30 protein-coding genes and 1 pseudogene are annotated in these 57,671 nt (G+C 43.2%); 11 read left to right on the top strand and 20 right to left on the bottom strand.

What is annotated here, in order from left to right:
- Positions 1–7 precede the first annotated feature (7 nt).
- The 8 genes from KDN43_RS08520 to KDN43_RS08555 all read right to left on the bottom strand — a co-directional run bounded on the left by KDN43_RS08520 (position 8) and on the right by KDN43_RS08555 (position 16,384).
- Positions 8–2,269, bottom strand: coding sequence for a GH92 family glycosyl hydrolase (locus KDN43_RS08520; RefSeq protein ID WP_238841547.1), 2,262 nt, complete (start codon positions 2,267–2,269; stop codon positions 8–10).
- 105 nt (positions 2,270–2,374) lie between these two features.
- Positions 2,375–3,388 carry a glycoside hydrolase family 43 protein gene (locus tag KDN43_RS08525; protein WP_238841548.1) on the bottom strand — a complete coding sequence of 338 codons (1,014 nt, stop codon included), beginning with the start codon at positions 3,386–3,388 and terminating at the stop codon, positions 2,375–2,377.
- Positions 3,381–4,856 (bottom strand): DUF4832 domain-containing protein, encoded by a 1,476-nt coding sequence (locus KDN43_RS08530; RefSeq protein WP_238841549.1) that lies wholly within the window; start codon positions 4,854–4,856, stop codon positions 3,381–3,383. Before KDN43_RS08530 ends, KDN43_RS08525 begins: the two co-directional genes overlap by 8 nt.
- Positions 4,857–4,954: 98 nt before the next feature.
- Positions 4,955–6,370 carry a sialate O-acetylesterase gene (locus KDN43_RS08535; RefSeq protein ID WP_238841550.1) on the bottom strand — a complete coding sequence of 472 codons (1,416 nt, stop codon included), beginning with the start codon at positions 6,368–6,370 and terminating at the stop codon, positions 4,955–4,957.
- 22 nt (positions 6,371–6,392) lie between these two features.
- On the bottom strand, positions 6,393–8,153 hold the full coding sequence (locus tag KDN43_RS08540) for a RagB/SusD family nutrient uptake outer membrane protein (protein ID WP_238841551.1): 1,761 nt from the start codon (positions 8,151–8,153) through the stop codon (positions 6,393–6,395).
- A gap of 11 nt (positions 8,154–8,164) precedes the next feature.
- Entirely contained in the window at positions 8,165–11,275 is a 3,111-nt protein-coding gene (locus tag KDN43_RS08545; protein WP_238841552.1) for a SusC/RagA family TonB-linked outer membrane protein, read from the bottom strand.
- A gap of 20 nt (positions 11,276–11,295) precedes the next feature.
- Positions 11,296–13,104 (bottom strand): RagB/SusD family nutrient uptake outer membrane protein, encoded by a 1,809-nt coding sequence (locus KDN43_RS08550; RefSeq protein ID WP_238841553.1) that lies wholly within the window; start codon positions 13,102–13,104, stop codon positions 11,296–11,298.
- 13 nt (positions 13,105–13,117) lie between these two features.
- Positions 13,118–16,384 (bottom strand): SusC/RagA family TonB-linked outer membrane protein, encoded by a 3,267-nt coding sequence (locus KDN43_RS08555; RefSeq protein ID WP_238841554.1) that lies wholly within the window; start codon positions 16,382–16,384, stop codon positions 13,118–13,120.
- Positions 16,385–16,744: 360 nt separating this feature from the next.
- On the opposite strand from KDN43_RS08555, the gene KDN43_RS08560 reads away from it, so the two are divergent.
- The 3 genes from KDN43_RS08560 to KDN43_RS08570 are packed head-to-tail and all read left to right on the top strand — an operon-like array spanning position 16,745 to position 25,620.
- Positions 16,745–20,815 carry a hybrid sensor histidine kinase/response regulator transcription factor gene (locus tag KDN43_RS08560; RefSeq protein WP_238841555.1) on the top strand — a complete coding sequence of 1,357 codons (4,071 nt, stop codon included), beginning with the start codon at positions 16,745–16,747 and terminating at the stop codon, positions 20,813–20,815.
- 6 nt (positions 20,816–20,821) lie between these two features.
- On the top strand, positions 20,822–23,026 hold the full coding sequence (locus KDN43_RS08565) for a GH92 family glycosyl hydrolase (protein ID WP_238841556.1): 2,205 nt from the start codon (positions 20,822–20,824) through the stop codon (positions 23,024–23,026).
- Positions 23,027–23,040: 14 nt separating this feature from the next.
- The gene (locus KDN43_RS08570) at positions 23,041–25,620 is read left to right on the top strand and encodes a family 78 glycoside hydrolase catalytic domain (RefSeq protein WP_407681760.1); all 2,580 of its coding nucleotides are present in this window, start codon (positions 23,041–23,043) and stop codon (positions 25,618–25,620) included.
- Positions 25,621–25,826: 206 nt separating this feature from the next.
- Here the strand turns inward: KDN43_RS08570 and KDN43_RS08575 are convergent, their stop codons facing one another.
- The 12 genes and pseudogenes from KDN43_RS08575 to rhaB all read right to left on the bottom strand — a co-directional run bounded on the left by KDN43_RS08575 (position 25,827) and on the right by rhaB (position 44,802).
- A complete protein-coding gene (locus KDN43_RS08575) occupies positions 25,827–26,708 on the bottom strand; it encodes a ComEC/Rec2 family competence protein (RefSeq protein WP_238841558.1) in 882 nt (293 codons plus the stop codon).
- A 21-nt stretch (positions 26,709–26,729) separates the two neighbouring features.
- The gene (locus tag KDN43_RS08580; protein ID WP_238841559.1) at positions 26,730–30,002 is read right to left on the bottom strand and encodes a glycosyl hydrolase; all 3,273 of its coding nucleotides are present in this window, start codon (positions 30,000–30,002) and stop codon (positions 26,730–26,732) included.
- A gap of 13 nt (positions 30,003–30,015) precedes the next feature.
- Positions 30,016–31,671 carry a beta-N-acetylhexosaminidase gene (locus KDN43_RS08585; protein WP_238841560.1) on the bottom strand — a complete coding sequence of 552 codons (1,656 nt, stop codon included), beginning with the start codon at positions 31,669–31,671 and terminating at the stop codon, positions 30,016–30,018.
- 66 nt (positions 31,672–31,737) lie between these two features.
- A complete protein-coding gene (locus KDN43_RS08590) occupies positions 31,738–33,561 on the bottom strand; it encodes a hypothetical protein (RefSeq protein ID WP_238841561.1) in 1,824 nt (607 codons plus the stop codon).
- Between the two features lie 443 nt (positions 33,562–34,004).
- Positions 34,005–34,145: pseudogene (locus tag KDN43_RS08595) on the bottom strand (IS4 family transposase); the annotation flags it as partial.
- Between the two features lie 505 nt (positions 34,146–34,650).
- Positions 34,651–36,417 carry an alpha-L-rhamnosidase-related protein gene (locus KDN43_RS08600; RefSeq protein ID WP_238841562.1) on the bottom strand — a complete coding sequence of 589 codons (1,767 nt, stop codon included), beginning with the start codon at positions 36,415–36,417 and terminating at the stop codon, positions 34,651–34,653.
- A 345-nt stretch (positions 36,418–36,762) separates the two neighbouring features.
- Complete coding sequence (locus KDN43_RS08605; protein ID WP_238841563.1) at positions 36,763–37,461, bottom strand: alpha-L-rhamnosidase-related protein; 699 nt, start codon at positions 37,459–37,461, stop codon at positions 36,763–36,765.
- Between the two features lie 73 nt (positions 37,462–37,534).
- Positions 37,535–39,814, bottom strand: a complete 2,280-nt coding sequence (locus tag KDN43_RS08610) for an alpha-L-rhamnosidase-related protein (protein WP_238841564.1) — start codon at positions 39,812–39,814, stop codon at positions 37,535–37,537.
- A 7-nt stretch (positions 39,815–39,821) separates the two neighbouring features.
- The gene (locus KDN43_RS08615; protein WP_238841565.1) at positions 39,822–40,718 is read right to left on the bottom strand and encodes an AraC family transcriptional regulator; all 897 of its coding nucleotides are present in this window, start codon (positions 40,716–40,718) and stop codon (positions 39,822–39,824) included.
- 171 nt (positions 40,719–40,889) lie between these two features.
- The gene (rhaT, locus tag KDN43_RS08620; protein WP_238841566.1) at positions 40,890–41,918 is read right to left on the bottom strand and encodes an L-rhamnose/proton symporter RhaT; all 1,029 of its coding nucleotides are present in this window, start codon (positions 41,916–41,918) and stop codon (positions 40,890–40,892) included.
- A gap of 3 nt (positions 41,919–41,921) precedes the next feature.
- Positions 41,922–43,187 carry an L-rhamnose isomerase gene (locus tag KDN43_RS08625; protein WP_238841567.1) on the bottom strand — a complete coding sequence of 422 codons (1,266 nt, stop codon included), beginning with the start codon at positions 43,185–43,187 and terminating at the stop codon, positions 41,922–41,924.
- A gap of 130 nt (positions 43,188–43,317) precedes the next feature.
- On the bottom strand, positions 43,318–44,802 hold the full coding sequence (gene rhaB / locus KDN43_RS08630) for a rhamnulokinase (protein WP_238869441.1): 1,485 nt from the start codon (positions 44,800–44,802) through the stop codon (positions 43,318–43,320).
- 390 nt (positions 44,803–45,192) lie between these two features.
- Here rhaB and KDN43_RS08635 point away from each other — a divergent pair, with 390 nt between their 5' ends.
- The 8 genes from KDN43_RS08635 to KDN43_RS08670 all read left to right on the top strand — a co-directional run bounded on the left by KDN43_RS08635 (position 45,193) and on the right by KDN43_RS08670 (position 57,630).
- Positions 45,193–46,611: a dihydrolipoamide acetyltransferase family protein gene (locus KDN43_RS08635; RefSeq protein ID WP_238841568.1), complete on the top strand. Its 1,419-nt coding sequence runs from the start codon at positions 45,193–45,195 to the stop codon at positions 46,609–46,611.
- Positions 46,612–46,805: 194 nt separating this feature from the next.
- Positions 46,806–48,161 carry a dihydrolipoyl dehydrogenase gene (gene lpdA, locus KDN43_RS08640; RefSeq protein WP_238841569.1) on the top strand — a complete coding sequence of 452 codons (1,356 nt, stop codon included), beginning with the start codon at positions 46,806–46,808 and terminating at the stop codon, positions 48,159–48,161.
- 366 nt (positions 48,162–48,527) lie between these two features.
- Positions 48,528–50,987, top strand: a complete 2,460-nt coding sequence (locus KDN43_RS08645) for an alpha-ketoacid dehydrogenase subunit alpha/beta (RefSeq protein ID WP_238841570.1) — start codon at positions 48,528–48,530, stop codon at positions 50,985–50,987.
- Positions 50,988–51,048: 61 nt separating this feature from the next.
- Positions 51,049–52,218: a PHP domain-containing protein gene (locus KDN43_RS08650; RefSeq protein ID WP_238841571.1), complete on the top strand. Its 1,170-nt coding sequence runs from the start codon at positions 51,049–51,051 to the stop codon at positions 52,216–52,218.
- Between the two features lie 2 nt (positions 52,219–52,220).
- Positions 52,221–54,182 carry an SDR family NAD(P)-dependent oxidoreductase gene (locus KDN43_RS08655; RefSeq protein ID WP_238841572.1) on the top strand — a complete coding sequence of 654 codons (1,962 nt, stop codon included), beginning with the start codon at positions 52,221–52,223 and terminating at the stop codon, positions 54,180–54,182.
- 14 nt (positions 54,183–54,196) lie between these two features.
- The gene (locus KDN43_RS08660) at positions 54,197–55,474 is read left to right on the top strand and encodes a zinc-binding dehydrogenase (protein WP_238841573.1); all 1,278 of its coding nucleotides are present in this window, start codon (positions 54,197–54,199) and stop codon (positions 55,472–55,474) included.
- An 81-nt stretch (positions 55,475–55,555) separates the two neighbouring features.
- Positions 55,556–56,854, top strand: coding sequence for a class II aldolase/adducin family protein (locus tag KDN43_RS08665; RefSeq protein ID WP_238841574.1), 1,299 nt, complete (start codon positions 55,556–55,558; stop codon positions 56,852–56,854).
- A gap of 47 nt (positions 56,855–56,901) precedes the next feature.
- On the top strand, positions 56,902–57,630 hold the full coding sequence (locus KDN43_RS08670) for a lipoate--protein ligase family protein (RefSeq protein WP_238841575.1): 729 nt from the start codon (positions 56,902–56,904) through the stop codon (positions 57,628–57,630).
- Positions 57,631–57,671 lie beyond the last annotated feature (41 nt).

Here is a 57,671-nt window from a genome sequence, read left to right on the forward strand (position 1 = left end):
GGGGAGATCAATGTCCCGACATGCCAAGGCTATTACAAGCCTTTTCTTTTGTATCCGTCATATCAAATTCAAGCGTTCCTCCGTTTTGGATTTCTTCATAGGTTATTTTAAAAGAGTTCAGCGGTTTCCCGTTTAATGTCACCGACCGGACATACTTGTTGCTGTCGGACAGATTTTTAGCTTTCATCATGAACGTTTTCTGATTTGGCAGAAGAAGTGTGATCTCATGAAATTGCGGAGCCCCGATTAGATATTCTCCTGAAGCCGGATCGACCGGGTAAAAGCCGATAGCAGAAAAGATATACCAGGCCGACATCTGTCCGCAGTCATCGTTCCCGCTTAGCCCTTCGCGTGTGGGAAGATAAAACCTGTCAAACACCTGCCGTATAATTTCCTGTGTTTTATAAGGATGTCCGGTATAATTGTAAAGATAGGCAATATGGTGGCTGGGCTCATTCCCATGCGCATACTGGCCTATCATGCCTGTTACATCATCGTGGAACCCTCCTCCAAGTGAGCGTATATCTAAAAAGAAAAGCGAATCGAGTTTTTTCTCAAAATATTCTTTGCTTCCCATCAGGTGTAACAGTGCCGGAATATCGTGTTGAATATGCCAGGTGTACTGCCATGCATTTCCTTCTGTATAATCACCTCCACTGGTTGAAGCATGTGATAATAAAAAAGAATCGAAAGGAGTACGCCACTCCCCGTTTGAATCTTTTCCCCTCATAAATTTTGTGGAAGGGTCAAAAAGGTTTTTAAAGTTATCTGAACGTTTTTTGAAAAAAGCCTCTTTTTCGTGGTCATTGACTAATGCGGCCATCAAAGCAGCACAATAATCATCGTAACAATGCTCCAATGTTCGCGATACCGATTCTACCGGCAACAGGTCGAAAGGGTAATAGCCATATTTGTCATACATCTCCCAGTCGGATTTCGGATGAGGGGTGGTAAGCGACTGAAAAATGGCTTCTGCCGCAAGCTCTCTGTTTTCAGTAATGGTATTTTTCAGATATGCCTCGGCTACCACTGGTACTGCGTGATTTCCAATCATGCACCACGTTTCGTTCTGACCATATTCGTTGGTACATAAAACGCCCCTCTGGCGATATAGATCGAGCATCGACTGTACAAATCCGGCATTCTTGTCCGGATACATCAGCAGATAGAAAGGATGGGTTGCACGATATGTATCCCACAGGGAGAAGTTGGTATAACGTTCCTCACCGACCTCCATTAGTGTGCCGTCCGGTAGCCGGTAGCTTCCGTCCGTGTCAGTTATGATATTGGGCATCAACAAGGTATGGTACAGTGCGGTATAGAACGAAATTTTCTGTCCTTCATCCCGTGGAACCACTTTGATTCTGTGAAGATAGCTGTTCCAAATATCAGATGCTTCCGCTCTTACTCTCTCAAAATCCCATCCTGTCATTTCTTTCTCCATATTTCTTTCGGCACCATCGGTACTTACCGTAGACAGCGAAACCTTTACCATGAGCTTAGAGTCTTCCTCCGTGTCGAAACGAAGGAAAAATTTTACGTTTTCCCCCTCTGCCTGTTTCTTTTCAGAGATTATACCATCTGTAAAGGTGAAAACCTCCTTAACCGGTTTTGAAAAAACCGCATAAAAATACCAGGTATGATCGGAAACAAATCCGGTCGATCTCCTTTTTCCGATGACCGTTGTATCATTCAGCAAACGTAGAGATGATTCAACAGTCCGGTCATTGATCCCATGCTCCATGTCAATCACTAAAGCGGCCTTTTTCGAGGCAGGGTAGGTGTATCTATGGAACCCTGATCTCTCTGTTGCCGTTAACTCCACCTTGATCTGATGATCCTCCAAGAACACTTTGTAATAGCCGGGATTAGCCTCCTCGGAATCATGTGAAAAGGCAGAGCGATAACCGGTTGACGGGTCCTCTTTTTCACCTCGCGAAAAGGTCACATCCCCTGTTACCGGCATCAACATGATGTCCCCCATATCGGGACAGCCTGTACCGCTCAGATGGGTGTGAGAAAAACCGATGATGGATGAATCGCCTGCATAGTATCCTGAGCAATGCTCCCATTGGTCGGTTCCCGTATCCGGCCCCACCTGCACCATCCCAAAAGGCATTTGGGCAGCGGGGTGAGTATGTCCCACATATGATGTCCCGATAAACGGATTGGCATATTGTGTTAAATCGGTCTTTGTGTTGTGTGAACCCTGTTGTGAACAGGAGATGCACAACAGTATCAACGTAAAGGTAAGGATAGACTGTTTCATATGAAATTAATTTACATTAGGATAAGTCCACTGGATAGAATAGTCCATAGGCATCTTGCTGATGAGTAACAGGTTAAGCGGGACTCTTACAGCGTTAATTCTGTATCATTCCAGTTTGTTGCCCAGAGATATACGACCGTTCAGATCAATCAGTTCATAAATGACGGCACGCTCCATATCGCCCGAGTTGGGAGAATGGAAAGCTATCCGCAGTACACCTTCAAGATCTTCAAATATCATTGCATGTCCACCGCTGAAATTGTTAAGTGTCTCCTCTTCGTGTACCCACGGGCCTTCTATCTTTCCTGACTGGGAGCGTGCCACGCCGATGGCATAGTGATTATTTTTGCTTGTCCCCGACCAAATCATCAGTAAATCATTGTTTTTGGCCCTGTAAAGGAAAGGAGCGTCAGTTACATATGCACCTTCGGCGTTGATCGCTTTTGTCCAGGGCGCTTCACTGGCCGAAAAGAGGGTGATGGGATCCCCGGTGGTCGCGGTGAGATCTTTTGTTACTTTTTGTGCCAGGATACGCCCATCGGTCACCTGTAACCATTCGTGGCAATATACGATCCATGGCTGCCCCTCTTCATCGACCCATAAAGCAGCATCAAGAGCCATCTTGTCTATAGGTGTAATCGGTCCATTGACGAGGGGGATAAAATTTTTATCGGGTGTAGCGGATGTCAACACCGATGTACCCCGATGTCCTTCCCTGTTGCTGAAAGTGACAAACAGATAGTACTTTCCGTTATATTCATATTCGTCAGGTGCCCAATAATCTTTTACACCCCAAAAATTAGCGGAAGCGGTAAAGCTGTAACCCTCATTTTTCCAGTTTATTAGATCTTTGCTCGACAGGCATTGCAGATTTTTATATGTATATGGATTATAGTGGAGGAAGTAGGTCTTTGTTTTGTGATCTACAAAGATAAAAGGGTCTCTTATTTTTATGGAGTTTAATTTGACAGGGTATTCTTTATTATCTTCATCCTTCTGATTTTCCTGAGGGTTATTCTCATCATTGCACCCAGTACAGGAGAAAATTAATCCCGATAACAGGATGAAAACGAATAAAATGCTGTTGTGTCTGAAATTCATACTATTAAAATTATTCATATAATGTTATTTTACCTATTTTGTAGCGTTTTTTTCCGTCATCATTGTGATAGGGCAGTTCCAGTTCTGGGGTTCCGTCGAGTTTACCTACCGAGATATAGACATCATATACACCCGGCTTACAGGTCCTGAAAAATGGCCCTTTCGGATCATCCATCTGTTTGGCAACAATAAATCCGGAAGTGATTTTGCAGACAGGGGCCTTGCCTTCTTCTGCAGGGGGCATTGATTTTACATTAAAATCAGATTCAACCATAACCGATACAATACCCCCTTTATCGTCTTTTAATGTTAAGCATGGATAGCCGCCAGGGTAACAGGGTGCTACTCCTTTGTTTTGCCAGTTCCATTGCAACAGGAACAGTTCATTTTTTTTAATTTTTTTTGGATAAGCAATCGACTGTGCATGAATGCGATATCCCATTCGCCTGTTGATTTTATCAATTACATCACGGTTTTCTTCAAGAAGAAGCCTTGGCCATGTATGTATCGACATATAAGAAGCATGGTAATCTTCAATAGACTGCAGAAGCAGGTCTTTATTCCAGCTACCTCTCTTTTTTGACCCTTCGTAATGTTCGTGCTCCAGGATCACTGGCATTGTTGGCCAGAAAAGCTGGGCCATTTCACTGTGAAACCACTGTCTTGGAGCTTTTTGCACTAAAATACTGTCGTCACGCATCGTTACTCCTCTTGAAAAGGCATAATCAGAGATAGCGAAACGGCTGCCCGGTTCAGAGTCCCCCACAAAATCATCGGAGATACACAATCTGGTTTTTTTAAAGTGCTTGCAATAGATATCGATAATCTTTTTTTTGGTTTCGATATCCCATGTTTTACCATGCACCGGCGAGGTGATGACTGTATGGCCTTCTCCCCACATGCCAAAATGGCCGATATCGACAAATGCGATATTGGGATTGCCGTCGTAGCGTTCGGCCATCACCCGTACAAATTCATCTACCTTCTCGAGAAAAACAGGATCGGAATAGTCCGGCTCAAAGTAATCGTATGCACGATACTTTTTTGCTCCGGCATCGAAGACATATTGGGGGGTAGCCTGAGTCATCCAGTTTTCCGTAGCCGTAATGCGTATAGCCACCTTCTTACCCTTATCTGTCCAGCGTTGTGCAGGTGTATCCAGAATCTCCCAGGTGTATCTGTCTTCTTCGGGTTGAACAGCTACCCAGGGCACCCGGAGATAAACAGTACTGACGCCGGGGAAGTCATCCAATGTATCCCATGCCTCCAGTTTTGATCCGTAGTTAGCCAAGACATTGGAGTAGAAATGCATGGTCCAACCCATATCCGGATTGATTAATGCACCTCCATGATCTTTCGGATAAACGGTGTGCATCTCCCTGGTTTTGAGTAGGTCCTGAGCCATCACCTGACTGTTGAAAGAGAGCACGAAAAGTAAAAATGAAATAATTAGTAAGTCGTTTTTATATTGTGCAGTATTTGTCATATTCAATCAATTAAACAATATTGTACGGGTTGATTAGCACTCCCGGAACCGGAGTATAACTCTCTTCCGGAACAGCTTACAGAGAGGCTAAAACGAGGTTACTTATCGCTTCTGAATGAGCCGGCGGGTAAGCCATAGGCATTATACAGGGATCCTTTCACATAGTTTCGAAACCCATATCTGACATACCGTGGCCTTTCAACCTCTATTGAAGAGACTTCAATCTTATTCCAAAAATTGGTAACTACAGCTTTTGCCGGGAAGAATTTTTTATCTTCTCCTGCTACTTCAAAGCCTTCCAGCTCTACAAACATAGGGTAGAGCCCGTGTTCTGCATTTTTGAAGCTCACTATCAGTTTATCTTCCTTTATTTCAATATCACTCATGACAGGTCCGTCGCAAGGGATATTTTCATAATTGTAGGCTTTGTTTAAAGCCTGGTAAGCTAAACGTTTGCCAACTATTTCTTTTTTGGCAGGATGTATGCACTGTAACTCGCCTGCATCAAGTGTCACTGCCATGCCTGTATTGGGTACTGCATCAAGACACTTCATTTGCGCTTCCCGCAAGTAAGCACTCTCTCTCTTCATGGGATCATCATACTGGAAGGGTGCGATCTGAACAAAGTAGAAAGGTAGTTCTTCACCCCCGCCAAAAAGATCTCTCCATTCTGATACAAGATCTGTAAAGAGAGATGTATAGTGCTGATAGACAGGGATATTGCTCTCGCCTTGATACCATATAAAACCCTTTACAGAGTAATTCACAACAGGCAACAGCATGCCATTGTAGAGCAGTGTCGGAATTTGTTGAGGCACTTGTGGATGGATCTCAATATTGGAGAGGTCAATATGGTCGTACTTTTTTAAATTTTCTTTACTCATCCATGTTTCTATTGATGAGCCTCCCCAGCTGAAATGCACAATCCCGATCGGAATTTTCAGTACATCCTGTAATGTTTTTGCAAAAAAATATCCAATAGCGCTAAAATCACCGGTAGTTGATACCGATGCCTGTTCCCACTGTCCGGCAACATCCTCCTGAGGTGTGAGCGCAGGAGTTTGTTTTGCAGTATACATATGTATAGAGGGGTAGCTTTGTGATTCGATAATTGCATCGATAGAGTTTTCCACCGGCTGGCCGGTGAAGCCTTTAACAGGCATCTCCGTGTTCGATTGTCCTGAACAGATCCATACATCTCCCAGAAAGATGTTTTGCAATACTTTCTTTTCTTTCTTCGACTCGATGGTCATGTTGTAGGGACCACCGGCTTCGGTGGTCTCTACAAACAATTCCCATTTTCCTTCTTTGTCGACTGATACTTTATACTCTTTCCCATTCCAGCCGGTTGTAATCTTTAATAAGCTGCCGGTGTCTGTTTTGCCCCATATACGGGCCTGGGAATTACGTTGAAGCACCATATTGTCACTGATTATCGATGGCAGGTGTATATCAGCGTAAATAAATGATAGTGAGCCTGTAATCAATAAAACCAAAAGGATTGTCTTTTTCATTTTTATACGTTTTTTTATTCAATTAGTTCCATCCGGGATTTTGAAAATCTATACCAGTCAGATTTTTCAGCCTGATCACCTCATCGCCAGGTATAGGAAACACCAAATGGCGTTCGTTGTTGGCTACCCGTTCATTATCAACTACAAAGCGGGTATATACCGGTTTCTGGTTGACCATTTCACACGACATGCCTGTTACTACACGATCGGTTTTGTCCAGGATATTCCAACGTCGAACATCGAAGAAGCGGTGCTCTTCAAAAGCCAGTTCAACACGTCGTTCGTTACGGACACGCTCCCTGAACTCATCTTTGCTGATACCCAGGGGAATTGCCTTCATATTCACACGGCTTCTTACCTGGTTGACCAGGTTTATTGCTTCTACAGGAGCTGTGCCTGATGCAGATGCTTCATTTATTGCCTCTGCTGCATTTAAGTAGAGTTCAGCTAAACGAAATAGTTTAAAATAACCATCTTTATTTGTATTCTTGTTTGAATCAAAATGCGAATATTTTCTTAGATAGTAACCTGTTCGAGTGTGCATTGAACTGTTTGATTTCAATTCGCAATTACCTCCCGGATATGTCCATACGAAGCTGTTGGGATTGTTCAGATTAAATCGTGAACCATTATAGTAGATAGAAGCCTTCAGACGAGGGTCTCTGTTTTCGTACGGTTTGCCTTCATCATATAGGGTCGCTTCGGGATTGATGATGGGGTGTAAATGATCCTCATCGGAATATCCTAAGATTGGACGTACACCGTCAATTGTTTCGTAAGAGTCAATCAACTCCTGAGAAGGGCTGATCCCTGCTTTTTCCATTCCGTTCACGACTGGCAAACCGTGGTATTTGAAAATCTGCAAGCGTCCGCCGGTCTGGTATATCGTCTCTCTGTCACTTCCGCCGTTCACTTCCATGGGAGTATAAAAGTACACGTCGTATGCTGAGTGTCCGAACTGTGCTCCGGGGTAGCTGCGGAACAGTGAATAGCCTTTTGAAGTACATGCATTCAACGACTCTTTGGTTATCCTGGCTGCATCTTCCCAGGTAATGGTACCGTCGTTCCATTTTGGGCTGGCTGCATATAGAGCTGCCTGCGAGCGGACAGCGTGAACAACAGCTTTGGAGAGGCGGCCTCTGTCGTTTTCAACATTACCCGGGCGCCAGGTCAATTCCTGGTCGGATGCTTTAAGTGCTTCATTGCAATCACTGATGATCTGTTTAGCACATTCGGCAAACGAATTTTTCTTCAGCACTGAATAGTCAAACTCCTTGGATGAAGGTTCCAGAATAATTGGAACCCCGCCTTGCCTTTTGATCAATTGAAGATAGTAGAAAGCTCTTAAAGCATACGCCTGGGCTCTCCAGCTGTTACGGTCTATTGTGCTGCTTATGACCGCATCATCGATATTGCTTAAAAACACGTTGCAGTAATTGATTGCTGTCCAGTAATGATTCCATGTTACATAGCCGTTTTCAATAGGATTGTAATACGGGGTCAACTGGCCTGTAAACCATTTTGAAGCGCTGCCGTGAAGCACATCGTTAGTGTCATAACTCTCATCGCTAAATGCTGCCAATAAAGTAGCTCCCGGGTACTCGGTACCATAAGGCCGTATATATGCATAACAACGGTTCAGATAAGCAGCTGTTTTCTTATCGTTCTGGAAGATCTCTTCAAAAGATATTCTCCCATCTTCAAATCGTTCGATATCTACGCATGATGAAGCACCAAACAACAGACATCCGGATAGTAATATAGTTGTAATTTTAGATCTCATACTATTTAATTTTAGAATACAATATTTAACCCAAGATTATACGTTCTGTAATGAGGATAGTTATTCAACGTAACTGATTCGGGATCCAGATCCTTGAACTTACGATCATTGATTGTAAGCAGGTTGGTACCGTTCAAATAGAATCGAATCTTATCGGTATGTAGTTTCTGGCAAAAGTCTGCCGGCAATGTGTATCCTAATTCAAGATTTTTTAATCTGAAATAGTTATTGCTAAGGATAAAGAAGCTGTTTGCCTGTGTACTCGAACTTTGCTTGGTAGATAATGCAGGGTAAGAGATTTTGTCGCCATTGGCATATGCTTCAGGCGTCCATGCATTTTTGTGATGGCCGAAGTAGGTGCCGTTCCCGTAGAATTCGTATATACCCATGCCATTGAAGTAATTGCTTGAGTGCGATACACCTTGCATCAGTGCATACAGATCGAAGCTTTTATACGCAACGCCTAAATTAAAAGAGTAGGATATTTCGGGCAGCGTATTGTATTTGACAGGTGCCAAATCCTGGTTGTTGATCACTCCGTCGATGTTCAGGTCCTTGTATATGAAATCTCCCACACGAGGTTGTACTCCATCATAGACTAAGCCACTGTTTTTTATCTCCTCTTTAGAGTTGAAAAAACCGTTACCGTTCGAATAATCGATCAGATAGCCAAATTGTTGACCTATTGCATATCCTGTGCTGCGGAACGGATAAGCAAAGTTGCTTTCTGTTCTGTCTACTTCGTGTGCTTCGAGGACTTTGTTGCGGTTAAAGGCAAGTGCACTACCGGCTGTAATATGAAGCTCCTGGTTGATATCTTTGTCGTAAAGAAGTTCCAGTTCAAAACCTTTATTCTGCACTTTCCCCGCATTTTCATACGGCAGGCGGTCCGTTGCGATACCATGTAATGCCGGAAGCAGATTATCCTTGATAAGTATATGGTCTGTTCTGTGCAGATAGTAATCGAAATTTACTGTTAACGAATTAAACAATCCTAACGATAAACCATAGTTTTGTTGTCTCGAATCTTCCCATTGCAGGAGAGGGTTACCTCTTAATCCTTCATGTATTAATGCTCCCGAATATAAGCTTTGGATATATCCGCCGCTGCCCAGGCGTATATCATCTTCATACATATAACGTCCGCCCGGTATTTGATCATTCCCTACCTTGCCATATGAAGCCTTCACCTTCAAGTAAGTCAGCCAGTCGCCGTATTTATCTTTTATAAATTCCTCATTCGACAAAACCCAGGCTGCCGAGAGAGTAGGGAAGAAGCCAAAACGGTTGTCGCGTTTGAATTGATCTGAACTCATCAAGCTTCCATCAAACTGTACAAAATAACGATTGTCATACCCATACTTGCCGTGAAGGCTGAACGCAAGATAATCGTAAGGCAGAAACTGATCACCGCCACCTTCTCTTATTACATTTTGTGCAAAATAGTTTGCGAAGGCATCGATCTTATGTACTGTATTGAAGGTACGTTCGTAATTCAAAAATCCGTTGAAATTCAAAAAATAACGGTAGTTTGAACCTTTGTTTAAAGTGAGTTCCGAATCTATCCATGTGCCATAAGGGATAAATTCCAGTTCATTTGGTTTATCTTCGTTTCTTATGTATCGTGCATAAGTTTGATTACCGAAAATACCGCTTTGTTGCCTGGACTCGTATCCTACAGTACCATTAAGAGACAAACCTTTTGTAATGAAATCCAATCCCCAGCGTAAACCCAGGGCAACGTTGATATTGGTCTCTGTAAATCTTTGATAGCCGCTGCGGTTAAGGCTCCCATAAACTGAATTGGTATTCCAAGGGGAGACAATCACCCCGTTATCGGTTGTTACAGGCCCATACTCTGTTGCCGGTGTTTTGAAAATGCCGTCGAAAATAGTGCTTGTGCCTACTGGAGGATTATTGGTCCTTTTAACAATCACCATCTGGTTAAGGAATGCATCGAGGTTGGGCAAGAGGTTAATATCAAGGTTTGTCCTTTCGTTGAACCTTTTCATATATTTTGAAGGATCGGAATTGTCGGTCCCTTCAATGTTGAAGAGGCTGTTCTGATCGATATATCCTGCATTGATGAAATATCTGATACGATCGCTACCTCCGGTGATATTCATATTATGACGATGCATAAATGCGGAGCTTTTCAGATACTTGCCATACCAGTTGTTGTCAGGGAAAAGGTCCCTGTTTTCACCACTTCTGTATGATTCGATTTCTGCATCACTGTATTCAATAGGAAGATTGTCATTTTTTAATGCCTGATTCCTCAATTCAGCATACTCCCAGCTATGAAGAGGTTTTGCCTTAACAGTAGGTTGCTGAATGGAGAAATCAGATGAATAGGAGACTTGCGGCTTACCATATACTCCTCTTTTGGTAGTAATGATGATAGCGCCCGAGCTGGCCTGGAATCCGTAAAGGGCGGTTGCGGCCGCATCCTTTAAAACGGTGATGGATTCAACTGTTTTGGGATCTATCATATTCAAATCAATAGTGGGAGACACGATGCCATCAATCACAAATACGGGACTATTTCCACTCATGGTATTTCTACCTCTGATAAAAAGTGCAGCTCCATCGCTGTTTGGTTCGCTTCCACCTTGTAATACCGTTAATCCAGCCAGTTTCCCTGTTAAAGAACCGGTAAATCCGCTTGAAGGATACTTTTCAAGCTCTTCGCCGCTGACAGTAGAAAATGAACCGGTAATCTCAGCTCTTTTTTCATTTTTCATCATAGCCAGAGGAATCATTTTATCCCGGCTATGTGCATCTTTTTGTAACTTAACCGTAACATTTTCATCAATCGCTACTCGTTGTGATTGAAACCCGTCACACTCTATCGTGATATCAGTAAAGTGGTAGGGTATATCTACACTGAACCCGCCCGACTTATTGGTAAAAAAGGTTTTTCCCAGTTCGGGGAAATAGATCTTTTTTAACGATAAAGGTTTGCCGTGCTGATCCAGCACAACTCCATTCACTGTTTTGGAGAGTTCATTCTGTTCAACAGAAAATCTTTCCGTTCTTAAAGCTGTGGCTGCTGAGACATAAACAGTTGTCATAGAGCCTATCAGCAGTAAGCAAATTAATTTATATATTGTATTCTTCATTACTGTAAATTCTTTTGTGATTACCATCCCGGGTTTTGCCATTTTATTCCTGTTTGTGATTCAAGTTTTGATACTTCTTCCAAAGGAATTGGCAGTAAGTGATATTTGCTTTCATACGACATTTTACTTGGAACCGAAGGATCCTGAGTCCCTACTAATATTCTTTTATAGCTGAAAGATCCATCTTGATTCCTCGTTATTTGCATGCCTGTGCTGAACTTTTCATTGATAAGGTCTTCACCGGGTAAAGCCCATCTTCTGCAGTCGAAATATCTATACTCTTCATATGACAGCTCCACCCTTCTTTCATGACGTACCAAAAGTACAGCCTCTTTTTTGTCAGGTGCTTTTACATCAACGGTAGTAGAAAATCCGGCTCTGTGACGAATCTTGTTTACATATTTCATTGCTTCATCGAGGTGCCCGCTTTCGGCTGCAGCTTCGGCAAAGTTCAGATATACGGCACCCAGCCTGTAATGTTTCCATGTGCCGTCGTCCTGACTTGTCGGGTTTGACATGGGGTGCATAAATTTCTTTGCATAATATCCGGTGCGTGTGTTAGAGCGCAATGAAGGATGAATAGAACAATTACCTCCAACAAAAGTTTCAATAACAGTTGGTGTTCCGTTCATAATCTTCTTACTGCCATTGTGGTAGACTGTGGCATAGAAGCGAGGGTCTCTGTTCGCATAAGGATTTTGGGGATCATATCCAGATTCAGGATTGTAATTAGGTTTTAACTTAGTCTCGTCCTGGTAGGGTTTTTCCAGATTCAGTACAGACTTGCCTGTATTAAGGATATCGTATGCATCAACCAGTTCCTGTGTGGGTACTGTCCCCGCCATATAGCCGCCATCAATGGGGAATCCTCTGATCACTACATGAGGAGGCACCAGGTGGTACCCCTGCCAGATAGTCTCTTTATCGTGTGGATTGGGGCTTAAATCAGCTCTTTGTACAAAGTACTCTTCATATGCTGACTTATATAGTTCGGGATTTTGGATCTTGTCGTAAAGTTCAAAACCGTTAGCTTCAAGAAGTTGTACACTCTGTTTGTTAACCTCGTATGCCCAGTCCCATAATTTTTTTCCGTCGTTGAAACGAGGGCTTGCGGCATATATACTGGCTTCTGAACGAATTGCTGCAGCAATGGCTTTGGTCATACGGTGAATTTCTGCCATAGAGGTAATTCTCCATGGAAGATATTTGGACTCTAAAGCCTGGTCACAGTCGGCCACAATCTGGCGTGCGCAATCTTCAAAGCTGTCCTTTTTCAGTTTAGAATAATCGTAGTCTAATGATACTGGTTCTGTAAAGATGGGTATATTGCCATACCATTTCACCATTTGCAGGTAGAAATATGCTCTTAGAACATGAGCTTCTGCTGTCCATCTATCTCTTACCTCCTCCGATTCCACAGCTGCTGAGGGAATCTGTTCCAAGAAAGTATTAATCAAACGTATTTGAGCCCAGTAATTTTTCCAGTATAATCCATCCATTGAAGGGATATTGGGCTCTTCAATCGGGTGCCTGTTGGCACTGGCCATTCCTTTGTAAAGGTGGGCAAGCTGCAACCCCTGGTTATCATCACAATCCCAGTTATCATCGCTCACTCCATTGGGAATATTGGTCCAGAAAAAGTACCAGTACCCTTTTTTGGGAATGTTATTGTAACAGTTACTCAGATATTTTCCAGTCAGTACGGGATCCTCAAAGACTGCATCAAGTGAAGTTCTTCCGTCGGGGGCTTTATCAAGTTCGCTGTTGCAGGATGCAACCAATAAAGCCAAAAAAGCGACAAAAACGCTAAATATATAATGTTTATTCATTATTGTTTGTTTTTTAGAAAGTTACGTTAAGCCCAATATTATATACTCTCATGTTAGGATATTGTGTCGGGCCCGCCTGTTCAGGGTCAAAACCATCGGTCTTGAGATTGTGCCAGGTGTACAAGTTATCTCCATTGATATAGAAACGAATGCTTTCGGCATTTATCAGCCCCGAGGCTTTTTTAGGTAACGAATATCCTATCTCCATATTTTTTAATCTTACATATGATGCGTCCATGATGTAGTAATCGTTCGGTACATGGCTGGTGGATTGGGTATTTGCCAAACGTGGGTGTGAAATATTTACCTTCTCACCATTTAGCTTCTGCTGGTATCTTTCAGCCGACCAGCGATTCATATGCATGTCGAAGTAAGATTTGGCGCTCAGCTCCTCGAAAATGCCGGCATCGGCATAGTAACGGCTGTATTTTCCAATTCCCTGGACCAGGCATGAGAAATCGAATCCTTTGTAGGTAACTCCGAAACTGGCACCATAGATATATTTAGGTACTAGGCTTGAATATTTAATTGGGACAATATCCCGGTCATTAATTACGTTATCCCCATTTTGGTCAACATAGATAAAGTCGCCGGGTTTGGGAGTCCCTATCTCATAGTCAAGCCCACTGTCTTTGATTGCTTCTTCACTGTTAAAGAAACCGCTGCCATCTTTGCCTTTGGATTCATCAATAGTGTAGTCAATCTGGTATCCCCAGTTCTGTCCAAGCGTATAACCGGTTAGTCTTTGCCTGTGAGCATAGTCTTCCGGTAAATAAGGCTCGTCTGCCTCCGTTACCCTGTTTTTATTATAACCCAGGTTTAAGTTTGCATTGAAGCCAAAGTCGTGGCGGAACCATTTGTTATAACCAAGAACCAGCTCAAACCCCTTGTTCTCAACTTTTCCCATATTCACTTTTGGGAGCGTGTGCTGCGGCCTTCCCTGAAGATCGGGCACAATGCCTCTCTGTATCAGGATCTGACTTCTGTTTTCAGTGAAATAATCAAATGTCAGACTAAAATCATTAAAGAGTCCCAAATCGATAGCATAGTTCTGTTTTTCAGCAACCTCCCATGTTATGTCCGGGTTACCCAATGCACGTTCTTCAATTTTTCCACCCATGCCCAGGCTGGGTATATACAGAACGCGTACGTCGTCATTCACCCAGCCATTGGTATTGATATCATCAAGGTAAAGGAATCTGTTGTAACCAATCTTATCGTTACCCACTTTTCCCAGGGATGCTCTCAGCTTTAAGTTTGTAAGCGTCTTATTGTTGCGTAAAAACTTTTCATTTGAAATGACCCATCCGCCGGAAAGTGCGGGGAAGAAACCAAATCGTTTGTTTGGAGAAAATTGCTCAGAGCCGTTGTAACCTAAATTGACTTCAGCCAGGTATCGATCATCATACGAGTAAGTACTACGGGCAGAGAAACCTATGACGTTAAACGGTAAATATTTATCAGTGTACGGATCATCTTCCGAAGCCTCTTTGTAATCTCTTTGGGCAAGTAGTAAACCACCTACTTTGTGCTTTTCATTAAACACCCGGGCATAATTCATCTGCCATTGCAAATTTACAAAATATCCTGACGATACTCCTTTGCTCAATGATAAAGGCCCTTCGGAATCATCGTCGCCGTCATCCAGCACATACACCTGCTCACCTGCCTTGTTTTTCAGATATTTGTAACGGATATATCTCCGGTTTCCACGCATAGTAGAACGGGCGCGCCCATTGAATGAGACCTGCGCTTTGGAACTTAATCCCGGAGTAATGAAGTCCAGGTTGATGTCTAGGCCGGTTACAGAGTTTACGCTGGAGCGGGTCTCATTGACATATCCGGCACGATTTAACAGCCCGTAGGCCGATTTGAGAGGATCGAGCGGGTCACCTACGATACGGCTTGGCTTTGAGTCCACCAACTCGCCACCCGCGATCTGTACCTTATAATCCATGCTCGACAGCGGACCGGGCGAAGTAGGCCGGTGCGTCAGGGAAGCGACAAAGATATCACTAATGCCTGAGTTGGGAGAGTTTATTTTTTCAACGCTACTGGCTATATTCAAAAACGCTTTTACTTTTTGATTGAAACGGAAGTCAATATTCGATCTGAAGTTGTAGCGATCAAGTGACGATTGCGGTTTGTAACCCAGAAATTTTTTAGATTCGGTGTTAAAGATACCACCCTGTGTTACATAACCGCTACTGATAAAGTATTGTACTTTGTTATTACCACCCGATAGGTTTATATTTCCTTTCATTATAGGGGCATGGCTCTTAAAGAGTATTTTCTGCCAGTTTTGGTTTGGGTGCCAGTATGGATCTGTTGGTTCACCGGTTTTCCAGCTTTCGAAAAGTGCAATATCCTCTTTGCTGAATTCAGCGAATGGCGCAGCACCCTCATTCATTAATGCTTCATTACGCAGTATCGCATATTCCCATGAATTAATACGTTCAGGTTTGAATGCAAACCCCTGAGTGCTATACTCCAAGGAGGTGCTAACCTTTACCGATCCCTCCTTTCCACGCTGGGTAGTAATCAAGATAACGCCATTGGCACCTCTGACACCGAATACGGCTGTGGCTGATGCATCCTTTAAAATTGAGATATTTGCAATTTCGTGAGGATCTATGTTTGAAATATTGTCATAAGGAATGCCATCAACAAGGATAAGAGGATTCATTCCATTCATTGTGGCTGCACCTCTGAGAAACAGATTTATGTTTTCGCGTCCCGGCTCGCCGCTCGACTGCATTACTGTAAGCCCGGGCAGACGACCGGATAAAACAGATGCAACATTGGTTGAAGAGCTTTTAAGCAGATCCTTATTATCCAGTGATGCAATAGAACCGGTTACCGAAACTTTCTTTTGGGCGCCATATGCTACGACCACCACCTCGTCCAGAAATTCGGTAGTTGGTTTTAACTGAATGACCAGGGGTGATTGATTTGTGACGTTTACCTCTTGGGTATCGTAGCCCAGGTAAGAAAATACAAGTACAGCAGGCAGATCGACCGAAAGAGAAAACTTTCCATCTATGTCGGTCACAGTACCTGTAGTCTCTGCACCTTTAACTACAATATTTACCCCGATAAGAGTTTCTCCTTTTTCATCTTTTACAAGCCCCGTAACGACATGCTTTGATGAGACAGCTGTTTCATTTAAGGCATATGCAGGACAATAATTAAATAATATTAGTATAAATAATACTAACCTACCTGCATTTACCAAACAAGACAGCCTTTGCGCTAGTGGTTTTGTGTTGTTTAAGTACATAGTAAAATTGTTAAATAATAATTAAGTTAATAAATTAGTTTTCACGTTGCCTTTTAATCAAATATTTAAATATTTGTACAATTGGATTAAATATTTCATATACATTTGCTTTAAAAATTTAGGAAACAAAAATATGAAATAACAAAATCGAGCTCGTGTGTGTTTGTACATTTGATTTGCTTAATTGTGCTTATTTGCTTTAATGTACAATCGAGATGATAAAATGTACGGAAGAGCACTATAGGTATTCAAAATATTATTTTTTTTACAAATGATTAGAGAAATATGCAGGTCGTGACTTTAAAAAGGTTAATTTTTGCAATTTTACCCCTTTTCTGTATTGCTGCCAATACAGAAAAATTGTATTTTAATATTGAATATTTAACAATTCAGGAAGGTTTGCCACATACTGATGCTAACGTCGTGATTCAGGATAAAGACGGGATTATCTGGATTGGTACTTATGCCGGTTTGTGTAAGTATGACGGGTATCAAATTGAGACATTTTATCAGGAGAAGGAGAATTTTTCAAACAGTTACGTTAATCGTATCCTGGATATATCTATTGATGATGAGGGAAAATTCTGGCTTGCTACTGTTGCGGGTATTCAATACTTTGACCCTGCGACCAAAGAGTACTTGCCCCTTACAATTTATGCTAAAGACAGTCAGCATGCAGTGAATAAAAACATAGAAAAAATTCTGTCAGTAAAAGATTCTTTTGTCCTAATCAAAGATGCAGATAATCAATTTTATATGTACGAGCGTGTGGGTGATAATATATTGCAGGAAATCAGTATAGATATAAATGCTCACTGTTTTTCGATGCAAAAAGACAGACTGAACAGAGTATGGCTTTCTACAGATCAGGGATGTTTTATTTTTGATTCAGGCAGAAAAATCAATCAACTTGAACTCCCGAATGCAATATTATCTGATGAGGGAAAAGTAATCCGTTATACTTTTTTGGACAGCCATAATCAGCTTTTTATTGCAACTGAAAAAAATTTATATGTCAGCAATAGCCTTCAGTTTATCAATTCCAAAAATAATGAGGGATCAATATATAAACTTAGCAGGCTTAAAAAATTACCTATTTCCTTTGAGAATGGGTTGATCACCGATATTGTTGAAGATTTTAAAAACAACTACTGGGTATCTTCCACAAAAGGATTGTTTCTTTTAACTCCCGAAAAAGGAGAACTTAATGTGGCTTCCTTTTATGCAGGCAAGGCCCCCAGCTCAATTAACTCTGATTTCATTATTGACCTTTTCATTGATCAGACTCATAATCTTTTTATATCCACTTACGCTGGTGGGGTTAATGTAATAGACTTGCAGCAAAAAGCTTTCTATCGTGTACAACATGAACCTGATAATCCCAATACTATATCTGATAAAATAGTCAGGGCTATTGCAGATGATGGTACCTGCATATGGGTAGGTACTCACTCCAATGGGCTAAACAGGATTAATAAAAACAGCAAACAAATTACCCGTTACTTACATAACAAATCGGGCAAGTCGCTTAGCTGCAACAATATACGTTCTTTGCTTTTAAATCAGGACTTGCTCTGGATCGGACATACCAATGGTTTGGATATATTGAATATAAAGGAGAGCAATCCCAAGATACAGAGTTTGAATGATATCTGTAATTTCCCTAATGATGAAGTAACCGGTATTAGCAAAGATTGCTTTGGTCAGATATGGGCTGGAACATGGAATCATGGAGTAATTAGAATTATTCAAAAAGATAACCGCTTCGAATGCACGGTATTCAAAGAATCTCAACCTGCTACCAGTGCATTTACCCCAAAGCGAGTAATAAGTCTGTATGCTGATGAAATATATCCTGAAGTGTTCTACTCTTCAGGAGAACAGTTGGTCCGGCTGATGTTGAATGAAGAGGGGCAGGTAATGCATACTATTCAATATCAGGCTGATGAAAGCAATCAATATACTTTAAATTCAAATTTTATTAGCACTATTCGTCGTCAGAACGATTCGGTACTCTGGCTTGGGACGTTGGGCGGCGGAGTGAACAGGATGGTGCTTCTTGATGGTAACGACTATAAAGCGGCATCAATTAAAACTGGCGACTCGCAATATCAAAATATTGAATGCCTGGAGATTGATAACAACAATAATATCTGGGCAGGTGGAAACAGATTGTACCGTTTTAATCCGTTTAATCAACATTTACAGGAATTTAAGATTCCTGGAGGTATGAATAGTTACAAGATCGGTAGCTCTTTTATTTCTTCTGAAGGCACCATATATATGGGCGGAATTGATGGCTTTATCTATTTTAACCCCGCCGAAATCAAAAATAACCGGACATTGGCTCATCCCAACATTTCTTATATTGAGGTTAATAATCAAAAAAGGAATTTTGTTGATAAAATTGAACTGAAATATAGCGAGAACAATATTAAAATATTTTTAACTCCCTCACATTACAGCTCTCCTCACGATTGTAAATTCAGATATCGTCTGGCTAACTATGGTACTGAATGGGCTGAAACGCCAATTGGAGTACACTCAATCTCATATGCCAATTTGCCTTATGGTAAGTACACACTGGAGCTTATGGCTACAAATAATGATGGGATATGGAGTACGGAGGTGTTCTCAATACCATTGAATGTTATTCCTCCATGGTGGTTGTCAGGAACAGCTAAATATATTTATATTTTGCTGATTATTATAGTTATGGTCGCCGTTTACTTCTACATATCCTATTGGATAGAACTGAAGAAAAAACTGGCATTGAAAGAGGCAGAAAAACGTCAGTCTAAAATGCTGCAATTACAGCAGAATCAGTTTTTCACCAATGTATCTCATGAGTTGCGCACTCCGCTAACATTGATACATGGAACGATCGAAAAACTGATAAGGGAAAAGGATTGGAAAGAGGAGTATGGTAATATACTAACACGTAATACAGGCCGGATGATGCAGCTTATAGACAATGCCATTCATTTCGATAAAATAAAAGAGGAGCTCAATCCGCTGAAAGTAAATGAGGTCCCGATATATTCATTTTTTGATTCCCTGAGCCTCGATTTTAAAAATCTTGCCGATGTTAAACAGATAGGATTCAACTTCGATATTATGTTGGTCGACCGCGATGAGATGGGTTGGTTTGATGAAGAGTATATTACTGAAATTTACTTCAACCTGTTGAGTAATGCCTTTAAGTACACACCTGCACATGGTATGATTAATGTAAAAGTGGCATTGGGAAAAGATAACTTTACACATATATTCAATGAAAAGTACACCTTAACAACTAAAAATGAGAAGTATGATCACAACCTTGAAATATTTATAGAAGATAATGGCATGGGTATTCCTAAAAAGTCTCTGGCCAAAATTTTCCATCGATTTTATCAGGTAGAAGAAAGTAACGATAGCAATATAATAAGTTCGGGTATTGGTTTAGCTTTGGTAAAGAAATTGGTACTATCTCATAAAGGCACACTTTCAGTTTCGAGCGAAAAAGGGAAAGGGACAGATTATATAATTAAGATACCTCTTCGTAAGGAGTATTACTTGGAAAATGAAATAAATGATAAAAATCGGGTTATTGTAAATCAAGATGTTCATGAAGATTACAAACTCCTGCCAAAAGAGCTAAATACACATATTGACGAATTAAAACCTGTTCTGCTAATAGTAGAAGACAATTTGGAGGTACGCCTCTTTCTGAGACAGACACTTTGTAAAAGCTATAATATTGTGGAAGCTGTTGACGGGTTTGATGCGCTGGAAAAAATCAGGTTACACAGGCCCGGCGTTATACTATCTGATCTGATGATGCCAAAAATGGATGGATATGAACTTTGTAAAGCATTAAAACAAAACAAGGAATTTGCACATATCCCGTTTATATTGTTGACAGCCAAAGTGGCTTTAGACGCCAAAATTGAAGGTGTAAACGTTGGGGCAGACGCCTACCTGGAAAAACCCGTTAACACCGATCTGCTTTTTTCAACTATTTCCAACCTTTTCCAATCGAAGAATAATGTAAAAAAGTATCTTTCGTCCAACTACTTGTCGGTTGCAATGGGAGATCGTCTGCATAGCCGGGACAATGAATTTTATTACGAAATTATTAAACTGATAGAAAAGAATATAGATAATCCCGATCTGAATGTAGATTTCTTCTGTAAAGAGTTGGGATATAGCAGAACCAGTTTATACCAAAAATTCGATGAAGTCATAGGTATGCCTATAAAGCAGTTTGTCAGGACAGTACGGCTGAAGGTCGCCGTTAAAATTATTGCTGAAGAGGATGTTGCCATATCAGAACTGATATTGAGAATAGGTATAAAAAGCCAGTCCTATTTTACAAACATTTTTAAGAAAGAGTATGGTATGCCCCCAAGTGAGTATATGAAAAAACTTAAAAACAATAATTCATAATTCTATATGAGAGTAAAACATGTGTTAATCTGTCTCTTGCTTGTGCTGTCACTGAGCAGTTGCATTGATGGAGGAAACAGACAAGATTTAACAAACTATGTTGACCCGTTTATCGGAACCGCTGATAATGGACACACTTTTCCCGGGGCTACATCTCCATTTGGAATGATTCAGGCCAGTCCGCAAACGGGGAATGACGGTTGGAGATATTGTTCAGGCTTTAATTATGGCGATGATACAATTATTGGCTTTGCACAAACTCATCTCAATGGAACCGGTGGCCCTGATCTGGGGGATATTCTATTATTCCCTTTTACGCGACTAAATGGAGAGGATAAGTATCTAAGTGCCTTTGATAAAGAGAGGCAAAAAGCTTCGGCCGGATATTATAGCGTTTATCTCACTGATGCTCGGGTGTATGCAGAGATGGTTACTACTCCACGTACAGCATTTTACAAGTTCACCTATTCAGGAGAGGAGATTCCCCAGCTCCTGGTTGATCTTCAAAACGGAATAACCGGTTGGGGTAAAACGGTGCAGGACCATGTATTGGAAGCGGAACTGAAGATTGTTGGCAATCGGATGTTGTTAGGTCACAACGAGGTGGAGGCCTGGGTGAAAAGGAAATATTTTTTTGCGATTGAACTGAGCGCTCCTTTTGGTGAGAAACGTGTAGTCCCTAGGCAGGAAAAGGAAAGAGCCGACCGTCTGGTACTTCAATTTCCTTCGCTTGAAAAAAGGGAACTGTATGTGAAGGTAGGTCTTTCAACGGTAAGTACTGATGGTGCTCTGAAAGCAATAAGTGAGGAGAATCCGGATTGGGATTTCGATGCAGTCAGAACTGAAAATCAAACAGCATGGAATAAACTGCTTTCCCGTGTAGAAGCAGAGGGACCGGAAGAAGATAAAACAAACTTCTATACTTCGCTCTATCACCTGTTTATTCAACCCAACAATATTGCCGATACCGATGGCAAGTATCGCGGGGTGGATGATCAGGTCTGTCAGGCTGCGGATAACGAGTATTACTCAACCTTTTCATTATGGGATACCTATCGTGCATCCCATCCTCTCTACACCATATTAACCCCGGAGCGGGTGAACGGATTTGTCAGGAGCATGATTGCACATTACAAAGCACAGGGCTATCTGCCCATCTGGACGGTTTGGGGTAAAGAGAACCACTGCATGATTGGCAATCATGCTATTCCGGTTATTGTAGATGCCTATATTAAAGGGTTCAGGGATTATGATGTGGAGAAAGCATATGAAGCAATAAAAGTGAGTTCAACCGAGAATCATTTTAACTCTTCGTGGGATATATATAATAAATTTGGATATTATCCTTTTGATCTTATCGAAGTAGAATCTGTCTCCCGAACCTTGGAGTCGAACTTCGACGACTTTTGTGTGGCTCAGATGGCAAAAGCAATGGGTAAAATGGACGATTACAACTCTTTTTCGGAGCGTGCCGGTTTTTTTAAAAATTTATTTGATCCTGAAAGTAAATTAATGCGCGGCAGGGATTCCGGAGGGGAGTGGAGAACTCCTTTCAACTCTTTGCGACTGTCACATGCCTCCACAGCCGGAGGTGACTATACAGAGGGAAACGCATGGCAATATACCTGGCATGTACAGCATGAAATAGAAGGCTTAATAAGCTTAATGGGCGGTAAAGGCCTGTTTGCAAGTAAGCTGGATTCTCTTTTTTTCTTAGCACCGGATAAGATGAATAGTGGCTTTACGGCTGATGTTACCGGCCTTATCGGTCAATATGCCCATGGTAATGAACCCAGTCATCATGTAGCCTATCTTTATCAATATGTTGATCAACCCTGGAAAACCGAATCGTTAATACGAGAAATCTTCGATCGTTTCTATCTGCCTAAGCCTGATGGACTTTGCGGCAATGATGATTGCGGGCAAATGTCGGCTTGGTACATATTCTCAGCAATGGGCTTCTATCCTGTAAATCCGGTTGGGCAGGAGTATGTAGTCGGAGCGCCGCAACTTCCCAAAATTACACTACATTTAGAGAACAATAAAACCTTCAGAGTGGTGGCTAAAAACCTGAGTAAGGAAAACAAATATGTCAAATCCATCACTTTAAACGGCATAAAACTGAAAGGGTTTACATTAAGTCATCAAGACATTATGGATGGAGGAGAATTAATTTTTGAAATGAGTAGCGAAATACATAATAGAAAATAAATAAAAAAACTGAAATGAAAATGATGCTTAGATTGGTTTTACTCCTTTGCCCTGTTTTTTTATTGGCAGGATGTTCAGACAATAAAACCGTAGAGATAAAGAATCTGCGTACAGAGTACATGGTGGAACCATTGGGTGTGGAATCGGCTATGCCACGGTTTACCTGGGAATATCAGGGCGACGATGAAGATTTTAAGGAGGGAAAACACGTTATTTATATCGGTACCGATAAAGAAAATTTGCAACCCTGCGATACATATCTGGATTATGAATCTCATACCCGTTATTACTGGAGAGTTAAAGTATGGAATGAAAATGATAAAGAGCCGATTCTTTCTGATATAGCCTCTTTTGAAACAGGTAAATTGCATGAATCTGATTGGGTTGCAAAATGGATTACCGACAACCATCCAAAAGATTTCGAACCGGCTCCCATGTTTCGGAGGGAGTTTTTTGCAGATAAAAAAGTGGTACAAGCACGCTTATATATTGCCAGTGCCGGTTATTACCTCGCTTACCTGAATGGCGAAGCTGTGGGTGACCATTGCCTTGATCCTGGTTATACTCAGTTTGATAAGCGTATCCTGTATGTTACACACGATGTAACCAGATTGATAAGGCAGGGGAAAAACGCTATAGGCGCTGTTTTGGGAAACGGGTGGTATAACGTGCAATCTAAAGCTGAATGGCTTTTTGAAACTGCTTTCTGGAGGAATCGCCCATCTTTTATCGCCGAACTTCATATTAATTACGAGGATGGCAGTCAGGATTTTATTCTTAGTGATAATCTCTGGAAAACTAATGCAGGTGCTTACCGTTATAATGATATTTATAGCGGCGAATTTTATGATGCACGCCTTGAAGATAACGGCTGGATTTATGCCGATTATAATGATTCTGGCTGGGAGTATGCAGAGGAAATTGAATCACCTTCGCAAAAACTGGTCTCTCAGCAGATGCCTCCGATTCGTGTTACGGAAACGATAAAACCAGTTGGTTTTAAGAAATTCAACAATCAACTATATGTGTATAGCTTCCCGAAAAATATGGCAGGGTTCTGTTCTCTCCATGTGAAAGGGACCGAAGGTACCAATGTACGCGTCTCCTACGGAGAGTTATTAAAGGATGGTGGGCGTTTGGAACAGGGGAATATAAATGTATATTACCATCCGGAAAAAGAGGAACAGATCTTTCAAAGTGACCTGTTCACGTTAAAAGGGGACAAGCAGGGAGAGACTTTCACACCGGCATTCTCTTACAATGGGTTTCAATATGTTGAGGTGGAGAGTGATCAGCCTGTTGAGTTGTCTGAGAATGATCTGACGGCGCTGTTTGTGCATACCGACCTGGCACCCGTGGGCAGCTTTAGCTGTTCGTCAGACTTGTTGAATAAGGTGTGGAATGCTACTATGCAGGCATACCGAAGCAATATTCATAGTATTCCCACCGACTGTCCGCAACGTGAAAAGAATGGCTGGACTGCTGATGCTTATATAGCTATTGATCTGGCTTTGTTGGGATATGATGGTATTACTCTTTATGAGAAGTGGATGAATGATTTTATTGATAATCAAAGGCCTAGCGGAGAAATTTCAGGTATTATCCCGTCTTGCGGGTGGGGATTTGGTGAGTGGCCCGGCCCGGTATGGGATGCTGCAATGTTTATTATTCCTTATGCTTTATATAATTATTATGGCGATATGCGATGTATTGAAAACCTCTACCCATCAATGAAAAAATATCTGGAGTATATCAAAACCACAGAGAGAGATGGATACCTTCCTTCAGGGTTAGGTGACTGGGTATTCTGGAAGTCAACAACCAACGTTGAGTATACATCAACATTGTTTTATTATCTGGATAATAAACTTATGTCATTCTTCTCCGACCTGTTGGGCAAAGATTCTACTCCATACCGTAATAAAGCCGAAACTCTAAAAGAGCTTATCAACAATAGATATTTTAACCCCATTACCGGTATTTATGCTGAGGGAACACAAACAGCTCAGGCTCTTGCCCTCTATTTGGGTTTGGTGGATGAAGGTAAAGAGGCTTTAGTGGCCGAAAACCTGCATAATAAGGTTGTTGAAAACAATTATTTTTTAGACTTTGGCCTTCTTGGCAGTAAAACAGTACCGGCTATGCTTACTAAATACGGTTATGTTGAAGATGTGATGAAGATGGCTCTTAAAACCGATGCCCCATCGTGGGGCTACTGGGTGGAAGCCATGGGATACAGCACATTACCCGAGACCTGGACCTTGGATCCGGATTTCAAGGATGCCTCTCTGAATCACGTTTTTATGGGTGATATATCGGCCTGGATGATGAATAACCTGGCAGGAATTAATTATGACAAGAATAACCCGGGATTTAAGAATATTTTGTTTACCCCTCACTTTGTGAAAGATTTAGATTGGGCTAAAGGGAGCTACTATTCAGTAAAAGGTTTAATAACCAGTGAGTGGAGAAGGGTAAAAGATGAAGTAAAACTCACCATCTCTTTACCGGTGGGAACTACAGGTATATTGAAAGCTGGAGATGATGAGACTAATTTAAAACCGGGTAAACATACATTTACATACAAAGAGTAGAACCCATTTTATTGGGGAGTATAAAAACTGCTGTAAATGTTTGCCGGATCTATTACTTTATGTCGATATAGGATATTTGATAAAACGGATAATCCATATGGCGGTTCTTTTTTGAGAAATGGAAAGCTAATATTATTAGTACGATGGGCAAATTCAAATTTGCCCATCGTACTTCTTCTAAATAGTTTTAACAGAGCTACAGTAACCTATTTTATTTTTGCAAGTCCTTGCCAGGAAATAAAATGTTTTCTTATTCCTTTTTCATCCATCCATTTACGTGTATCCATCGTTGTCAGATTTCCTGAGCCGGGGCCGCCCCCATTATTGTTCTCCCAAACCCAGGTTGGAGTTGACCAGAGACAGGTATGGAAGTTGACTGTTTTGTAAAAATTCTCATCACACCCTTGCTGCCCATGATGAGCCATCTGCAGGTAGTCGCAGTTCAGATCGTTTACAAATGAACTTTGGAGTGCTTTATTCCCACACTCAACGCCGGCATCACCAAGAAAAACGAACGATTTGTGGTTATCCCAAACACGAATGATGCAACTTGAGTTGTTGTACGGATTTGTTGTGAATTCAGGATTGGCGACCCCTAATATCTTGAATCTGATTTCATCAATATCAAACTGCAAACCCGGTTCGGTAATATTCACCACATCTATACCGGAATTGTTAAGTGCTCTATCATATTTATACACATCTTCCTGACTGGCCTCTTCCAGTCTGATAATGGAATCAGGGAGTGCCGAATGGATAATTCTTTTAATAATGATGTCGTTGGGCTTTTCCAGTATATTTGTAAGAGCACCCATATGGTCATCATGTGGATGGCTTACGATCCACAGTTCCACTTCATTTCCAAGTGCTCCTATAAAGCCTCTCAGGTATGATTCTTCCGATGCTGTGCCTCCGTCTATTACAACAACTTTTCCTCCATTACTTTTTATGATATAGCTATTACCGATTGTATTGACCTGTGAGGGCAGTTGCCAGAGTGTAAACCTTTTCCCGGTAGTACAACAGGCAAGGAGCATTATAATAAAAAAAGATACCGGGAAAACGCGGATTGAGATTTTTAATTTCATTATTCAATAAGTTTATTTTTTTTATTTTAATATTTTATGATAGGTTCTGATTCTGCTGATTGTTACCGGCCCGAATAAACCCGAAGGCTGAAGAGTACTGTCTTTGTTGTACGGATTAACAAAACACCCGGTTGTACGTTGGTCTTCTGGCAGCTTGAGTTCTCCTATAAGGCGATTCATCCAGTTGTTTACGATTTCAATCTTTATGGCGTTTGTCCCTTTCTTTAAGAACGGCGTTATCTTCAGCCGGTATGGGGGGGTCCAGACTCCTCCGGCATATATGTCGTTTATATAGACTTTACCCATGGCGGTAAGCTTTCCCAAATCGATAGTGATTTCGTGATGGCCGGATAACGAATCTATTGTGAAATGGTTCTTATAGATAGCTGTTCCCGAATAATATTTGATATCATTGTCGGAGAATGTTGTCCAGTCCTTTAATGAGTCGAACCGCACCGGCTCGGATGGTCCTCCGCGAAGCGGATCAAACGTAACGGTCCAGTCCCGGGAGAGGTCGGCAACAAGTTGAGGTGCCGGATAATTCGTTTCAGGATTGTAGGAGGTTGCCTTTTTATCGCTTTTATGCCTGAAAACGATAAAAGTGCTTTCAAATGGTGCCATTTTTATCGGAACCGCTGTAACGCCGTTCTTATCATCGAAGGCAGGGAGTGAACGGGTATATCCGGTGGTAGGCTCCCATGTTTCAGGTTGCATCCCTTTTACCCGGAATTTGGGTGTAATGATTTGTTCTTTATCCGTCTGGTTGGAAAGAAAGTAAATCTCTATCCCTCCCATGGTCCGGTGTCCGTAGTGAATAGAATTGTCTTCCGGCAATTTACAGTCGGGGAGAAGTCCGATCCTGTCGAAAACTTCTTCAAGTGACAAACCATTCATGATCAGACCCTTTCCGTAGTCCCGCTGTTTGATTGTTTCGTCGACCAGGTCACCCCAAAGTTCGATCGCCAATTGCTCTACCCGGTTGTCTGCCTCCGGTTGGTTCTGCTGGCTGGGTGAGCGCTTTGGCGCCGGCCCCAGTATGTAGGCTCCTTCGTTGACCAGTTTTTTGATTTTAGCCAATAGTTCCGGACGCATCGTTTCCTGTTTGGGAAGCACGAGCACCCGGTACTGTGTGCCATGGGGGAGGGTCAGTAAACCATTTTTCACCGTCATATCCTGTTCGATCACTTCTGCATTTATGTAATCGTACTGATAACCGATAGGCAAAGGTGGATCTGTAATACCGGTCATTTTCGGAGTATCTTCACCAATGAAGTAAGCAACATCTGCTACGTTCAAACCTTGTTGTAACATAAAGTTCACCCGTTTCAAATACTCTGTATAGACATCCAGTTGTGAAAACCATGTATTCTTGCGGTCGAACTCATTCCCAAACCATGCATTCACCCCGGGATTTTTTTCTTCGTAAGGCTGCATGATGTACAGATGCAGGAGCGTATTGTTTATCCCTTCGGCAAAGAAGCGATCTGTACGCTGTTTCATCATCGCCGGATGCCTGGAATAGGCCGGCCCGCCGGAAGTGTTCGATTCGGCGGAGATTTTGGTTTTCCCGTAGATGTGTCCTGCGGATGTGGCCGCACGGTTCTCGATATCACCCAGTTCACCCTGACTCCAGAATTCACCGCCAATTTCGTCCGACTGACCGCCGTACATCAGGAACTCACCCGGGAATCCCCAGTGCCCGTAATTTTCGAGCCAGGTAGTTAAACCGTGTTGGTGGCTTACTTCCCTCAAACCACCTACATAGTCGTAAGCGATCTTGTCTGCGATCATTCTTCTCAAGTCCCAAAGAAAACGGTCTGATTCCATCCGGCTGTTGACCACGTACCCTCTGAAGACCGGCAGATAGGGAAAAGCATCATATCCGTAGCGCTGTTCGAATTCTTCCAGCATGCCATCGGTGAAATTCTGTCCTCCTGTCTCATAACTATCCTGTACGACCACTTTAAATGTCTTTCTGTCGGCCTCAGGAATTCTCTTCAGGATCTCGCCGATAAAACGGTTGAAATGGACAGCGGTCCATTTTTTACTCATTTTATCTACCTCCAAACCGGTAGCTTCAGGAGAAGCTGGCCCGTTGGTGACCCCGGTGGGAGCCATACCCATCCTTAAAACTATCCATTCCCCTTCCGGTACATCCCAGCTGAGGACTCCCTCAGGGGACAAGTGTTGCGTAATGTCGAGAATCTGCTTATCCTGAATGATCAGGCTCTTATCGTCTACTTCCGGTTGTTCCGGCCAGAGATAATCTTTCCAGTAGGGAAGTGGGGTGGGATGCATCTTGGCCAGTGTCTTTTCACTATACCTTTCCATACGGGGAACACCGCTCAGGTTGACCTCTGCCAGGCCACTTCCTCCGGACCGATAAGTAAGAACCAGCCTGAATTCTCTGGATGTGGTGGCCGGTAAGGCAATTGTTACGGGTGCGTATGGATCAAACCCTACGTTTAAAGCAGGATTGGATCGGTTAATAACGAATTGCGAAACGGTGTTATAATTGTTGTTACCCTCCTTGATCTGTAGAACCGCATCGGCCATGAACGGTGCCCGAGTTGTCTGGACAGTGAGGCTTCTGGCTGTAAACGGTTTTTCCGATTTGAAACTGATGGACACACTATTTCCCTCCGGCAGGTTTATCCCTGTCTGCGGATCATTGTCTGTCAGTCGTCCAAGGTTGGCAAGGAGAGGGGTACTCTCAATTACTGCATTTTTATGGGTCAACATCAACTCTTCACGCATCACGTTCGGGATAGCGATCACCTTCACGTCCTGAAACTGTTCGTTTGGTTTCTGGAGAAGTTGCGTGATGGTTTGTGGACCTTTCACCACGAGTTCCGATGAGGCCAGGTAGCGCATCGATTGTTCCGGTTCGATCCATGGGCCTCCCGATTGACTCCAACCCGGAGAGTTGAAGATACCGATTTCTATATCCAGTTCCGTAGCTGTTTTCAAAGCAGTATGCAGTATCTCCCACCACGCTTCACTGAACATTTTTATTTTGCCGTAGGGAAGGTCATCAATCCCGATGTTGCCAATGAAGGCGCGGTTGATTCCTGCTTTTTTCATAGCATGAAGGTCTCTTATTGCACCTTCTTTGGAGATATTATCCGAAATCCAGTACCAATATACACTGGTCTGGATGGAATCGGGAGGTGTGATAAATCCTCTCTCCAATTCCTGAGACAATTGTGTAAGGTTAGTGTGTGGATTTTGCTTACACCCAATCAGGTGTATCATGCTGATCACAGCCAGTAACATTGTCATTTTTAGTTTCATACTGTGTGAATATTTAAAAGCTGCCCGTTCCACCGCTTTGTGAAGGGAGTTGCCTCAAAGTAAAGGTGTCATCCTGAACCGAATAAGCGGGTTGCTGGTTTAAGTAACCCATTTTCCGCCACCGATGTTCGGTATTTTTCACACGGTTGCGGAACTCATCGTAGTTTTTGTTTTCGGCTTTTGTCCATCCGCATTCTGCATAGGCTGCAATGCGCGGAAACGTTTGATAGTACAACCGCGTCAGGTCCGGGGTATATTCACCCCACATCTGGCAACCGAGTCCGGTAATCTTTGAGGCTTTCTCTTTTGCCAACTCCTCGGGTAGCGGATGAAACGAATAGGCTTTTTCAAGAGGGGTTACTTCGTAGGAGTAATCCAGGTAGGTGTAATGCCGGTTTGAATTTACCACATCATAGCCTTCGTCGATGGCTTTGTTGATCAGGATGATGTCCCCATCCCAAAAATGAACCAATGTCCCTTCGGCCAGTTTTTCCGATTGGCTTGCTTTGAGATGGGCCTCACCGCGGATGTTGTCGCCAGTGATTTCGTTCCATCCCATCATGCGTACTCCTTTCGACTCCAGGTATTTAGAGAAACGGTTGATTGACCATACCTGCAGATCTGCAAAGGTCGGGATTCCCGTATCCTCCATAAACTGTATGATCTGCGGATTATTCTCCCAATGGGTGTAGTTGGCTTCATCGCCACCGATATGTATGATTTTTGATGGAAATAGTGTTATGACTTCATCTAAAACATCGCGAATAAATGCCTCTACCTTCGGATCGGTGACATCATAAAGATCGCCCCAGATACCGCTTCCCTGCAGTTTGCTGCTTGCCCCGAGCCAGGGATATGCAGCGATTGAGGCAGACGCATGACCGGGTACCTCAATTTCAGGTACGACCTGAATACCCCTTTCGCCGGCGTATCGCACGATCTCGCGAATCTCATCCTGGGAGTAATGCATCTTTCTCTCCGGAAATTGTTTGTTCCACTGTTCGAGCGTTAAATCGCGGTGTGAAAAATCGCGTTTGGATCCGATTGCTGTTAACTCCGGATATTTTTTTATCTCAATTCTCCACCCCGGATCATCCACCAGGTGCCAGTGAAAGATGTTCATTTTCAGGTAACTCATCTCGTCGAGAAGTTTTTTCACCGTTTCCATCCCTTGAAAGTGCCGACTTTCATCGAGCATAAATGCACGCCATGGAAAAGCGGGTTCGTCCATTATCCGGCAGACGGGGAGAGTAATCCCGTTTCCCGAACGGGAGATGATTTGTCGCAGGGACTGAAGGGCATAGAGTAATCCGTTACGGGAGGCAGCCAATACCCGGATCTTCCTGTTTTTGTAAACAGATAGATGATATGCTTCCCGATTTTTTGATATTTTCTGTTGGATATCGAGAATTAAATCGGCGCTATTTTTCCTCGCTGTAAAACGAGCCTGCACGCCACACTCTTTCAGTACAGATGTTACATAATCGGAGGCCTCCTTTGCTTCAGGATCAATGTAAACTTCCCATTCATTATCGAAAGTGATATACGTTTCTGCAATGGTTCCCTGCTGGGGTTTGGGTACAATCGGCAAACCGTCCCGGTCGTTTGCAAACAAACCAGTTGCGGAAAAAAGAAATAGATAGACCAAAAAATTCAATCGCGTACTCATAAAGGTATTTTTATAATGTTAGTTGAAATCAGCAGAAATGTGAACGAAAAACTACGATAGCATACGCTATTCCACTTTATAGACAAAATTGAATCTTCCTCCCGGAGCAGTGTCCCCGTTCACGTAGAAATCCATGATGTTCCCATTTTCCTGCATATTGTCGTTCCACTTGAATTCAAAATCGAGTGCTTTTCCCTTCATTCCGAGGGTCTCTCGGTCGATCTTGATCTCGAGTCGGTTACCGTTTACCACATAAGGCTTCCTGTTGACCTCTTTCCATTCCCATCGATTACCGATATTTTTTTCCACAATCACCTTTTTTGGCGTTGGACTCTGGCGGTTGATTATGTAATCGTAACCATTCCATCCGGTAGATTTATCCCTGTCGATATCGATAAACAGCATCATCCAGTTGGGATCTTTTCGTGAAGAAAGTTTCCCGGCGGTTTCCACATAGAAATAAATAAACTGCCAGTCTCTGGCAACTTTGGCTTTAGTAATGTCGTTTCTTCCTGTACGGTTGGTGTAGTAGGTGTTGTTCCTGCCCACGTGGTCACGATAAAAGGTATTTCCTTTGTAATGGTCGTAGACCGGTGTTACATCGTCCCACTGATTGGGTTTCCCAATCTTTATGGTTTTTGGGACGGAGGTTTTTTCCGGAGGTGTCATTCCCTTGAACTTTCTCACATTGTCAACCAGTTGCAGGTAACAGACATCTCCCTTATCACCCCATCCCTTGTTGGGCTCGATGTCCCTGCTTCTTTTCCAGTCAAACTGATCCACGAAAGAGAAGGGATCGCCGGTCCAGTTATGTTCGGGAAGCCACTGACTTGCGATAAACTCGTTCCATCCCGTGACAAATACCAGTTCGGGGTCTATTTCAAAAGCACGCTCCCACTGTTCCTGGAAGTTCCATCCATAAAGATAACCGTCAACCCGGGGATCGAATCCGTTCCGGAAGGAGAAGTCTCTTCCCTGTGAGCCGGGAAGGTTGAAGGCACTGCAATGACCCTTGGTCTCGGGTGCGGCATTCTGTGCCACTCCCACAGCCACCTGCTCGAAGGTCCCGTCCTGTTGCGGAACATACCCTTTTTGGGGATAATTTTCCAGCCACGCCCACTGATCTTTTCGTTTTGGTCCGTCTACATAGTCAGGCTGACCGGGCCTGAAGGTGAAGAAATCTGCAATCGCCCTGTCCTCTTCGGAGCTGGTGAGATTGTCGGGATAAGCCATGATTATCGGTTTCCCTTTCCAGTTAAACCAGAGGTTCTTGTACCTTCCGGGTTTGTATAGATCCCGATACAATTGTCTGAGGGAGACCAGCGAGTGCGGAACGGGACCGAAGGGTAGCATAAATGCGATCTTAGGCACGTTGACTCCATCCTTTTGGGCCTGATCCCAGGTTTTCATCAGTGCTTCGTATGATTCCACCCAGGTAAGGCTTCCGTTTGTACAGTCAAAGAAGACCGCATCAACCTTGGCATCCGCCAACATTTCGGCATGTTTTCTCAATACCCAGGGATCGGTAGTCCTGTAATAACCCAGCAATGGCTGTTCCCAGTAAAAGAATCCAGGTTTTGTTTTTCCCCATGCAGGATGGTTGTAATCCTTCATGGCTTCGGGGTGCATACGGATAATCTCGGTGATGTTTTTAACCGTAATGGTAGTATCATCCTTTCCCTGATGCCAGGTCCAATAAAATATGGCCACAAACTTCTCCCTCTTATCGCCCGCATCAGGGTATTCCCTGACTTTTCTGTTCAGTGCATCGGTAACGGACCATTTGTCGCTGTCAACTTTTTGGGCTGCAATGAATTGATTTGTGATAAGCAGCATGAAGAGGATGAGTAAATTGCGTCGTAAGGTGCGTGCCCTAGTATAGGAATTCATTTTTTGTTTTTGTAAATGATATTGTTGGAAAAATTTATTTTTAACATATTGTGATTCCTTTTAGAAGATATCAAGCCTTCGATACTTTTGTAAGTAATTTAGAATACTCTTTTAATTGTGTCTTTTTTGAAGATTATTATTGATTAACTAAGATGTGTCCAACGTCTTTAATTTTTAGTCATATTAGCATTAATCGGGTAAATCAGAGATGACAAGTGAATACTTCATATGAGGATTTTAGAAAAATGTATAGAATGACCTTTGATTTTGTAAAGTTTATGCAAATGTAAAGCATCAAGGTTAACAATAACTGATAGAATTGATAAATAAGTTAAGAAAAATGGCCGATAAAGTTTAAACAGTTGGTACTTATTCATCGTTCCCATGGTTTGAGAAATCATATAAAGTGAGGGTCCTTCGATGTGCATATTTTTCTTGGCCAATGCTAAAAGCAAGAACACACATACGGCTATCCATATCTGGGTATAGACGGCATTTTCAGAAGTGCCATAAAATGATTTGATATGCAGATGTTGTTTTATTCATTTGAAGGAAAGCACAACTTCCCACCTCTCCCTATGAAGTTCAGCAATGGTGAGAACCTTTCAGGTAACGACCTGGTGCCGGATCAGTTGTCCTGTAATCCAGTTCATTTTTTTAATCGTTCGACATGTTCGTTACTTCAAGTACCGTTTCACATTATACATTGTCTTTACTGACCGAGAAGACCACAAGTTTGGGCTCTATTCCATGGTCATACTGCCGTTGACTGACCAAGAATCCCCTAATGATTGGTCTCATCTTCTTCATGTCATCCACAAACACTGGGGCATGCCGTTGATCGCTGAGTTGAAGGGATCGCTGAGCCAACTGTTTCCTTTTTCAAACCGATCATCGGTCAGGTTATAAACACCGTGTTGTGAGGAATATGTTGACGACGCAGTTACTGTCGTCCCCCATGAGGGATGGGCAATGTTGACAATCTTTTGGGAAGAACTGTTCGCTGAGAGCTGGATCCAGCAAAGCCACAAAAAGAGAAACGAGAGTTGCTTGTACATATGATGATGGGGCTAAAAACTTTTAAGTTTGTTACCGGATGATTTTTATCTCATCCGGAGCTTCAATCTCACTGGTCACTTTCCCGTTTGCCTGTTTCACATGTTTCACTTTTATAATGCCATACGGAGTTGGGTAAGTTCCTTCTGCATATTGAAGATTACCGAGGTTGGGACGGATTTGTATCACTTTGGATCCCGACTCCATTACTTTGATTCCCAATACATGAGCCGTGAGCCAAGACGTGGGTCCGGAAGCCCATCCGTGACAAAGACTGCCCCGTAAACCGATGTAGCAATGGGCGCCTCCATCGGCGTGGATATCGAACTTGTCAGAGATGGATAACTGATCGATTCTTGTTGCATTCACCCTTTCCGCATATACAAAGTTTTCCCAGAAGGTGGTGGCACCAAGGTCAAGCATTGCTCCCCAGTAGTCAGAAATGATGTCCATGGCCTCCTGATACTTCCCTGCTTTGGCCAGGGCTTCCAGCATGTAATACCCGTAGAAGGTGGCAAAATCGTTTGCTCCATCTTTAAGAATCACATCTGCCGCTTTTTTCGAAGGTATGAGATTCACCAGCGATAGTAGCGCTGCCGCCTGTTTGTTTCCCTGGTCGGATGGGGAGTGTTTCTTAAGTGCTTTGGCTGTAGTTGTGCATAGGTTTTTCAATTCCTGATCACCTAACCAGGTGGCAATATCGGCTCCAGCCTCCATGGTCAGCAAAGTAAGGGCCTGCAAGCCTGAATGGATTACCGCTTCGTTTTCTGCTGTTGGCCAGTCCAGAAAACGGCCCCCATCCAGGTTTTCCTTTCCTCCTGAAACCCTGGATGTAATCTGGGGAATGAGTTTTTTGAGGTAGCTTTGTTGTGCTTTCAGATAAGCCATGTCACCCTGGTGTAAATAGTAGTCTCTGTGGAGAATGATCCACCAGAGCGAATAAGAGGAGATTCCGTTCATCCATCCTGGCAGAGGAGTGGTATCCCGGGCGAAGTCGAGACTCTTCCTCACTACTTCATTGTCTCCAAAAACGCTGTTGATGGTCATCACCTCAGGATGCATATCTCCTACCCAGACCAGCCGGTCACGTTTTATCCCGTCCCACAGGTAATCCTGCATGTTGAGGTGTACGGTATAGGCTCCCGTTTCCCAGATTTTATTCAACCGTTCATCACTGGATTTGAATGATCCTAAGTAGGGGATATCCCGGTATCGCGCAATTGCCCTTACAGCTCGGAGAGGAAATTCTACCTCCTTATCCAGCAGGTCGATGCGTACAAAGCGAAAGCCCGAATTACCGATTTCAACGGTTCCCAACCAAGGTATTTCCAACGTGAAATCCCTCAGTGAGTGTTCGTTGGTGGCCGACTGCATCCCGGGGCGGCTGTTGTCGATGGCATCACTCATGGCTTCCGACACCGACTCCCCCAGGCGAACCCTGACCTTGATCGGTTTCTTTTCCCCCCTGATTGCTGCCGCGATCTCAATGCCTCCGTACAGTTCAGTACCGAAATCCAGCAAGACGGAAGCCTGTTTATCATCATCCGACCTGAGCATACACATTCCTGCACCGCTGGTTGAAAGTTGACCGTCAAAGCGGGTCAGGAGTGCTTCCGGTTTGATAACCTGCTTCCCTTCCGTATCTGATTGCCAGATGATTTTTACGGGTGTTACATAACTTCTGATAATTTCATCCTGTCGCAGGTTCTGTTTAAATTGATTCTTCAGAATATTCAGCTGAGCAGTTGTATTGGTTGCAAGAGCAACGATTAGCGATAAAGTAATTAAGATTTTTTTCATAAAAAAGTTTCAAATGTACTGTTATAATTAATGAATTGTTTGTTTATTGTATTTGAATGATGCTTCAAGCAAATCTTGCAAAGATCTAAAAAAGGATCCTCGATGGGAATGAATGTCCCATTTGTTGTTTTCAGCGGGTTTGTGAGATATTGATCCGGCTGTGAACACTGCATCCAGGTGAATCATGCGATCGAATAAAAAACGAATTCGTACCGTTGTATTGCGGATAATGATATGGGAGGTATTGTGCGATACGCCATAAGGCTGATCTTCCCGGTAATCGCGCCAATCGGACAACACGTGCGAAACGATGTGGTCTTTTGCTGTTGTGGTCAGGTAGTCGACCTACCTTTGCATTACATCGAAATATTCCACGATCAGCGAGTTGTCGCCGTAAAACTCGTAGTAGATAAACGGAAAAATAACGCTGGCGCTTCCCCATTCGGGGGAGTCCAGAAATCCGCCGTTAAAAACTACGTCTTCGGGAGCAATACTCGTCACCAGGCCGTTCGGCAACTGTGCATCGCGAATGTCCTGCATCAGAAAATCTGCTTCCTTTGCTGCCGCATTCAGGGCTTTTGTATCTTTTGTCAGGTTATAATAGGAGAGTAATCCCAGCATGCAGTATTTTCGGTCCCAAATATCCCAAGCGTTGAGATGACTATCAGGTGCATAGTTTCCTATATAACCGTCGGATGTTTGGGTGTCGATCAATCCGGCAGCAGCCCTTTTTAGGATTTCAGACAGTGTTTGAGCCGGTTTGTATTTATATGCGAGAACATCAGAGGTGAACCATTTTCCAAAAAATTCGCCTTGCCAACAACTGTGTCCGTCTCTTAAAGTAAATGGGTGAATGAGTTTTTCGATATCCTGAGCAAGTATCCTGTTGTTATACGATAAGGTAAATTTATTCCCCATATACCCCATAATTTCTGTAGAATGGGAAGCATGTAACTTGTCGGAGACAACCGGTCTGACAGGATTCTCTGCAACCATTACCTGGCTTAATAATGCTGTTATCAAAAAGAAGTATTTTATTTGCATTTTTTAGTTAAAACCATGACTTAATAACTTGGTAAGATTATCGACGGTGATGGCGTCTGATAAGCGCTGTAGATTATCTCTTTACCATAAAAATCCAATTCCCCGAACCAATATTATCTATGACAGAGAAATCCCCCTGCTTTCGATAGGAAATGGGGTTGTTGTCTTTACTTATGACCTGTTTTACCGAATAGAAGGGGAGATAGATATCCGCGGTGGTGTTGGCCGGAATGCTTACCTCGAGCCGGAATGATTGGTCCGGGTTGTTTGTAAAACTAACCTGGACATTGCCCCGGATTGTCGGGAGTTTGATTTCGGCATGTTCGAGCTTTGAGGGTTGGGGTTTGATTCTGATCTTTTTGAATCCCGGCTCAAGAGGTTCTATCCCCATCAGCTTGCGCGGAATCAGGTTTGCAGGAGCTGCTCCCCATGCATGGCTCCAGTCCTGGTTGGGTTTATATTTATTGTCCCATGCTTCCATTGTAATGGTGGAGCCGGCACGGATCATATTGTACCAGCTTCGTTCACCTGTGGAAGTAAGTAGCTGCAGCCCATATCCGGCATCATGAGCGTTATATATGCCATCGAGAAGGAACTGGGATCCATATACACTGCAAGCCATCCCTCGTGAGCGGATAAATTCCAACACACTATTGATATGTTTTTCGGAAATCAATCCGAACGCAAGAGGAAACATGTTCGCGTGAAGTGACACGTGATCAGTGCCGATGCCGTCGATATACACACCTCTCTTTTTATCAAAAAGACGTTCATTGAATGATTGTTTAAGTTGTTTAGCCCGTTCGCTGTAAAACTTTTGATCACTTGCTTTTCCCAACACTTCGGCAATACGTGCCATTAGTGTTAATGCCTTGTAGTGGAATGAATTAACCACTGTGTTGATATCGGTAAAGACAAATCCGTCGGTTTCTCCTCCTTCTTCCTTTTCCAGACCTAAAATACCGGTATGCGGCCAGTCAACAATATCACGCAATTGTCCTTTGAAGTGTATTGATTCCAATACTTCAGGTGTTACCTTTCCGGTACGAGTACTTATGAAGCCCTCTTCGTCTGCAAGCATGGTTAATGTTTTGGCTTTTAGATCTTCATAATAATACTCTATGGATTGTCTGTTTCCGGTAAACATAAAATCTTCCCATGCCATAAGAACGGATTGAAGTATCCATTCCGTTGGCCAGGTTGGCTTTCTAATCAGATATTCGTGTGTATATCTTGCCATGCTGTATTCGCGGGCCACACAGTAATGCGACAATTGGTTTATCAGAGCATCAGCCTCATAGGGGATTCTTTCCCGATCCCCATCAATATATACACCCAGAAATGATGTGGCTTTTATGGAATATTTACTAATATCCCATATCTTATTCAATATACTATCTGAACTGTGAAAGTATGAGTCGTGCTCGTTAAAGGGATAGAAAGCTGTTTCCCTTATCACGTCTTTTTCCTCCATGGCGTGGTTATAGTTCTCAATCTCACAGTAACGAAAGGGAGTAACCTCACCAATATATTCGGGAATCAGCACTGCTTGAGATCCGGTATTTCGTTTGTCGGGACCAATAGCAATCACATAGGTATTCCACCCTTGTTGAGGCTTCACCTTATAATTTGAATAACGTAGAGAACCTCCTGGAGATCGGTCTATCCTGCCGTTTTTCATCGACTCTCCTAAATGAATATGTACACTGTCGGTGCCGGTTTTGGAGAATAGGTTGACTCGCAATCTCCCGAAAGATGCTTTCCCGAAGTCTGCAAAATAGCAGTTTTCATCCACCATTACAAGTCGGGTAGGATAATCATCCTTTTTTTGGATGGGATATCTGTCTGTGAAATAATTTGTGAGAGATTCGGCTGTCTTGAAACATGCAATGTAGGAAAAAGCAGACTCCCGATCGTGATTATCCCACGTCTTTGCCTTCCAGTAATAGATTGTGCCTGGACTAAGTTGTTTCCCCTTGTAAGGAATATTAATTGACTGTGCGCTGTTTATTTTACCTGTATCCCACAGATCTGCGGAATCACGCGCCAATAACTCTTTGTCGGATGCAACAAGTATCCGGTAGGAATTTTGTTTCGTGTTGTTTGTCCCGGAGGAGACTATCCACCCGAAGACAGGGTGAGAGGTCCTTATTTCGGTAAATTGGTAATTTTCTTTTTGTGTTATGGCATCACCAAGTATTGTTGATACGGGGTATCCGTTTAAATATACTTGTTCCGGATGTGCCAGCAAATTAACTGTTAAGCCGTATGGAGATGATTCCTCTTGGCCGCTGACTTGCAAACAAACCGATAAAAATACAATGAATAATAAAATATTTTTTCTGATGTACATGAAATTTCTATTTTACTCTTCCTGAATTTCTGTATTCCAGAGGAGTGGAGCCGACTCTTTTCTTGAAGAAAGATAAAAAATATTCATAAGAACTGAAGTTCAACTCATAAGAGATCTCTTTTATTGAAAAGTCGGTTTCTGTCAATAACTCCTTGGCCTTTTTTAATTTTAACTCCTGAAAGTATTGCGCCGGAGCATATCCGGTGTATTCTTTAAAAGCTTTTCTGAACAGAGAGTAGCTTATTCCCAGATTATTGGCGATGCCTTTGATATCTATATTTTTATGAATATTTTCGAGCATTATTACCTTTGCCCGTTCTATCTTTTGGGCTTTATCCTTTGTTTCGAAGTTTTTGTTTTGAGCTAACGACAGTATAGTCCCTAAAATATTGAAAGCAATACCAGCCAAATTTTGCTGAGCTGCCGTTTTATCTTCTTTTGCCACTTTTATGGCAGTCGAGAACAGGTTTACAAGATCTTCATTAACACCAACATCGAGAACTTGATTTGAGGGTGATATGAACCCATTCTCAACTATATTATCGATAATTCTGCCTTCAAAGCCGATATAATACTCATTCCATCCGGTATCTTTCAAAGGACAATAGGTATGCCATTGCCCAGGAAACAGAATAATAGCCTGTCCTTTGGTTATATTGACTTTTTTTGTGGCCTCTGAATTAAATGTGCCTTTGCCTTTGCTGATGTAAACAATCTGATATTCAGATAAAATGCGCCCTTTGTCGGGACTGAAATAGTAGCTTTTGGGGTGATCTGTGGATGGATACTGTGTGTGTGGAGCTATCGGTTGAAAACCAACGGTATTGATCGTAAGCCCGAATTTTTTGTCCCTTTCGCTGACCAACAGGTATTTAAAGTCGATACCGAAATCATTATATCTCATGGACTTTCTGTTTAAGTTTGCATAAATTATTGTTTAAGTGAGTAAATATACTAAAATTATTAAAACAAACCATAATGCAGCAGACTTCACTTATGATATTTTCAGTCAAAGCCGCATTATGTACATTCTATAAACCCAAGGAGGATAAAAAACACTTCAAATGAATAACATTTAAAATAAATTTGGTATCACCAGAGAAAGGATCAATATCGCCATGCCCAAAGCTAAAAAAGTGATGGCTTTTTTTCCTGCTCCTTTCCACTCCTTCAGGATAATGCCCCAGACATTGCTGAAAACCACGTTCAACGACATAAGGATACTCCATGAAAAGGCCATCATTACACCATTGGGTTCGAAGAAACTTTGTCCCATCCCCAAACCGAAAAATTGGGAGTACCAAAGTAACCCCGCCAATGCACAAAACAGAAAATTGTTTACCAAAACATTTGTTGATGAACGTTTTATTTCTCCTCCGGTTTTGTTTTTCCGGTTCATATAGAGGCAATAGATGAGATTGGTTATAAATCCACCGAGAGTGACCAATAAAGTAACCGGGTTCTGTGCAAACAGCTGCCTTGCTCCCGCAGCAATGGATGCCTCTTTTACGGGTATTCCGGCGCTTAAACCCAAGCTGAAACAGGCACTCATTATACCAGATAGCAATGCTATGAGAAGTCCTTTCTTCAGTGCAAAATCTTTGATCGCTTTCTTTCGTTCTTCTTCCGGCATATTTTTAGAACGTAAACTTCCTGCATAGCCTACCAACGCAATACCTGCCAATGTAACGGCAACAGCCAGCAGCAAGATCAATCCCTTTGGAGAGAGTAGGTCGGTTCCTGTCAATAATGCCGGTATTAGGGTTCCGAAAGCGGCACAAGTGCCCAGTGCAACCGATTGTCCGAGTGCGATTCCCAGATAGCGCATGCTCAACCCGAAAGTCAATCCTCCGATTCCCCATAGCATGCCATATCCGATTGTCTGCCACGATGCAGCCGGATTGGAGGTGTATATTTCAATCAATTCGGGCAGAGAGTTGGCAATGATTGCTCCCAAAAAAGGAAAAATCAACCATGCAAAAACTCCCTGTGTTAACCAGAAGTTTTCCCAGGACCACTCCTTGATCTTATTGATGGGGACGTATGAGCTTGATTGGCCCATACTTCCCACAGCAATAATCAGTAAACCCAAAATTATATTCATTGTTTAATTTCTTTTAGATGTTACCTGATTTTCATACTCTTGAATCTCTTTGATGTATGCATCACTTACCGGAACATCCTGTTGCAGGCAATAATAGTTATATACTGCACTCCATGGCATCGACTTCAGTTCTTCAAACCAGGCCAAACGTTCAAAATTCTTATTCCGGGTTTCCAGTTCGACTAATTTTGGGGTCGGTTCAAGAAGCGCTTGCAACATGGCTTTCTGTGTAGAGCGGATCCCTGCTACGTATGCACCTATACGATTGATAGATGCATCGAAATAGTCGAGTCCAACGTGAACACGGTTGATATGCCCTGAACGAACAATCTCTTGAGATAAAGCCAGCAGCTCATCGCTTAGAATAACCACGTGATCGCTGTCCCACCGTTCAGGACGACTTACATGCAGATTTAGTTCGGGAACAAAGAGCAGCATGGAAGATATTTTATCTGAGATCACCTCGGTCGGGTGGAAGTGTCCGGCATCCAGAGTCAGCATCATGTTGTTTTTAACAGCATAGCCCATATAGAATTCGTGTGAACCCACTACATAACTCTCGCTTCCAATGCCAAAGAGCTTGCACTCGATACAATCTTTCAGATAATCGGTGCTGATTTTTTCTGCTAAAACTTCATCAAGCGACTCCTGTAAAAGTCTTCTGTGTTCGTAGCGGGAAACAGTTTTATCTTTTTCTCCGTCCGGAATCCATATATTATGAATACAGGGATCACCCTGCTGACGTCCTATCTCCGCTGCAATTTTTCTACACCGGCGTAAATGTTCTTTCCAGAATCCCCTGATCTCAGGATCAAAATCTGAAAGAGTATAACCGCTATTTGATTTCTTGTGTGAAAAAAAAGTTGAGTTAAAGTCCAGCTTTACTCCTTTTTCTTTTGCCCAATCTATCCAGCTCTGAAAATGCTTTGGTTCAATCTTATCGCGATCAACAAATTCGTTGCCAAAATCACCATATGTAGCGTGTAGGCTTATTCTGTGTTTTCCCGGGATAAGTGAAAGCACTTTTTCGAGGTCACTCCTTAACTCACTTATAGTGCGCGCTTTTCCCGGATAGTTGCCGGTAGTCTGGATACCCCCGGTCAATTCCCCGTCTGGATTTTCAAACCCCGATACATCATCAGCCTGCCAGCAATGTATCGAAATTGATTGATTGTTTAACTTTTCGATGGCATTATCAATATCCACTCCCAATGATGCATATTGTGCCTTGGCATCCTCATATGCTTTTCTGATCTGTTCTCCTTGCATGATTATTTGACATTAAATAAAATCGTTCATATCTCCTTATGAACTTTCGTATGTGTAATTATGACAACTATAATGCACAAGCAATGTGTTATACTTACTTGTATATATTGGTAACTAATACTGGTGAAACTTAAATCTCTTTATATACATTCAGATAGCTTTGATAGCTTTCATTCCATAATTCTGCCTCTGAGGGTTCAAATACTTCAAGATCTGAAGAGTTGCTGACTATGCGCCGTATCTCAGTTTTATTTTTAACCAGTCCCGCTGCCTTAGCCTGCATAAGAATGTTCCCGATAGCTGTTGCCTCCGATGGGCCAGCAACTACCGGCTTATTTATGGCATTGGCAGTAAATGAATTAAGCATGTTGTTTTTTGAGCCACCGCCAATAATATGTAGCTTCTCTATAGGGAAATTGGCCAACTCCTGAAGATTCTGTAACACCTGTTTATACCTGAATGCCAGGCTTTCGTATATGCAGCGTGCAATCTCCCCCATGGATGCCGGTACATATTGACCGGTTTGCCTGCAATACTCCTGAATAGATTCCACCATAGATGATGGGCTTGTGAAACAAGGTGAATCTGGATTGATAAAGCATTTGAAAGGTGTAGACTGTTTTGCTGCATTAACAATTTCTGGATAGGTAACAGGATCTTCTTTTTCCCATTCCTTTTTACACTGTTCAATCAACCACATGCCACAAATATTCTTTAGTAGGCGGATTGAACCGTCGGCACCTCCTTCGTTCGTGAAATTAAGTGCATAGGTCTCTTTGTTGATAACCGGTTTTTCAGATTCAATACCCATTAACGACCAGGTGCCTGAACTTAAATAGGCAAAGTGCTTATTATCTGCCGGGACAGCCAGTACTGCTGAAGCGGTATCGTGACCGGCAACAGCAATGACCGAGATATTCTGCAGCCCGGTTAAACGCTGTACAGATGATGATATCTTTCCAATCTCTGTTCCTGAGAAAACGACAGGAGCAAACCGATCTTTGGATAGTTTTACTGCTTCAAGCAGTGAAGTGTCGAATTCTTTGGAGTAGGGGTTTACCATTTGCGAAGTGGAAGCAATTGTGTATTCCGTCACCATTTCTCCTGTTAACAGATAGGACAATGCATCAGGCATAAATAGTATCTTGTCAATAACAGGGTAAATTGAAGAATTTTGTCTCAGTTGGGTGTCTAATTGAAAGAGAGTATTAAAGTCCATAATTTGTATCCCCGTCTTTCTGTACACCTCTTCTTTTGGTATTTTTGAGAAAAAATGTTCCGGTGCTCCAAAAGTATGATTGTCGCGGTAGCTGTAAGGCATCCGTAACGGCTCTCCATCCTTTCCGAAACAAACGAAATCTACTCCCCAAGTGTCGATACCAAGAGACATAATTGGTAAATGCTCAGATTCAACCTCTTGCAGCGATGTTATAATTTGTTGATACTGATGGAGAAGATCCCAATGCAAACGGCCATTCATTTCGATTATAGGATTGGGAAAACGCCTGATCTCCTTCAATTGCAGACTTTCATCCTGAATAGTTCCCAATATGGCTCTTCCGCTGCTGGCGCCAATGTCTATGGCTAAAAAAGATGTTAACTTTCCTCTGTTCATTTCGAGGTTAAATATGAAATTATTTAAATTTATTTTCACAAAAATACAGTTAACACATAATTTTCACAATAAAAAAATGATTTATTAACTGCGTTTTTTGATATTGTTTTAAAAACAAATCTGGCCAACACTATCAATAACTGTTTTAATAAGTATTACAGAAATAATATCAAAATTTATAGTATAAAAATCAATTATTAGAACGGTATCAAAGACAATTTAGATACATTTGTAAATCGTAATCAATAATAATTATTGAAAAACTGTTATATAATATATTGTCGCGAAAAACAAGCAAATTGCTATTTTTTGTAATTTTTATAGATTATAACTATCTTTGCGTCAGCATATCCCAGCATAGTATTTTTTGTAAAAGATAATCATTTATAAATGGCAACATTGATAATCATGCCCAGGCAGGGTCAATCTGTAGAAAGCTGTATCATAACAGAAATAAAAAAGAAAAAGGGTGATTCCGTTGAAAAGGGAGACATTTTGTTTTCCTACGAAACTGATAAAGCCAGCTTTGAAGAGTCGTCACCTGTCGATGGATTTGTGTTGGCCTGTTTTTACGGCGAGGGCGACGAGGTGCCCGTATTGGATAATATGATGGTTATCGGCGATTCAGGAGAAGATATATCCTCATTGCTTGCCGAAAGCCCGGCAGCGAGTTTAGATAATGAAACAGCTTCTCCCTATGGAGATATCGTTTCATCCGGATCAGCATCAGCCGGCCTTGCCATAGAGGCAGGTGATACCTTTCATTCCGCTCCTGGTTTAACCATGGAATCACCGTTGCAAGAGCCCCTTGTAAGTCCGGCAGGTGCTCATCGGGTAGAGCGGCATTACGTCACACCGCGAGCAGGAAAGCTCGCAGAACGTCATTCACTTGATGCATCCGTTCTTCAGGGTAGCGGTCCCGGTGGCCGTGTGATGGAACGTGATGTGGAGTCAGCACTGGAGAAACGCCCGAAGATGACCGCCCTTGCCAGGGAGGTGTCCTGGGAGCAGCAGGTACTTACCCCACTTTCTCCGGGTAGCGGCCTTGGCGGCAGAGTGCGAGCCTCCGATCTAAGTGCGCCGGTTGATACCCCCTACGGGGTAGATTACGAAGATAGGAAGATCTCTAATATGCGCAAGCTTATTGCCCGCTCGATGCATTCTTCGCTGCAGAACTCGGCACAGCTGACACACCATCTTGGAGCCGATGCAAGGCGTATCCTGTCTCTGCGCAAAAGAGCCAAGGCCGCCCATGAAGAAGGTCTTCTGGAAGAAAACATAACCCTGAACGACATGGTCTGCTTCGCGGTTATCAAAGCCCTGAAAAAATTCCCCAATGTGAACAGTCATTTTCTGGGAGAAAAGATTCGTTATTTCAATAAGGTTCACCTCGGCCTTGCCGTTGATACCGACCGTGGTTTGATGGTGCCTGTCGTGCGCAATGCTGATGACCTGTCCCTCCCCGGCCTCTCTTTACAGCTTAAAGAGGTTGCTTCGGCCTGTCGTGGAGGTAGTGTGAATCCCGATATTCTCGCTTCCGAGTCGGGCACCTTCACCGTGTCCAACCTGGGTAACTACGGGGTAGAGATGTTTACACCGGTTATCAACCTGCCTCAGTCCGCCATTCTTGGAGTCAATACCATCGTCCCCCGTCCTAAAGATATGGGTGACGGCGTTTATGCCTTTGTCCCCTATATTGGCCTGAGCCTTACCTACGACCATCGCTCGCTTGATGGCGGTGAAGCCACCCGCTTCCTTAAGCAGATAGCTACGGAGATTGAGAATCTTGAAATTGATGTGCTGGCTTGAGAATTCGGTGATTAGCTGATTCGCTGATTTGAAGATTTGAGAATTCGATGTTAACATGTTTATATTTTAGTCGGTTTGATGCTCAATGTTTGAGGTTGATTTATTCTGAACTAGTGACCAGGGGCCAACGGCTCAATGAAATAGGCCGCTGAAAACTTGAAACCAAACAACTGAAGAGAAAAATATTTTCATCTATGATAGATTTACTGATTATTGGGGGAGGCCCGGCCGGTTATGTAGCGGCCGAAAGAGCCGGTGAAAAGGGACTAAAGGTAGTACTTTTCGAGAAAAAAGCTATAGGCGGGGTGTGCTTAAACGAGGGATGTATCCCTACCAAGACATTACTCTACAGTGCAAAGCTATACGAGAATGCATTGCATGGGGACAAGTATGGAGTCTTCGGAGATAACATCCGTTTCGACTATCAGAAGATGGTCTCCCGTAAAAAGAAGGTGGTTCGCAAATTAGTTCTAGGCGTTGAGAACAAGATGAAATTGAACCATGTTGCCGTGGTAAAGGGTGAAGCCTTTATCAAAGGGCGTTCATCATCCGGTATTGAAGTAACCTGTAACGGAGAAAGTTACATGGGTAGAAACCTTCTTGTCTGCACCGGTTCAGAGTCAGCCGTTCCTCCCATCCCCGGGTTAAGGGAGGCGGGAGATACCGTGTTGACCAACCGGGAGATACTGGAGTTGACCGAGCGCCCCGAATCGCTTGTGGTCATCGGTGGCGGGGTTATCGGTATGGAGTTCGCCAGTTTCTACAACAGCCTGGGTACAAAAGTTACCGTTATAGAGATGCTTCCTGAGATCCTGGGAGGCCTCGATTTCGAGATTTCTGCGATGCTGCGTAGCATCTACGCGAAAAAAGGAATTGACTTCCATCTCAATGCCAAAGTGGTTCAGGTTGAAGGCAACAGTGTTGTTTTCGATAAAGATGGCGAAACCCATCATGTGGAAGGGGAAAGAATACTCCTAAGCGTTGGGCGACGCCCGGTAACTCAAGGTTTTGGTCTGGAAAACCTGGGATTAGAGTTATTGCGTGGTGGTATCAAGGTAGATGAGAAGATGCGTACCAATGTACCCGGCGTGTATGCCGCGGGCGATGTTACGGGCTTTTCGTTACTTGCCCATACTGCAAGCCGCGAAGGAGAGGTTGTTGTCAACAACCTTACCGGCAGGAACGATATCATGCGCTACAATGCCATCCCCGGTGTGGTCTATACAAATCCTGAAGTAGCTGGAGTGGGGGAGACAGAGGAGTCCGCCCGGTCCAGAAATATTGCTTATAGGGTTGCAAAACTCCAGATGACATATTCCGGTCGTTTTGTAGCTGAGAACGAGGGTGGCAACGGAATTTGCAAAGTGCTTGTGGGAGAGAAGCATGGCGAGGTTATCGGGGTTCACATGTTGGGAAACCCCAGCAGTGAGATCATCTACGGCGCCTGCCTTGCAATAGAACAGGAGATGACCCTTAAAGAGATGCAGGAGGTCGTTTTCCCACATCCCACGGTCAGCGAGATCTTCAAAGAGGTCGTTTTTTCGTTTTAAATTGATACTATTTTCTGAAAAGTCTTTTTCATTACAGGCGAACCAAAATAGACTGTCCCTTCTTGCGGTCTTGACCCCTCTGGTGAAACAACAGTTATCTGATATGTTGTTTGAGTAAGTTGATCACTTATCATTTAGCTTCCGGATCGATAACGGGCCAGCCAGATGATTCGGTCCTGGGGAAACAATCAGAAATGAGCAAACAGGGTAACTGCTGAAATCAATCAGTCAAACAAACAAATAACGAGTCCACTTTAATAAGCCGTTTTGTAAAAAATAGTATTTTATTTTCAAGTGATTATGATGTGAAATCTTCTAATTTGAGACTTCTTCTAGCAGACTCAACAACTAAAAAATAAGAATATAATGCCAAAAGTACAACCCATTGATCCTTCTGAAGTCCGCAAGGCCGGCTTCGTGGAGTTTCAACCTATTGCGGTTAATCAGTATCAAAAAACCGTTAAGGATGAGTTAGCCAATTTCACACCAGGCGAGTTCATGTCAATTTACCATGACATGGTTTTGATTCGTGAGTTCGAGACCATGTTGAACCTGATAAAAACCAAGGGAGAATACAACGGTACTCAGTACAACCATCCTGGTCCGGCTCATCTGTCCGTGGGGCAGGAGTCCGCAGCCGTGGGTATGGCATGGACACTGGGAGTGGATGATTTTATTTTCGGCAGCCACCGCTCTCATGGCGAAATCCTTGCCAAGGGTATGTCAGCAATTCATAAGCTTACTGACTCGGAACTGATGAAAATCATGAAGGAGTTTTTCGGCGGTTCCGTTCTGAAAATCGTTGAGAAGGATTTCAACGGGACAACCAGGGAACTTGCGCGCCGCTTTCTGGTCTATGGTACCCTTGCCGAGATCTTTGCGCGGGAAACTGGTTTCAACAAGGGCCTTGGCGGCTCTATGCATGCCTTCTTCACACCATTCGGTGTCTATCCTAACAATGCTATCGTGGGTGGCTCCGGAGATATTGCCGTTGGTGCGGCACTCTACAAGAAGGTGAACCGCAAGCCGGGACTTGTTGTAGCCAATATCGGCGATGCATCTCTTGCGTGCGGCCCTGTCTGGGAAGGCATCACCTTTGCCGCAATGGACCAGTTCCGTGAGCTTTGGGAAGGAGATATGAATGGTGGCCTGCCGGTGATCATCAACATCATGAACAACCAGTATGGTATGGGAGGGCAGACCGATGGTGAGACTATGGGTTACGGCATTGCTGCCCGCGTGGGCGCCGGGGTGAATCCCGATCAGATGCACGCCGAACGTGTTGATGGTTACAACCCGTTGGCGGTAATCGACGCCTATAAGCGTAAACGTAAGGTAATAGAGGATAAGAGAGGGCCCGTACTGCTTGACGTGCTGACCTACCGCTTCAGTGGCCACTCCCCGTCCGATGCTTCCTCATACCGTACCAAAGAAGAGGTTGAAGCGTGGGAGTCCCATGATTGCATCCTCAGCTACGGTCGCCAGCTTATTGATGCAGGTTTGGCCTCTCAATCTGATCTTGATTCAATCCGTGTTGATATAGAAGGGCTGATGAACGGCATGTTCCTTAAAGCGATTGATGATGAAATCTCTCCAAGGATGGAGAATGCTGAAATTATTGGCGATATGATGTTCTCGAACGGTTCTGTTGATTCTTTCTCGGATGCAAAGCCAGAAGTGTTGCTGCCGATGGAGGAGAACCCGAGGGTGAAGAAGATCTCTAATAAAGAGCGTTTTGCCTTCGACTCAGAGGGGAAGCCATTCAGCAAGATGAAGCAGTTCCAGCTTCGTGACGGGATCTTCGAAGCGATAATCGACCGTTTCTATAAAGATGCATCGCTTATTGCTTACGGAGAGGAGAACCGCGACTGGGGAGGTGCTTTTGGTGTTTACGGTGGGCTCACCGAGTCTCTTCCCTATCACCGTCTTTTCAACTCGCCCATCTCCGAGGCATCTATCGCAGGTACCGCCATCGGCTATGCGATGTGCGGTGGTCGTGTAATCCCGGAGATTATGTATTGCGATTTCATTGGGCGTGCGGGTGATGAGATCTTCAACCAGCTTCCCAAGTGGCAGGCAATGAGCGGCAACGTTTTAAAGATGCCTGTTGTGGTACGTGTCTCGGTCGGTTCTAAATACGGTGCTCAGCACTCACAGGACTGGACCTCGCTTGTAGCGCATATTCCGGGCATCAAGGTTTGTTTCCCCGTGACGCCTTACGATGCCAAGGGACTTATGAACGCTGCGCTTCAGGGAACCGACCCGGTGATCTTCTTCGAGAGCCAGCGTATTTATGATATCGGAGAACAGTTTCATGAAGGGGGTGTTCCTGAGGGATATTACGAACTGCCTATCGGTGAGCCGGATGTAAAGAAAGAAGGCAAAGACATTACTTTCCTTACTGTCGGCCATACGCTTTACCCCGCTTTGAAGGCGGCAGAGATACTGGAAGAGAAGTACGGGATGAGTGCCGAAGTGATTGATGCCCGCTCGCTGGTTCCTTTCAATTACGAGCACGTGATAGCATCGGTTAAGAAGACAGGTAAGATCATCGTAGCCGGTGATGCTACCACCCGAGGTTCGTTCCTGAACGATCTGGCAAGCAATATCGGGCAGCTGGCTTTCGACTGGCTGGATGCCCCTGTCTGTGTGCTGGGTTCGCGTAACTGGATAACCCCGGCACATGAACTTGAAAGTGCTTTTTTCCCCCAGCCGGGATGGTTTATCGATATTATTCATGAGCGGATACAGCCTTTCGCAGGTTATGTTGCAGGGCAAAACTTCACCAACGGGGAGATTATCAGAAGGGCGAAAAAAGGTGTTTAAGCTGAGAAATTAAAATTAATGCAATAGACTATTTATGGCCGCTTATAATGATTTATCCGCTATGAACTTTGTAAATGTAAACGTACATCTGCACACTCCTTACTCGTTTAGTGCCTTCAGCGATATAGACGATGCGCTGGATAGAGCAGTCGCAGAGAATGTGAAGGTGGTAGGTATCAACGATTTTTACACTACCGAAGGTTACGAAGAGTGGGCGGATGGTTGCCGCAAACGCGGACTTTATCCCCTATTCGGCATTGAGTTTATTAGCCTGAACGAAGAAGATCAAAAAGCAGGTTTGCGGGTGAATGATCCCGGGAATCCTGGGCGGACGTATGTCAGCGGGAAAGGCTTGGCGTGTCCGTTTCGTTTGACTGAGCCATTTGCATCGCAGTTGGCTGATGTTCGCACTAAAGCCAACAAGCAGGTGGAAGCGATGTGTGAAAAATTGAACGGAATTCTTACCGGTAAAAATGCCGGATTTATACTCGATATAGATTGGATTAAAGATAATCTTACTAAGGGTTCTGTTCGTGAACGTCATCTGGCGAAGGCCTTGCGTTTGAAAGTTTACGAAAACTGCAGTGGTAACCCAACGAGTATAAAGAACCTGCTAAAAGAGATTTTCGATGGGAAAGAGCTGAAATCGACAACCGAAAATCTTGCAGGTGTAGAGAATGAGATCCGTGCTAATCTTTTGAAATCTGGCGGCTTGGCTTTTGTTCCCGAGACTGCTGAAGCTTTTCTTCCGATGCAGACGGTTTGCAAAATCATTCTTGAGGCAGGGGGAATACCTACATATCCTTTTTTAGCGGATGATGCTCAGGGAAATTATACAGATTTTGAGCGCGACTTGGAACATGTAGCAGAACAACTGACCGAGCGTGGGTTTCATTCCGTGGAATTTATTACCACCCGAAACGATATGAACTTGCTGGAGAACTATGCTTCGTACCTTCACGACCAGGGTTTTATCGTAACCCTGGGCAGTGAACACAATTCTCCGTCAATGGAACCCATTGAACTTTTTGCCCGCAACCAGACTCCATTATCGGATAAATTGATACGGATAAACTACGAAGGGGCGTGTGTTATTGCAGCTCATCAGCATTTGGTTACCCAGGGGCTGAGTGGTTATGTGGATGAACAGGGAAACGCTGACCGCTCGAAAAGAGGTGAATTCGTGAAATTGGGAGATGAGTTAATAAGAAACAGAGTCGGAAAACAATAAAGATGAAAGAAATTCAGGATTTAATATCTATTTCGCAGTTCTATGGCAAAGATAGCCGTTTTGTGATCGCCGGAGGTGGAAATACCTCGTTCAAGAACGAAGAGAAAATATGGGTGAAAGCCAGCGGTTCATCACTTGCAACCATCACAGAAGACGGTTTTGCCGTATTGGAACGCTCGCTGCTTGATAAGATATCTGAAAAGCAATACAGCAACAATGCCGCTGAGCGTGAAGAGCAAGTAAAAAATGATCTTGCCGCTGCTACCATAACAAAAGGTAAACGCCCGTCGGTAGAGACCTCTATGCACAATGTGATCGACTATGCATTTGTCGTTCACTTGCATCCCACTGTCGTTAATGGATTAATGTGTGCTGTAAATGCGGGGGCAGGGCTGAAAAATCTTTTCGGAAAAAAAGTGCTTTATGTGGAGTATACCGATCCGGGATATGTCCTGTTCAAAAAAGTGGACGAGAAAATAAGGGAATATCGCCGGAAATTCAGCGAAGAACCGCAAGTGATATGGTTGCAAAACCATGGAATTTTTGTAGCTGCAGATAGTATTGAAGAGATAAAATCAATATATTGTTCAATTATTGCGACACTTGAAAGGGCGGTGAGCAACCCCTTGCCAGTAGGTGAAAGGGAGATATGCAACTACACTGTAGAAGTGCTGCCGGCCATCCGTATGTTGGTTTCTGTGGATGGCCTAAAGACCTTGAAAATACGCATGAACGGATTGGTAGAATACTTTTGTGACACTCCCGTTAACCAGGCAGCCGTTGCCAAGCCTTTTACTCCCGATGCTATTGTTTACTGCAAATCAAACTATCTGTTTTTAAACGATGATACACCCGAACAAGTTGTTGCAAACGCAAAGGAATCGATTCCAGGTTTTGTAAGCAAGTTCGGTTATCTGCCTAAAGTCTTGTTGATAAAAGGTATCGGGCTTGTAGCCGTGGGTGACAATGCCAGGCAATGCGATATCATACTTGATGTATTTGAGGATGCAATGAGGGTCGCCTTTCTCTCACAATCGTTTGGCGGACCTCACCCGCTAATACAGCCCCAGATCGATTTTATCGATAACTGGGAAGTGGAAAATTATCGCCGAAGTATTGCTGTTGGGGCCTCTAAAGGACGTGTTGATAATAAGACCATTGTGATCACAGGAGCAGCCCAGGGCTTTGGAAAAGGAATAGGACGTTATTTGCTGCAGGAGGGTGCAAATATTGTGATTGCCGATCTGAATGAAGAGGCAGGCAGAGTGACAGCAGAAAATTTCAATAGTCTCGCCAATAACAACAGAGCTGTTTTTATAAAGACAAATGTGGTTGAAATTGAGAGCCTGGAGAATCTTATCCATGAAACCATTTGCCTGTTCGGGGGGATAGACTGTTTTATCAGTAATGCCGGTGTTTTGCGTGCAGGCGGCCTGGAGGATATGACGCCTGAAAATTTCGATTTCGTGACCAGCATTAATTATAATGCCTATTTTTATTGCACGAAGGTGGTTAGCAGAATTATGAAATTACAGACTCTGTATGCTTCAGGTGATTATTACGCCGACATAATCCAGATAAACTCTAAATCGGGTCTTCAGGGGAGTAAAGCCAATTTTGCATATGCTGGAGGAAAATTCGGTGGTATCGGACTGACACAATCGTTCGCGCTTGAGCTGGCGCCTTATCGCATAAAAGTGAACTCCGTTTGTCCGGGGAACTTCTATGAAGGCCCTCTCTGGAGCGATCCCGATAATGGGTTGTTTGTACAGTATCTGAGAGCGGGAAAAGTACCAAACGCAAAAACCATCGATGATGTGAAAACGTTTTATCTGTCGAAGGTGCCAATGAAAAAGGGATGTACGCCGGAAGATGTTACCAAAGCAGTGCTCTACCTGATGGATCAGTGTGGTGAGACAGGACAGGCATTGCCTGTTACCGGCGGACAGGTAATGTTGAATTAATAAATAGTAGCAAAATGAAAACAAGAGCAGTACGGCTATATGGAAAGAAAGACCTCCGGCTAGAAGAGTTTGAGTTGCCTCCTGTAAGAGAAGATGAAATTTTAGCCAAAGTGGTTTGCGATTCTCTGTGCATGTCGTCTTACAAGGCATCCTTGCAAGGTGCAGAACACAAACGTATCCCCGATAATGTATCAGAAAACCCAATCATTATCGGACACGAGTTTGCCGGCCAACTGGTGAAGGTGGGTGCTAAATGGACTCACAAGTTCAGGGCAGGAGATAAATTTTCTATTCAGCCGGCCTTGTATTACGAAAACGGGCCTGTTGGTATTCTGAGCGCTCCAGGTTACAGTTACCCATATATTGGAGGTGATGCCACCTACGTGATCATTCCTAATGAGGTGATGGAGAAAAAATGCCTGTTGACGTATCATGGTGAAGGATATTATCCCGCATCGCTTGCTGAGCCGTTATCTTGTGTTATAGGGGCTATGCACGCCAACTATCATACCACACCGGGCAGTTACCAGCACAAGATGGAAATTGTGGATGGTGGAAAGATGGCTATACTGGCGGGTGTGGGGCCAATGGGGCTTGCTGCTATCAATTTCGTGCTACGCCGCGAAGAATTAAAGCCGTCCCTGTTGGTGGTTACTGATATCGACCAGTCACGGCTCAATCGTGCAGCATCTATTTATACCGTTGAGCTTGCTGCTTCACGCGGCATCGATTTGAAATACATCAACACAGGTAAAATCGAGAATCCCGTGGAGGAGTTGAAAGCAATCAGTGGCGGTACAGGTTTCGATGATGTTTTTGTATTTGCTCCTGTAAGGGCGGTTGTTGAGCAAGGCGATGCAATTCTCGGATTTGACGGATGCTTGAATTTTTTTGCCGGTCCCGACAATCCTAATTTCAGTGCAATGTTGAATTTCTACAATGTTCATTATGCCTATACACACATTGCCGGCACAAGCGGTGGAAACAACGATGATATGATTGAAGCGTTGGACATTATGAGCAAAGGGCTTGATCCTGCCGGGCTGGTTACCCATATAGGAGGGTTGAACGCCGTAGCTAATGCCACAAACAACTTGCCTAATGTTGCAGGAGGCAAAAAGCTGATTTATACCCATATAGATATGCCGCTTACTCCTATTTCGGATTTTGCAAAATTAGGCGAAACGGATGATCTTTTTAAAGGATTAGCTGAAATTTGTGAACGGAACAATGGATTGTGGTGTGTGGAAGCAGAAAATTTTTTACTGGCAAAGGCTGGTATATTATTATAAAAAATTAATTATAGCTGAAAGTCCATTTTTGAGACATCATAAAATGTTTTGTCTCGGCTTTCAACTAATAAAATTATGTAAATGAGACAGTTGGATATTAATTTAATGCATCCGGTGGAACAGATTAACGTGATCATCGGAAGAATCTACAGTAGCGGGATGACAACCACTTCGGGTGGCAATATCTCTATCAGGGATAAAAACGGGGACATATGGATAACCCCTTCGGGTGTGGATAAAGGTTCACTTACTGTGAATGATATTATGCAAGTGAAAAAGGACGGGACCGTCATAGGCCTGCACAAACCATCATCGGAGCTCCCTTTTCATAAGGCCATCTATGAGGCAAGACCTGAGATAACGGCGATCATTCACGCTCATCCACCTGCACTTGTAGCCTTCAGTATTGCCGGTATTGTTCCGGACACCAAAATTGTACCGCAAGCACATAATATTTGCGGAGATATCGGTTTTGCTCCCTATGGTACTCCCGGCAGTGAAGATCTGGGTGAAAAGATTGCCTGCGAATTCAGGGATACCCGATATAAGGCGGTGATCATGGAGAATCATGGCGTGGTGTTGGGCGGGACCGATTTGATGGATGCATATCAGCGGTTTGAAACACTTGAGTTCTGTTGTCGCACTATCATTAATGCCAAAAGGCTGGGGCATGCGAATTATCTTACAGATGAACAGGTATTGAAATACGTAAATCATTTACCTTCCAATGTTCCACATTTTATGGATATTGAATACCCTTCCGACGAAAGGGCGTTGAGAACCGAAATGGTGAATATTATCAGGAGAGCTTGTAATCAGGGGCTGATGATATCGACTTATGGAACGGTTTCCGTACGCTGGAGAAATAATGATTTTCTTATCACCCCAAGGAATGTGGCACGGTGGGATATTGTACCAAGTGATATTGTGCAGATAAAAAGTGGTATGGCCGAAGCGGGGAAAACGCCAAGCAGATCGGTTGCATTGCACCAACGTATTTACCAGTTGAATCCGCACATCAACTCCATTATCTGCACACAGCCGGTGAATCTGATGGCACATGCGGTAAGCGGAACAAAATTCGATGTGAGAACTATCCCCGAAAGCTGGATCTTTCTACAGGATGTTCCTTCCATAGCTTTCGGGTTAATTTTTAATGATGTGGACAGCGTGGCAAGAATGTTCAATGAAAACCGTGTAATCCTGGTAGAAAACGACAGTGTATTTGTAACTGGAGACAAACTGCTTAATACCTTCGATTACCTTGAGGTAGCTGAATTCTCTGCTAACTCACTTGTGATGGCCTCTTCGATTGGTTCGTTACAACCGATTGGAGACAAAGAGATAGATGAGTTACGAATCGCGTTCAATGTGAAATAGATTTAAAGTCACTATGTTGTCTTTTTAACAAGGCCTGTTTTTTATATATGCAAATAATCTTTTCCCACAGTAGGGTGCCGGCGTTTAATCTGTCGGCAGAAGAGTATCTTTTCCCGAAACTGGGAGAAGATTTTTTGCTACTGTATATAAACAATCCGAGCATTATTATCGGATCCAATCAGGCGGTGCTCAATGAGGTGGACCAGAATTTCTGTATTGAGCATGGAATACGGGTTGTTCGGCGGTTGTCGGGAGGGGGGGCAGTATATCATGATACCGGGAATCTGAACTACAGTTTTATTATCGATAAAACAGAAGCTCCGCTAAGCCATCGTTTTCTCGATCCTGTGGTGGAGGTATTGCACAGAATGGGCATACCGGCTGAAATCAGAAAGAGAAAAGACCTCTGGCTGGATGGATATAAAGTATCGGGTACGGCGTCTCATGTTTCCAGGGGAAGGGAGCTTCATCATGGCACATTGCTTTATGATACGGATTTGCAGATGCTCAGGAGGTCTCTTGATGCACAAAACAGAAGTCTGATCAAAAAAGCTACAGCATCTGTACCCAGCCCCGTTAAAAATATCAGATCTTTTCTAAATGATAAAACCGGAGTAACAGTGGAACCCGAACAGTTTTTTCAACAATTTGCCCGACAGATGGCTCAACAGTTAGGAGTAAAGGAAATAGGGGCTTTTCAGGAGGAGGAGATAGCAGAGATTGAGGAACTGCAAAAGAACAAGTATACACAGCGTGACTGGAACTACAGGATGTAGTCATTCCGATTTTGAAATTTCTGAAAAGTCAGTACGGCTAA

Source organism: Proteiniphilum propionicum (genome assembly GCF_022267555.1).
Taxonomy (GTDB): domain Bacteria; phylum Bacteroidota; class Bacteroidia; order Bacteroidales; family Dysgonomonadaceae; genus Proteiniphilum; species Proteiniphilum propionicum.

Excerpts from the sequence above, each read along its gene's own strand:
- KDN43_RS08520 (WP_238841547.1), bottom strand. The coding sequence starts at position 2,269 with ATGAAACAGTCTATCCTTACCTTTACGTTGATACTGTTGTGCATCTCC.
- KDN43_RS08525 (WP_238841548.1), bottom strand. The coding sequence starts at position 3,388 with ATGAATAATTTTAATAGTATGAATTTCAGACACAACAGCATTTTATTC.
- KDN43_RS08530 (WP_238841549.1), bottom strand. The coding sequence starts at position 4,856 with ATGACAAATACTGCACAATATAAAAACGACTTACTAATTATTTCATTT.
- KDN43_RS08535 (WP_238841550.1), bottom strand. The coding sequence starts at position 6,370 with ATGAAAAAGACAATCCTTTTGGTTTTATTGATTACAGGCTCACTATCA.
- KDN43_RS08540 (WP_238841551.1), bottom strand. The coding sequence starts at position 8,153 with ATGAGATCTAAAATTACAACTATATTACTATCCGGATGTCTGTTGTTT.
- KDN43_RS08545 (WP_238841552.1), bottom strand. The coding sequence starts at position 11,275 with ATGAAGAATACAATATATAAATTAATTTGCTTACTGCTGATAGGCTCT.
- KDN43_RS08550 (WP_238841553.1), bottom strand. The coding sequence starts at position 13,104 with ATGAATAAACATTATATATTTAGCGTTTTTGTCGCTTTTTTGGCTTTA.
- KDN43_RS08555 (WP_238841554.1), bottom strand. The coding sequence starts at position 16,384 with ATGTACTTAAACAACACAAAACCACTAGCGCAAAGGCTGTCTTGTTTG.
- KDN43_RS08565 (WP_238841556.1), top strand. The coding sequence starts at position 20,822 with ATGAGAGTAAAACATGTGTTAATCTGTCTCTTGCTTGTGCTGTCACTG.
- KDN43_RS08570 (WP_407681760.1), top strand. The coding sequence starts at position 23,041 with ATGAAAATGATGCTTAGATTGGTTTTACTCCTTTGCCCTGTTTTTTTA.
- KDN43_RS08575 (WP_238841558.1), bottom strand. The coding sequence starts at position 26,708 with ATGAAATTAAAAATCTCAATCCGCGTTTTCCCGGTATCTTTTTTTATT.
- KDN43_RS08580 (WP_238841559.1), bottom strand. The coding sequence starts at position 30,002 with ATGAAACTAAAAATGACAATGTTACTGGCTGTGATCAGCATGATACAC.
- KDN43_RS08585 (WP_238841560.1), bottom strand. The coding sequence starts at position 31,671 with ATGAGTACGCGATTGAATTTTTTGGTCTATCTATTTCTTTTTTCCGCA.
- KDN43_RS08590 (WP_238841561.1), bottom strand. The coding sequence starts at position 33,561 with ATGAATTCCTATACTAGGGCACGCACCTTACGACGCAATTTACTCATC.
- KDN43_RS08600 (WP_238841562.1), bottom strand. The coding sequence starts at position 36,417 with ATGAAAAAAATCTTAATTACTTTATCGCTAATCGTTGCTCTTGCAACC.
- KDN43_RS08605 (WP_238841563.1), bottom strand. The coding sequence starts at position 37,461 with ATGCAAATAAAATACTTCTTTTTGATAACAGCATTATTAAGCCAGGTA.
- KDN43_RS08610 (WP_238841564.1), bottom strand. The coding sequence starts at position 39,814 with ATGTACATCAGAAAAAATATTTTATTATTCATTGTATTTTTATCGGTT.
- KDN43_RS08615 (WP_238841565.1), bottom strand. The coding sequence starts at position 40,718 with ATGAGATATAATGATTTCGGTATCGACTTTAAATACCTGTTGGTCAGC.
- rhaT (WP_238841566.1), bottom strand. The coding sequence starts at position 41,918 with ATGAATATAATTTTGGGTTTACTGATTATTGCTGTGGGAAGTATGGGC.
- KDN43_RS08625 (WP_238841567.1), bottom strand. The coding sequence starts at position 43,187 with ATGCAAGGAGAACAGATCAGAAAAGCATATGAGGATGCCAAGGCACAA.
- rhaB (WP_238869441.1), bottom strand. The coding sequence starts at position 44,802 with ATGAACAGAGGAAAGTTAACATCTTTTTTAGCCATAGACATTGGCGCC.
- KDN43_RS08635 (WP_238841568.1), top strand. The coding sequence starts at position 45,193 with ATGGCAACATTGATAATCATGCCCAGGCAGGGTCAATCTGTAGAAAGC.
- lpdA (WP_238841569.1), top strand. The coding sequence starts at position 46,806 with ATGATAGATTTACTGATTATTGGGGGAGGCCCGGCCGGTTATGTAGCG.
- KDN43_RS08645 (WP_238841570.1), top strand. The coding sequence starts at position 48,528 with ATGCCAAAAGTACAACCCATTGATCCTTCTGAAGTCCGCAAGGCCGGC.
- KDN43_RS08650 (WP_238841571.1), top strand. The coding sequence starts at position 51,049 with ATGAACTTTGTAAATGTAAACGTACATCTGCACACTCCTTACTCGTTT.
- KDN43_RS08655 (WP_238841572.1), top strand. The coding sequence starts at position 52,221 with ATGAAAGAAATTCAGGATTTAATATCTATTTCGCAGTTCTATGGCAAA.
- KDN43_RS08660 (WP_238841573.1), top strand. The coding sequence starts at position 54,197 with ATGAAAACAAGAGCAGTACGGCTATATGGAAAGAAAGACCTCCGGCTA.
- KDN43_RS08665 (WP_238841574.1), top strand. The coding sequence starts at position 55,556 with ATGAGACAGTTGGATATTAATTTAATGCATCCGGTGGAACAGATTAAC.
- KDN43_RS08670 (WP_238841575.1), top strand. The coding sequence starts at position 56,902 with ATGCAAATAATCTTTTCCCACAGTAGGGTGCCGGCGTTTAATCTGTCG.